The sequence below is a fragment of the Halanaerobium saccharolyticum genome (genome assembly GCF_004362045.1).
Classification (GTDB): domain Bacteria; phylum Bacillota; class Halanaerobiia; order Halanaerobiales; family Halanaerobiaceae; genus Halanaerobium; species Halanaerobium saccharolyticum_C.
In genome coordinates, this window is record NZ_SNWX01000008.1 from 1 (window position 1) to 57,671 (window position 57,671).

At 34.1% G+C, this 57,671-nt stretch carries 63 protein-coding genes (1 of these 63 running past the window's edge); 56 read left to right on the forward strand and 7 right to left on the reverse strand.

Going from position 1 to position 57,671, the window contains the following annotated elements:
• Nucleotides 1-175: 175 nt before the first annotated feature.
• From DFR79_RS06620 to DFR79_RS06640, 5 genes are all read left to right on the forward strand, one after another.
• Nucleotides 176-1,114 (forward strand): 1-phosphofructokinase family hexose kinase, encoded by a 939-nt coding sequence (locus DFR79_RS06620; protein ID WP_133514717.1) that lies wholly within the window; start codon nucleotides 176-178, stop codon nucleotides 1,112-1,114.
• A 15-nt stretch (nucleotides 1,115-1,129) separates the two neighbouring features.
• A complete protein-coding gene (locus DFR79_RS06625) occupies nucleotides 1,130-1,858 on the forward strand; it encodes a pirin family protein (protein WP_133514718.1) in 729 nt (242 codons plus the stop codon).
• A 232-nt stretch (nucleotides 1,859-2,090) separates the two neighbouring features.
• Entirely contained in the window at nucleotides 2,091-3,137 is a 1,047-nt protein-coding gene (hflK, locus tag DFR79_RS06630; protein WP_133514719.1) for an FtsH protease activity modulator HflK, read from the forward strand.
• Entirely contained in the window at nucleotides 3,134-3,991 is an 858-nt protein-coding gene (gene hflC, locus DFR79_RS06635) for a protease modulator HflC (RefSeq protein WP_133514720.1), read from the forward strand. Before hflK ends, hflC begins: the two co-directional genes overlap by 4 nt.
• Before the next feature lie 90 nt (nucleotides 3,992-4,081).
• The gene (locus DFR79_RS06640; RefSeq protein WP_347814029.1) at nucleotides 4,082-5,131 is read left to right on the forward strand and encodes a branched-chain amino acid aminotransferase; all 1,050 of its coding nucleotides are present in this window, start codon (nucleotides 4,082-4,084) and stop codon (nucleotides 5,129-5,131) included.
• A gap of 112 nt (nucleotides 5,132-5,243) precedes the next feature.
• Here DFR79_RS06640 and DFR79_RS06645 read toward each other — a convergent pair whose 3' ends face one another.
• Nucleotides 5,244-6,470, reverse strand: a complete 1,227-nt coding sequence (locus DFR79_RS06645; protein ID WP_133514722.1) for an endo-1,4-beta-xylanase — start codon at nucleotides 6,468-6,470, stop codon at nucleotides 5,244-5,246.
• Between the two features lie 161 nt (nucleotides 6,471-6,631).
• Between DFR79_RS06645 and DFR79_RS06650 the strand changes: the two genes are divergently transcribed.
• The 11 genes from DFR79_RS06650 (at nucleotide 6,632) to DFR79_RS06700 (ending at nucleotide 16,547) form a co-directional block, all read left to right on the forward strand.
• On the forward strand, nucleotides 6,632-7,189 hold the full coding sequence (locus tag DFR79_RS06650) for a hypothetical protein (RefSeq protein WP_133514723.1): 558 nt from the start codon (nucleotides 6,632-6,634) through the stop codon (nucleotides 7,187-7,189).
• Between the two features lie 167 nt (nucleotides 7,190-7,356).
• Nucleotides 7,357-8,601, forward strand: coding sequence for an MFS transporter (locus tag DFR79_RS06655; protein ID WP_133514724.1), 1,245 nt, complete (start codon nucleotides 7,357-7,359; stop codon nucleotides 8,599-8,601).
• Entirely contained in the window at nucleotides 8,592-9,323 is a 732-nt protein-coding gene (locus DFR79_RS06660; RefSeq protein WP_133514725.1) for an ABC transporter substrate-binding protein, read from the forward strand. Before DFR79_RS06655 ends, DFR79_RS06660 begins: the two co-directional genes overlap by 10 nt.
• 382 nt (nucleotides 9,324-9,705) lie before the next feature.
• Nucleotides 9,706-10,197: a phosphatidylglycerophosphatase A family protein gene (locus tag DFR79_RS06665; protein ID WP_166637995.1), complete on the forward strand. Its 492-nt coding sequence runs from the start codon at nucleotides 9,706-9,708 to the stop codon at nucleotides 10,195-10,197.
• A gap of 43 nt (nucleotides 10,198-10,240) precedes the next feature.
• Entirely contained in the window at nucleotides 10,241-11,059 is an 819-nt protein-coding gene (locus DFR79_RS06670; protein WP_133514726.1) for an alpha/beta hydrolase, read from the forward strand.
• A 27-nt stretch (nucleotides 11,060-11,086) separates the two neighbouring features.
• A complete protein-coding gene (locus DFR79_RS06675) occupies nucleotides 11,087-12,046 on the forward strand; it encodes an OmpA family protein (RefSeq protein ID WP_133514727.1) in 960 nt (319 codons plus the stop codon).
• A gap of 18 nt (nucleotides 12,047-12,064) precedes the next feature.
• Nucleotides 12,065-12,454 (forward strand): DUF6438 domain-containing protein, encoded by a 390-nt coding sequence (locus tag DFR79_RS06680; protein ID WP_133514728.1) that lies wholly within the window; start codon nucleotides 12,065-12,067, stop codon nucleotides 12,452-12,454.
• 203 nt (nucleotides 12,455-12,657) lie between these two features.
• Nucleotides 12,658-13,872: a peptidase T gene (gene pepT, locus DFR79_RS06685; RefSeq protein ID WP_133514729.1), complete on the forward strand. Its 1,215-nt coding sequence runs from the start codon at nucleotides 12,658-12,660 to the stop codon at nucleotides 13,870-13,872.
• Nucleotides 13,873-13,914: 42 nt separating this feature from the next.
• A complete protein-coding gene (locus DFR79_RS06690) occupies nucleotides 13,915-14,412 on the forward strand; it encodes a GNAT family N-acetyltransferase (RefSeq protein WP_133514730.1) in 498 nt (165 codons plus the stop codon).
• Nucleotides 14,413-14,732: 320 nt separating this feature from the next.
• On the forward strand, nucleotides 14,733-15,689 hold the full coding sequence (locus DFR79_RS06695) for a PD40 domain-containing protein (RefSeq protein ID WP_133514731.1): 957 nt from the start codon (nucleotides 14,733-14,735) through the stop codon (nucleotides 15,687-15,689).
• A gap of 195 nt (nucleotides 15,690-15,884) precedes the next feature.
• On the forward strand, nucleotides 15,885-16,547 hold the full coding sequence (locus tag DFR79_RS06700; RefSeq protein ID WP_243727728.1) for a GTP pyrophosphokinase: 663 nt from the start codon (nucleotides 15,885-15,887) through the stop codon (nucleotides 16,545-16,547).
• Nucleotides 16,548-16,576: 29 nt separating this feature from the next.
• Here the strand turns inward: DFR79_RS06700 and DFR79_RS06705 are convergent, their stop codons facing one another.
• Both DFR79_RS06705 and DFR79_RS06710 read right to left on the reverse strand, forming a co-directional pair.
• The gene (locus DFR79_RS06705; RefSeq protein WP_166637996.1) at nucleotides 16,577-17,311 is read right to left on the reverse strand and encodes a GNAT family N-acetyltransferase; all 735 of its coding nucleotides are present in this window, start codon (nucleotides 17,309-17,311) and stop codon (nucleotides 16,577-16,579) included.
• A 188-nt stretch (nucleotides 17,312-17,499) separates the two neighbouring features.
• Nucleotides 17,500-19,293: an alpha-amylase family glycosyl hydrolase gene (locus DFR79_RS06710; protein WP_133514733.1), complete on the reverse strand. Its 1,794-nt coding sequence runs from the start codon at nucleotides 19,291-19,293 to the stop codon at nucleotides 17,500-17,502.
• Nucleotides 19,294-19,463: 170 nt separating this feature from the next.
• On the opposite strand from DFR79_RS06710, the gene DFR79_RS06715 reads away from it, so the two are divergent.
• The 24 genes from DFR79_RS06715 to DFR79_RS06830 all read left to right on the forward strand — a co-directional run bounded on the left by DFR79_RS06715 (nucleotide 19,464) and on the right by DFR79_RS06830 (nucleotide 38,056).
• Complete coding sequence (locus DFR79_RS06715; protein ID WP_133514734.1) at nucleotides 19,464-20,171, forward strand: CBS domain-containing protein; 708 nt, start codon at nucleotides 19,464-19,466, stop codon at nucleotides 20,169-20,171.
• A 261-nt stretch (nucleotides 20,172-20,432) separates the two neighbouring features.
• Nucleotides 20,433-23,180: a glycoside hydrolase family 3 protein gene (locus DFR79_RS06720; RefSeq protein ID WP_133514735.1), complete on the forward strand. Its 2,748-nt coding sequence runs from the start codon at nucleotides 20,433-20,435 to the stop codon at nucleotides 23,178-23,180.
• A 305-nt stretch (nucleotides 23,181-23,485) separates the two neighbouring features.
• Entirely contained in the window at nucleotides 23,486-24,250 is a 765-nt protein-coding gene (locus DFR79_RS06725; protein ID WP_133514736.1) for a DUF3307 domain-containing protein, read from the forward strand.
• Nucleotides 24,251-24,262: 12 nt separating this feature from the next.
• Nucleotides 24,263-25,525, forward strand: coding sequence for a SatD family protein (locus tag DFR79_RS06730; RefSeq protein ID WP_133514737.1), 1,263 nt, complete (start codon nucleotides 24,263-24,265; stop codon nucleotides 25,523-25,525).
• A 136-nt stretch (nucleotides 25,526-25,661) separates the two neighbouring features.
• The gene (locus DFR79_RS06735) at nucleotides 25,662-26,354 is read left to right on the forward strand and encodes a plasmid pRiA4b ORF-3 family protein (protein WP_133514738.1); all 693 of its coding nucleotides are present in this window, start codon (nucleotides 25,662-25,664) and stop codon (nucleotides 26,352-26,354) included.
• Nucleotides 26,355-26,386: 32 nt separating this feature from the next.
• Nucleotides 26,387-27,040, forward strand: a complete 654-nt coding sequence (locus DFR79_RS06740) for an IS1096 element passenger TnpR family protein (RefSeq protein ID WP_133514739.1) — start codon at nucleotides 26,387-26,389, stop codon at nucleotides 27,038-27,040.
• Between the two features lie 38 nt (nucleotides 27,041-27,078).
• Nucleotides 27,079-27,417, forward strand: a complete 339-nt coding sequence (locus tag DFR79_RS06745; protein ID WP_133514740.1) for a hypothetical protein — start codon at nucleotides 27,079-27,081, stop codon at nucleotides 27,415-27,417.
• Nucleotides 27,418-27,430: 13 nt separating this feature from the next.
• Nucleotides 27,431-27,898 carry a UPF0158 family protein gene (locus DFR79_RS06750; protein ID WP_133514741.1) on the forward strand — a complete coding sequence of 156 codons (468 nt, stop codon included), beginning with the start codon at nucleotides 27,431-27,433 and terminating at the stop codon, nucleotides 27,896-27,898.
• 27 nt (nucleotides 27,899-27,925) lie between these two features.
• Nucleotides 27,926-28,270, forward strand: a complete 345-nt coding sequence (locus DFR79_RS06755) for a DUF3024 domain-containing protein (protein WP_133514742.1) — start codon at nucleotides 27,926-27,928, stop codon at nucleotides 28,268-28,270.
• 153 nt (nucleotides 28,271-28,423) lie between these two features.
• Nucleotides 28,424-28,660 (forward strand): hypothetical protein, encoded by a 237-nt coding sequence (locus DFR79_RS06760; protein ID WP_133514743.1) that lies wholly within the window; start codon nucleotides 28,424-28,426, stop codon nucleotides 28,658-28,660.
• 227 nt (nucleotides 28,661-28,887) lie between these two features.
• A complete protein-coding gene (locus DFR79_RS06765; RefSeq protein ID WP_133514744.1) occupies nucleotides 28,888-29,772 on the forward strand; it encodes a fructose bisphosphate aldolase in 885 nt (294 codons plus the stop codon).
• A gap of 162 nt (nucleotides 29,773-29,934) precedes the next feature.
• A complete protein-coding gene (locus tag DFR79_RS06770; RefSeq protein WP_133514745.1) occupies nucleotides 29,935-31,440 on the forward strand; it encodes a hydantoinase/oxoprolinase family protein in 1,506 nt (501 codons plus the stop codon).
• A gap of 60 nt (nucleotides 31,441-31,500) precedes the next feature.
• Nucleotides 31,501-32,052, forward strand: a complete 552-nt coding sequence (locus DFR79_RS06775) for an NUDIX hydrolase (RefSeq protein WP_133514746.1) — start codon at nucleotides 31,501-31,503, stop codon at nucleotides 32,050-32,052.
• A 2-nt stretch (nucleotides 32,053-32,054) separates the two neighbouring features.
• Nucleotides 32,055-32,357 (forward strand): MTH1187 family thiamine-binding protein, encoded by a 303-nt coding sequence (locus DFR79_RS06780; RefSeq protein ID WP_133514747.1) that lies wholly within the window; start codon nucleotides 32,055-32,057, stop codon nucleotides 32,355-32,357.
• 21 nt (nucleotides 32,358-32,378) lie between these two features.
• The gene (gene tsaA / locus DFR79_RS06785; RefSeq protein ID WP_133514748.1) at nucleotides 32,379-33,470 is read left to right on the forward strand and encodes a tRNA (N6-threonylcarbamoyladenosine(37)-N6)-methyltransferase TrmO; all 1,092 of its coding nucleotides are present in this window, start codon (nucleotides 32,379-32,381) and stop codon (nucleotides 33,468-33,470) included.
• A gap of 10 nt (nucleotides 33,471-33,480) precedes the next feature.
• Nucleotides 33,481-34,014, forward strand: a complete 534-nt coding sequence (locus DFR79_RS06790) for a hypothetical protein (protein WP_133514749.1) — start codon at nucleotides 33,481-33,483, stop codon at nucleotides 34,012-34,014.
• Complete coding sequence (locus DFR79_RS06795) at nucleotides 34,002-34,733, forward strand: M48 family metallopeptidase (protein WP_133514750.1); 732 nt, start codon at nucleotides 34,002-34,004, stop codon at nucleotides 34,731-34,733. Before DFR79_RS06790 ends, DFR79_RS06795 begins: the two co-directional genes overlap by 13 nt.
• 16 nt (nucleotides 34,734-34,749) lie before the next feature.
• Nucleotides 34,750-35,157 carry a DUF523 domain-containing protein gene (locus tag DFR79_RS06800; RefSeq protein ID WP_133514751.1) on the forward strand — a complete coding sequence of 136 codons (408 nt, stop codon included), beginning with the start codon at nucleotides 34,750-34,752 and terminating at the stop codon, nucleotides 35,155-35,157.
• Between the two features lie 30 nt (nucleotides 35,158-35,187).
• Nucleotides 35,188-36,018, forward strand: coding sequence for an SDR family NAD(P)-dependent oxidoreductase (locus tag DFR79_RS06805; RefSeq protein WP_133514752.1), 831 nt, complete (start codon nucleotides 35,188-35,190; stop codon nucleotides 36,016-36,018).
• Nucleotides 36,019-36,050: 32 nt separating this feature from the next.
• The gene (locus tag DFR79_RS06810) at nucleotides 36,051-36,443 is read left to right on the forward strand and encodes a hypothetical protein (RefSeq protein WP_133514753.1); all 393 of its coding nucleotides are present in this window, start codon (nucleotides 36,051-36,053) and stop codon (nucleotides 36,441-36,443) included.
• Between the two features lie 29 nt (nucleotides 36,444-36,472).
• Nucleotides 36,473-37,024, forward strand: a complete 552-nt coding sequence (locus DFR79_RS06815; protein ID WP_133514754.1) for an RNA 2'-phosphotransferase — start codon at nucleotides 36,473-36,475, stop codon at nucleotides 37,022-37,024.
• A 43-nt stretch (nucleotides 37,025-37,067) separates the two neighbouring features.
• Nucleotides 37,068-37,277, forward strand: coding sequence for a hypothetical protein (locus tag DFR79_RS06820; protein WP_133514755.1), 210 nt, complete (start codon nucleotides 37,068-37,070; stop codon nucleotides 37,275-37,277).
• Nucleotides 37,278-37,324: 47 nt separating this feature from the next.
• Entirely contained in the window at nucleotides 37,325-37,825 is a 501-nt protein-coding gene (locus tag DFR79_RS06825) for a carboxymuconolactone decarboxylase family protein (protein ID WP_133514756.1), read from the forward strand.
• 30 nt (nucleotides 37,826-37,855) lie between these two features.
• A complete protein-coding gene (locus DFR79_RS06830) occupies nucleotides 37,856-38,056 on the forward strand; it encodes a HepT-like ribonuclease domain-containing protein (RefSeq protein WP_133514757.1) in 201 nt (66 codons plus the stop codon).
• Nucleotides 38,057-38,221: 165 nt separating this feature from the next.
• On the opposite strand, the gene DFR79_RS06835 is transcribed toward DFR79_RS06830, so the two are convergent.
• Complete coding sequence (locus tag DFR79_RS06835; RefSeq protein ID WP_133514758.1) at nucleotides 38,222-39,571, reverse strand: Na+/H+ antiporter NhaC family protein; 1,350 nt, start codon at nucleotides 39,569-39,571, stop codon at nucleotides 38,222-38,224.
• A gap of 267 nt (nucleotides 39,572-39,838) precedes the next feature.
• Here DFR79_RS06835 and DFR79_RS06840 point away from each other — a divergent pair, with 267 nt between their 5' ends.
• The 3 genes from DFR79_RS06840 to DFR79_RS06850 all read left to right on the forward strand — a co-directional run bounded on the left by DFR79_RS06840 (nucleotide 39,839) and on the right by DFR79_RS06850 (nucleotide 42,894).
• Nucleotides 39,839-40,999, forward strand: coding sequence for an ATP-grasp domain-containing protein (locus DFR79_RS06840; RefSeq protein ID WP_133514759.1), 1,161 nt, complete (start codon nucleotides 39,839-39,841; stop codon nucleotides 40,997-40,999).
• A 30-nt stretch (nucleotides 41,000-41,029) separates the two neighbouring features.
• Nucleotides 41,030-41,779, forward strand: a complete 750-nt coding sequence (locus DFR79_RS06845) for an esterase family protein (protein ID WP_133514760.1) — start codon at nucleotides 41,030-41,032, stop codon at nucleotides 41,777-41,779.
• A gap of 71 nt (nucleotides 41,780-41,850) precedes the next feature.
• Nucleotides 41,851-42,894: an alpha/beta hydrolase gene (locus tag DFR79_RS06850; protein WP_133514761.1), complete on the forward strand. Its 1,044-nt coding sequence runs from the start codon at nucleotides 41,851-41,853 to the stop codon at nucleotides 42,892-42,894.
• A gap of 95 nt (nucleotides 42,895-42,989) precedes the next feature.
• Here the strand turns inward: DFR79_RS06850 and DFR79_RS06855 are convergent, their stop codons facing one another.
• On the reverse strand, nucleotides 42,990-43,811 hold the full coding sequence (locus tag DFR79_RS06855; RefSeq protein WP_133514762.1) for a nitroreductase family protein: 822 nt from the start codon (nucleotides 43,809-43,811) through the stop codon (nucleotides 42,990-42,992).
• A gap of 176 nt (nucleotides 43,812-43,987) precedes the next feature.
• On the opposite strand from DFR79_RS06855, the gene DFR79_RS06860 reads away from it, so the two are divergent.
• Nucleotides 43,988-44,299, forward strand: coding sequence for a TetR-like C-terminal domain-containing protein (locus tag DFR79_RS06860; protein ID WP_133514763.1), 312 nt, complete (start codon nucleotides 43,988-43,990; stop codon nucleotides 44,297-44,299).
• Between the two features lie 112 nt (nucleotides 44,300-44,411).
• On the opposite strand, the gene DFR79_RS06865 is transcribed toward DFR79_RS06860, so the two are convergent.
• Nucleotides 44,412-45,662 (reverse strand): 4Fe-4S dicluster domain-containing protein, encoded by a 1,251-nt coding sequence (locus DFR79_RS06865; RefSeq protein WP_133514764.1) that lies wholly within the window; start codon nucleotides 45,660-45,662, stop codon nucleotides 44,412-44,414.
• Between the two features lie 122 nt (nucleotides 45,663-45,784).
• On the opposite strand from DFR79_RS06865, the gene DFR79_RS16320 reads away from it, so the two are divergent.
• From DFR79_RS16320 to DFR79_RS06885, 4 genes are all read left to right on the forward strand, one after another.
• A complete protein-coding gene (locus DFR79_RS16320) occupies nucleotides 45,785-46,852 on the forward strand; it encodes an electron transfer flavoprotein subunit beta/FixA family protein (RefSeq protein ID WP_243727729.1) in 1,068 nt (355 codons plus the stop codon).
• Nucleotides 46,853-47,097: 245 nt separating this feature from the next.
• On the forward strand, nucleotides 47,098-47,460 hold the full coding sequence (locus DFR79_RS06875; protein WP_133514765.1) for a DUF2007 domain-containing protein: 363 nt from the start codon (nucleotides 47,098-47,100) through the stop codon (nucleotides 47,458-47,460).
• A gap of 106 nt (nucleotides 47,461-47,566) precedes the next feature.
• Nucleotides 47,567-48,325: an epoxyqueuosine reductase gene (locus DFR79_RS06880; protein WP_133514766.1), complete on the forward strand. Its 759-nt coding sequence runs from the start codon at nucleotides 47,567-47,569 to the stop codon at nucleotides 48,323-48,325.
• A gap of 33 nt (nucleotides 48,326-48,358) precedes the next feature.
• A complete protein-coding gene (locus DFR79_RS06885; protein WP_133514767.1) occupies nucleotides 48,359-49,150 on the forward strand; it encodes an SDR family oxidoreductase in 792 nt (263 codons plus the stop codon).
• On the opposite strand, the gene DFR79_RS06890 is transcribed toward DFR79_RS06885, so the two are convergent.
• A complete protein-coding gene (locus tag DFR79_RS06890) occupies nucleotides 49,145-49,519 on the reverse strand; it encodes a CoA-binding protein (RefSeq protein ID WP_133514768.1) in 375 nt (124 codons plus the stop codon). The genes DFR79_RS06885 and DFR79_RS06890 overlap by 6 nt on opposite strands.
• An 89-nt stretch (nucleotides 49,520-49,608) precedes the next feature.
• On the opposite strand from DFR79_RS06890, the gene DFR79_RS06895 reads away from it, so the two are divergent.
• The 8 genes from DFR79_RS06895 to DFR79_RS06935 all read left to right on the forward strand — a co-directional run.
• Nucleotides 49,609-49,929 (forward strand): hypothetical protein, encoded by a 321-nt coding sequence (locus tag DFR79_RS06895; RefSeq protein WP_133514769.1) that lies wholly within the window; start codon nucleotides 49,609-49,611, stop codon nucleotides 49,927-49,929.
• Between the two features lie 162 nt (nucleotides 49,930-50,091).
• Nucleotides 50,092-50,742 (forward strand): potassium channel family protein, encoded by a 651-nt coding sequence (locus DFR79_RS06900; RefSeq protein ID WP_279512872.1) that lies wholly within the window; start codon nucleotides 50,092-50,094, stop codon nucleotides 50,740-50,742.
• A 15-nt stretch (nucleotides 50,743-50,757) separates the two neighbouring features.
• The gene (locus DFR79_RS06905; RefSeq protein WP_243727730.1) at nucleotides 50,758-51,294 is read left to right on the forward strand and encodes a hypothetical protein; all 537 of its coding nucleotides are present in this window, start codon (nucleotides 50,758-50,760) and stop codon (nucleotides 51,292-51,294) included.
• 91 nt (nucleotides 51,295-51,385) lie between these two features.
• Nucleotides 51,386-52,531, forward strand: a complete 1,146-nt coding sequence (locus tag DFR79_RS06910) for a hypothetical protein (protein ID WP_133514771.1) — start codon at nucleotides 51,386-51,388, stop codon at nucleotides 52,529-52,531.
• A 26-nt stretch (nucleotides 52,532-52,557) separates the two neighbouring features.
• A complete protein-coding gene (locus DFR79_RS06915; RefSeq protein WP_133514815.1) occupies nucleotides 52,558-53,232 on the forward strand; it encodes a CDGSH iron-sulfur domain-containing protein in 675 nt (224 codons plus the stop codon).
• A gap of 34 nt (nucleotides 53,233-53,266) precedes the next feature.
• The gene (locus DFR79_RS06920; protein ID WP_133514772.1) at nucleotides 53,267-54,376 is read left to right on the forward strand and encodes a metallophosphoesterase family protein; all 1,110 of its coding nucleotides are present in this window, start codon (nucleotides 53,267-53,269) and stop codon (nucleotides 54,374-54,376) included.
• Nucleotides 54,373-56,802, forward strand: a complete 2,430-nt coding sequence (locus DFR79_RS06925) for an AAA family ATPase (protein WP_133514773.1) — start codon at nucleotides 54,373-54,375, stop codon at nucleotides 56,800-56,802. The genes DFR79_RS06920 and DFR79_RS06925 overlap by 4 nt, the downstream gene beginning before the upstream one ends.
• Before the next feature lie 761 nt (nucleotides 56,803-57,563).
• A protein-coding gene (locus DFR79_RS06935) for an aspartate/glutamate racemase family protein (RefSeq protein ID WP_133514774.1) crosses the window boundary here: on the forward strand, nucleotides 57,564-57,671 show its 5' portion. The gene runs 591 nt beyond the window's last position; only the first 108 of its 699 coding nucleotides appear in the window; the start codon lies at nucleotides 57,564-57,566; its stop codon lies off the right edge, out of view.

The window sequence follows — 57,671 nt, forward strand, 5'->3', positions numbered from 1 at the left end:
TCAAGTTATATTGATGTTAATTTTAAATTTTGAATTACCATTAATGTTAATATGTGCCATTTGGGTTACCCACACTAAATAGCGAAGAGCCAAATAATTAAAGGAAGAATTTAATATTTAAAGAATAATATTTATAGACATTGTTCTTAAATTGCTATTAGAGAAAGGAGAAAATATGAAAAATATAGTTACCTTTACTTTAAATCCGACTATTGATAAAAATTCGAGTGTTGATCATGTTAAGGCAGAAGATAAACTTTACTGTGATAAACCAATTTTTGAACCAGGTGGTGGCGGAATTAATGTTTCCAGAGCTATCAAAAAACTCGGAGGAAGCTCCTTATTACTCTATACTTCTGGTGGTTTTACCGGTAAAAAACTGGATAAACTGCTGGCAGAAGAAGATCTTAATAAAAAAGCGATAGAAATTAAAGCAGAAACCAGAGAAAATCTAATTATTACTGAAAAGACATCAAGTCTGCAGTATAGGTTTGGGATGCCAGGTCCTGAGATCAATGATCAGGAATATAAAAAAATATTTAAGGTGTTGAATGGATTAGAACCTTTTCCTGATTATCTGGTTATTAGCGGCAGTATTCCTGAGGGTGTAAGTGATGATATTTATGCAGAAATGGCAGAGCTAGCTAAAAAGAAAAAGGCGAAAGTAATAGTCGATGTATCGGGACCTCCTTTAAAATCAGTGATCAAAGAAGGGGTCTTTTTAATTAAACCAAATCTGGGTGAATTTCAGGATTTTGTTGGGAGAGAACTAAAAAATGAAGAGGAAATAAAAGAGGAAGCTCTAAAACTGGTTGAGAATAAGTCATGCCAGGCGATTGTAATTTCAATTGGAGCCGGTGGAGCTCTGCTGGTTACAGATCAGAAAGCAGAATTTATGCGACCTCCGACTGTTCCCATTAAAAGTAAGGTAGGAGCAGGAGATAGTATGGTAGCAGGATTAGTATTGAGTCTGGCCAGAGGAGATAGTCTAAAAAACTCTTTTCACTATGGGCTGGCAGCTGGTTCTGCAGCAGTAATGACCCCAGGAACTGAATTATGTACTAAAGAAGATACTAATAGACTATTTAAAAAAATGGTCAAAAATAGGTTGTAAGAAGGAGGAAAATTAATGAATGCAAAAAAAGTTTCAGCGGTAAAAAAAGCTGAAGGTTCAGGAGCGGAAGTAAAAAGACTTTTTCCAAATAGAAATCACAATGGTTTTCATGATCCCTTTGTCCTGCTTGATGAATTTTTTGTGGAGCCTCCAAATGAATTTGCCCCCCATGAACACCGCGGTTTTGAAGCAATAACCTATATGCTGGAAGGCCATTTTACCCATGAGGATAATCTGGACAATAAAGCAACTGTTGGTCCGGGTGGAATCCAGGCCTTTAATGCAGGTAAAGGAATTACTCATTCCGAAAAACCTGGAAAAGAAGGGTTAAGCAGAGGTATTCAGCTCTGGGTAAACCTGCCGCAGAACAAGAAAAAATCAGAACCAAGTTATCAGTTTATCGAAGCTGATAAAATTAATGAAAAAGAAAATGATAATTTAATTATTAGAGAAATTGCAGATGATAATTCTGAATTGATTTTAAATACCAAAATCACATATTTAGATATTAAAGCGAAAAATGATACGAGTTTTCATCATAATCTAGACTCTGGTGAGGTTTCAGTAATCTACTTAATTAAAGGTAAGATAGAGGGAGAATACGGTTTAGAGGCGGGAGAAGGATTGCTTGTAGAGGCTGGAGAAAATATTTCTCTGACTCTAAAAAAAGACAGCCGTCTAATTTTCTTAAGAGCTAAAGCCCATAATCAGGAGATTAAACTGAGGGGTTCTTTTGTAGAATAGTGAATAAGAAATATCAGAACTTAAAAAAGATAAAATATTGAGCTGATGATTAATAATTGCTTTTTAAATATAGAACAGCCTCTAAAAGGGGGCTGTTTTTTTATGCATATTTAACCTTAAGTCTTCAATATGGAAAATTAAGTTTTAATTATTGCCCAGGATGTTATATACTTAATTAGCATTTGTTAAAAAGTCCAAAAATAGTGTTAGAAGTAAGGAGGCAGATTTAGAAATGAATGAAGATCTAAATAACAATGATAATTTTAACAAAAACTCAGATAAAAACGATTTAAAAGAGCAGCTAAATGATATTAAAGCATTTATGCAGAAATATCTGGGGGGAATCAATATCTGGATAATTGTAATTGCAGTTATCACTCTCTGGGCTGCTCAGGGATTACACACAATTGATGAACCAGAAGTCGGTCTGGTTAAAAGGTTTGGTAAACATGTGAGGACAGTAGGACCAGGGCTCCATTATCATATTCCTGCTCCAGTGGAAACGGTAATTCCAGTTGATGTAAAATCGGTCCGGAAAATAGAAGTGGGATATGAAACAATATCACCTCCCCCAAATCCCAAATACAGATCCAATAAAGAAGAGGCACTGATGCTGACAGCTGATAATAATATTGTACATATCGAATTTGCAGTACAGTATAAAATACAAAATGCTGAAAACTATGCCTTTAATGTCATCAATGCGAGGACTTTATTAAAGGAAATGGCTGAGGCAGTAATGAGAGAAGAGGTAGCTAAAACTAATTTTGAAGATATAATAACAACTTCTAGAGGGGAGATAGCACAGAGTGTTCACACTGGTCTGCAAAAGCTTGTAAACAGCTATGATACAGGAATGATGGTGGAAAATGTAAAATTGCAGGATGCTAATCCCCCTCAACCGGTGACTGCAGCTTTTGATGATGTAAATAGTGCTAAAGAAAATAAGGAAAATTATATTAATCAGGCTACAGCCTATGCCAATGAAGTTATACCTCAGGCAGAGGGAAAAGCTTCTCATGTAGTAAATAAAGCAGAAGCATATAAACAGGAAAAAGTTGCTCGTGCCGAAGGTGATGTGGCTAAGTTTAAAAATGTTTTAACTGAGTATAAAATGGGTAGTAAAGATGTTACCAGAACAAGGCTTTATATTGAAGCAATGGAAGAGATTTTACCAAATACAGAAAAAATTATACTTCCTAAAAATGAAGAAGGCAATTCTGTTTTAAAATTACTTGATTTAAATAAATTGCGAAATGCCGGAGGTGAGAGTAAATGAAAAAATTACTAACATTTTTAATGATAATTTTAGTTATCGTGCTGGCTTATAACTTATTTACTTTTACTGTTGATGAAACGAAAACGGCAGTTGTTAAACAATTTGGTGAGGTAGTAAAGATTTCTAAAGAGCCAGGGCTGCATTTTAAGATGCCCTTTGTGCAAAATATTATCTATCTTGAAGATAGAATTTTATCTTATGATATTGAACCACGAAAACTGATTACCTCTGATAAAAAACATCTGCTGGTTAATAACTATGCACTCTGGAAGATTGATGACCCACTGGAATTTGTCCAGTCTATGAGTGGACAGCGTACACTTGCTCAAACCAGGATTGATGATATTGTTTATTCCAATCTCCGCAACAAACTGGCTTCAGAGACTTTTAATAATATAGTTTCCGAAAAAAGAATTGGTTATCTCAACTCAATAACTGAAAAGAGCAGGAAACAGTTAAAAGATTATGGAATTCATTTAATAGATGTCAAAATTAAAAGAGCTGATTTACCTGAAGCTAACGAAGAAGCTGTTTACGAAAGAATGTCTTCAGAAAGAAAACAGAGAGCTAAACAAATAAGAGCTCAGGGTCAAAGAGAAGCTGAAATTATTAAAGCTGAGGCTGATAAAGAAGCTGAAATAATCGGTGCTCTGGCAGAAAAGAAAGCTCAGGAACTCAGGGGGCAGGGTGATGCTAAAGCACTGCAGGTTTATAGTGATGTCTACAGTCAGGATACGGAATTTTATAAATTCTGGCGCAGTCTGCAGTCCTATAAGAACTCTCTCAAAGAAAAAACGACTATCATTCTTTCCGAAGATATGGAATATCTAAAATATCTTAATCCTGCAAATTAAATAAGAATAAGTAATTTTCTATTTTATCGGCCCTTCTCTTTTTGAGGAGGGCTTTTAAATTATATTTAAAAATGTTATGATTAGGATAATATATTTAGTAGGGAGGAGCTAAAAATGAGCAAGAAAAACTTGGACTGGGAAAACCTTGGTTTTGAATATTATGAGACAGAGAAGAGGTACATAGCAAATTATACAAATGGTGAGTGGGGTAAGGGAAAACTAATTTCGGATCCCAATGTAGTGATCAATGAGAGTGCAGCTGTCTTACAGTACTGTCAGCAGGTATTTGAAGGCTTAAAGGCTTATACCACTAAAGATGGCAGTGTAGTAACCTTTAGACCGGATTTAAATGCAGAGCGGATGTTGGATTCAGCAGCGGGATTACAGATGCCGCCCTTTCCTAAAGAAAGATTTTTGGAAGCAGTTGATCAGGTAGTTGAAGCAAATCTGGACTGGGTGCCACCCTATGGAACAGGAGCTTCCCTTTATCTGCGGCCATTTATTTTTGGATCTAAAGATGTGATTGCTATTAAACCGGCAGAAGAGTTTCAGTTTAGACTTTATGCAACTCCAGTTGGACCTTATTTTAAAGGCGGGGTAAATCCTCTTACTCTTAGAGTCAGTAAATATGATCGAGCAGCTCCTCGCGGTACAGGCCATCTTAAAACCGGGCTAAATTATGCAATGAGTTTAAATACTACTGTAGAAGCTCACCAGGAGGGATATGATGAAAATCTATTTTTAGATGCTGCAACCAGAACCTATGTTGAAGAAAGTGGAGGAGCCAATATTATTTTCATTACCGAAGATAATGAGCTGGTGACACCAAAATCAAGCTCAATTTTACCTTCAATAACTAAAAGATCTATTCTCTATCTGGCTGAAAATCATCTTGGTTTAAAAGTTACCGAAAGACCGGTAAAACTGGAGGAAGTAAAAAACTTTGCAGAGGCAGGTCTCTGTGGTACAGCAGCCGTAATTTCTCCTGTGGGTAAGATAGTTAAGGGAGAGGAAGAGATTGTTTTTCCCAGTGGAATGGATGATATGGGCCCAACAATTAAAAAATTATATGAGACTCTGACTCAGATGCAGCTGGGAGTTATTGATGCTCCAGAAGGCTGGATCAGAAAAATAAAATAATGAATTAAAAATATTTTTTATAAGTTAAAACCCTTCTCAAAATTACAGTGAGAAGGGTTTGCTTTATCATCTTTAGTTAAAACAGTTGATTAATTCAATTATCCAGGATAAATTAACTTAAGTTTAAAATAATTTTTGCTTGATCTTTTTCTAAGTTAAAACTAGCTTCTTTATTTTTTGTTTTTAAAGTATATTCTCCCAGAGTACCTTCAAATTCAATTTCGCCGGCAGCATCAGTTTTTAGATTTTTGTTTTCGGTCCACCATTTATCTTTAATTAATTTTTTGAGCTCATTAAAGGCCGGTTTTGCCGAATAATCTTCTCTCAGCAAACCGGAAGGTGCATTTAACCACTGACCATCAATTAAATCCCACCAGGTAATACCTTTTACCAGCGGATGAGAATATAATGTCTTATAAAACTCCACCACATTTTCTGCCTGTCTTTTTTCTCCAGCTGGAGTAGAAGGCCAGTTTTCAACCTGATAATCATTTAAATCAACATAATGAGCAGGCATCAGTTCACCTGAAACCATTGTAACCTCACTGAACTGGATTGGAATCCCAAAACGGCTGAACCTTTCTAACACAGACTGAGTTTTTTCAAGCCCCCAGTATCCCTGATGCATGTGGGACTGGATACCAATATTATCAATTTCAACTCCTGCTTCCAGACAGCCTTCAATCAAAATTTCATAAGCAGCTGTAGTGTTAAAATCATTGAGGATAAAAGTAGCTTTTGGAGCTTCCTTCTGAGCGGCAGCGAATAATTCTTTGATTACATTAATCCGCCCTTTAGCCTGAGCAACTCGAGTTAAACCATTATCATATTTATCAAAATTGGGCATGATTACAACTTCATTGATCACATCCCACATATCAACCAGATCTTTAAAGTCATTGATATCTCTTTTTAGACGCTTAAGCTGTGCTTCCCAGATTTCCTGATTGCTTAAGTCTAAAAGCCAGTCAGGTGCAAGGGTATGCCAGCTTAACGGATGACCTTTAACAGTTAAGTTATTATCCTGACAAAATTGGGCTGCATTTTTTAGCTCTCGGGTTCTCGGTTTTCCTCTTTCGGGTTCAAACTGGCCCCAGTAAAAAGGAAGAGTGGTGAAATTAAATATATCCAAAAACTTTTCTATGTATTTTTCAGTATTCGCTTCTGCTTCAGAATCAAGCTGATTATTAGCATAGGGTACAAATTCAAAACCATTACAGCCAAAAAGAAATTGATGGTCTGTCTGTGAAATTTCTACTGCTTCATTTTTAAGAGATTTTTCCTGTCCGTCTAAAATTTTAACTTTTAATTTTTGTTGTCGGTGATCCAGATTATTCATTAAATTTCCCCCTCGAGAATATAATTTAAGTCTTAAATTAACTCTTAATTTATTATAACATAAATTGAGATGAGGAAACAGATGAATGTTAGATAATTACTATTAATCAATAAGGAGCTTATATTATACTTAAACAAATATCATGAGGAGGTATAAATATTATGAAGAGAAATATTTCTATTCTATTAGCTTCACTGCTGATTTTGACTGCTTTAATGCCGGCATCACTGGTAGGTGCTCAGGAAAATTCTAACTTTGATCAAATTATCCAGAAGATTTCGGATAACCAGAATCTTAACCCGCAGGAAAAAGATGAGTTATTTGATAAAATAATTAAACTTCACTATGAGGAGGGAGTTAATCTTAATGAAATTACTCAGATATTAGACTCCAGTGTTACTTATGATCAGCTGGATAATGAATTTGAAAATTTAAATGATCTCTATGATGATAATGATGACAAAGATAATGATGACAAAGATAATGATAACGACAGAGATGATGACAACGATAGAGATGATGACAAAGATGAGATGCATGATGACAATAGAGATGATGATGACGATGAAATGCATGATCAAGATAACAAAGATGATGATAATATAGATGATCAAGATAACAAAGATGATGATAATATAGATGATCAGGATGACAAAGACGATAATAATGATGATGATAATGATGACGACAACGAAGATAATGAGCGTGATGATGATTAATTAACTTTAATTTAATTCAGTAAAAATACCTCAGCCTTTTTTTAAAAATGCTGGGGCATTTCTTTTTAAAAATTATTTGTTAAATGTTTAGTAATTAACTGAATTAAGATAAAACTCCTGATATTATTTTGAACGAATGATTAAAAATAGAATGAGGAGTTTTGCTGATGAATAAATCGTTAAAAAAATCATATCTAATCTTTATCTGGCATGGTTTCTTTTTAACCCTGACGATGTCGATGATAGATTTTAATACAGTTTTTCCTTCCCTGGTTTCAACTCTAATTGACTCTAAAATAATTTTTGGCCTTTTATATTCAATTATGCTTGGTGCACCTCGAATTTTTAATATTATTTTCAGCCATTATATGAATGCCTATGATTACCGCAAGAAATTTCTGCTGATTGGAATTTACCTGAGGGCTTTTTCATTTTTGGGAATGGCTGCTTTTACCTATTATTTCGGCAGCAGTTCACCTAATATAGTTATTATTTCTTTCTTTTTCTGGGTGCTTGTTTTTTCAATCAGCGGTGGTTTTGCCAGCATATCCTATGGAGATATTATTGCCAAAACCGTTGGTAGAGAGGAGAGAGGTAAACTCTATGCCAGCAAACAATTTGCCGCCAGCCTGGCAGCTTTTATGGGAGGAATGGTAGTCCAGAACATATTTTCAGGTGATAAATTTGGCTTTCCTCTAAACTATTCTATAACCTTATTTATTGGTTTTGTCGGCTTATTAATTGCAGCTTTTGCTTTTTGGATGATCAAGGAGCCTCCATCTGTCAATAAAGATGAGGATCTACTGTCACTTAAGGAATACATTAAAAAGGTGCCCGCTATTTTAAAAAAGGATAAGGATTTTGCCTCTTTTATTATCATCGAAAATATGGCGAGCTTCAGCCTGATGCTGCTGCCTTTTTATATAGTTTATGCTCAGGACAGCTTTGGTATTGGAACTGATTACATCGGCAGATATCTTTTATTCCAGATTGCAGGGACTATAGTTTCCAATCTGCTCTGGGGCTACATCTCTGACAAATTAAATTCGCAGGCGGTAGTCCGAATCTGTATTTTGGGAGGAGCTGTAATCCCTATTATTGCTCTGCTGCTCAGCAATTTTGGACCTGAAACTTATTCAATGATTTTCTTTTTAATTGGATTTTTAATCAGCGGCCGCAAGGTTGGGTTTGAGCCATATCTCTTAGAAATTGCACCAGATGACAGAAGAACAGTCTATTTGGGAATCAGGGGAACTTTAAACTTTTTAGTTGTCCTGCTGCCTTTAATGGGAGGAATATTTATTGACTTTTTTGGCTATTTATTCACATTTATCCTTGTTTCTGTAGTAATGTCTGCAGCTTATTACCTCCTCAGGCGGAAGAGCATCAGGCAGGAGATAAGGTGCCGGTAGTAATTCAGTCTGCAACTCCAGTTGTCTATCCAATCATCATGAAGCTTTTGAAATCAAAAGATCTGATGGATAAAATTGAAATTAAGGAATTAAAAATGTGGGATAAGGCTGAAAAACACATGAGCTGGCTGATGAACGGGAAGGCAGATATTACTTTTTCAGCAGTTGTAGCAGCAGCCAAATTGTACCTCAACGGCATCGATTTGAAAATGAAGTCGGTCAATGTCTGGGACAACTTTTATCTTCTAACCAGAGGCTATCAGACTGAGACTTTTGGGGATTTAAAGGGACACACCATCCATGTACCGCTGGCTAAGGGAACTCCTCCTTTTGGAGTTACTAAATATTTAATGAAGAAAAAGGGATATAATCCTGATGATTTTGATTTTGCCTTTGGACAGCCTTTCGGCCGGCCGGAGGAATTGAAGGCTGACTTTGTGCGGGGGAAAATTGATACTGTGCTCCTGAGAGAGCCGGAGGCAAGTTTTGCCCTCAACGAAGCCGAAGATGCTGTAGTTTCTATAGCCTATAAGGATCTCTGGCAGGAAATTCATCCAGATGCTGGGAAACTGCCAAATGCCGGGCTGGTATTTAAAGGAGAATTTGCTGATCAGCACCCAGCGATAGTAGAGCTCTTTATGAGAGAAATTGAAAAGGCAATTAAAGAAATTAATGATGATCCTAAAAAATCAGTTGAGGAAAGCTTTGACATAATGGGGTAGACTCCGGAAGCTGTAGAAAAGTTTTTAGAGCGGGTTGACTTTGATTTTAAATCAGGACTTAAAGACTCGGAGCAGATTATTTACTATCTTAAAGTACTGGCTGAAGAAGGTTCATTTAAAGCAAAGGGTGAGCTTTCAGATTTAAAAGAGATGTTTAGATAAAATTATCTAGCTGAAGTTTAACAATATATAATAATTTTTGTCCCCTGTGGCCTCTTGTGCTCTGCAGGGGAGTTTTATTAAAGGAAAAATCAATTTAGTGTATAATACTAATAATAGTGATGTTAAAAATAATGAAAAGGCTTTTCAGCACAAAGAGACTTTTGTGGTCAATTTTGTTTACTAAAAATTATTTATATTTTAACTAATGAGGGGTGCTGTAATGAAAGATTCAATGGAAAAATTATATAAAAAATCAATTGAAGTTTTAGATGAAAGAGGAGTAACTATTGAGGATATTGCAGAGCTGGTAAAGAAACTGCAGGAGCCTTATAGCCCGGACATTAGTCTGGAAGAATGCATAGAAAATGTGGATCATGTTTTAAAAAAGAGAGAGGTGGCACATGCTATTTTAACCGGAGTGGCCATTGATCAGCTGGCAGAACAGAAAAAGCTGCCGGAGCCGATACAGAGTATTATCGATACTGATGAAGGACTTTACGGAATTGATGAGATTCTGCCGCTTTCAATTGTCAACCTCTACGGGACAATCGGCCTGACAAGTTACGGCTATCTTGATAAGGCAAAATCAGGAATAATAAAAGAGCTGGATACCAAAAAGGACGGGAAAGTTAATACTTTTTTAGATGATTTAGTAGCAGGTATTGCTTCCGCAGCAGCCAGCCGCTATGCTCACGGAGAGGGAACCGAATAATAATTTGAGGCTTTTTTAATAAAATAAAATGGGAGGTTTTATAATGCACAACACTGAATTTATTGAGACCTTTGATGATCAGAAACTATTTTTACGTCGGGATCTGGTTGATGATCCTCAGGCTGTAGTAATCATTGTTCACGGTTTAAATGAGCATCAGGGGAGATATGATTATTTTGCCGGCAGGTTGAATGGAGAGGGCTTTTCAGTTTACCGCTTTGATAATCGCGGCCACGGCAGATCCGATGGAGCCCAGTCCTATATTGAAGACTTTAATACCTATTTAGATGATGCGGACACGGTTTATGAGCTGGTCAAAAAGGAAAATCCTGAACTGCCAATCTTTATGCTCGGCCACAGCATGGGCGGATTTATTGCAGCCGGCTATGGGGTTAAATATCCCGATAAGCTGAATGGTCAGATCTTAAGTGCTGCAGCGACCAATGAACTTGAGGCCTTCAAAGAATTAGAAGAGCTGAGCCTGGAGGATAATCCAGAGATGAAGCTCCCCAATGAGCTGGGTAAATTTGTTTCCAGATCAGATTATGTAGTTGATGACTACGAAAAGGACCCCTATGTTTCTGAATTTACTACTTTAAAACTAATGAAGGTTGTCTTTATAGATCAAGGAATACCCTGGTTGGTTGATAATCTTAAACAGTACGAGTATCCGGTTTTAATTCTACACGGTGAGGGAGATAAGATAGTTGATCCGAGCTGTTCCAAAAAATTCTATGATTTAATTGCTGCTGAGGATAAGAGCCTAAAGACTTATCCTGAACTCTACCACGAGATACTTAATTCAGAAGAAAAGGAAACAGTGATCAATGATATTTTAAACTGGCTGGAGGAGAGAGTTTAAACCATTATTATACGAGGAGATGAGCTAATGAAAACTAAAAAGTGGGTGCTGATGGTATTGATTCTTGTTGTAATCTTAGGGACAGTATCTATGGGTTTAATGGCTGAGGACGAACTTGCTATTCTTCCAATATATGAAGGTAGTGAACTCATTTATGATGACCAATTTGGATTTGAAGAACTTCCAGTTATTTTGGGCGAAGATACTGTTGATAGAGTTGAAGGCTATATTCGGAGATTATGGTTAAAAGCACCTGAGGGGAGATCTCCTTATGAGATTATTAGAAATTATGAGGCAGCTGTTGAAAATATAAATGGTAAGATTCTTTTTAAGTCAAGAGATCCTCAGACAATAAAAATAGGAGATATTTATTTTTCTGAATATTTCAGTACCGTCAGACAGGATAGAGGGCTGGCAACTCATGTCTTTACTCACAGCTATTTTCCTGAAAAATTGAGCGAATATCTGGTTTCCAGGGCGACAGTTAATCAGGTGGATAATTATATTATTGTTGCAGCCGGTAAGGGCCACATGGCAGCCAGCCAGGAAGAGGATACTTATTTTGAAATAGTTATTGTAGAGTTAGAAGCTATGGAAATGGATATGGTTACAATGGAGTATTTAGAAAGTGGAATTGAAGCAGAGGGACGAGTTGCTGTTTATGATATCTTATTTGATACAGGAGAAGCGAGAATAAAGGCAGAATCTGAAGAAGCACTGGCTGTAATTGCTGACTTCTTATTAGAAAACAGCGGCAAGAAATATCTGGTAGTTGGTCATACAGATTATATAGGCAGTTATGAGATGAATCTAAATTTATCTGAGGCCAGAGCCGAGGCTGTTGTCGAAAAGCTGGTAAATCAATATAATATAAGTGGAGATCAGTTAATTTCTGCAGGGGTTGGACCAGCTGCACCAGTAATGAGCAACCGGACTGAAAATGGAAGAGCAAAGAATCGGCGGGTAGAAATTGTTGAGCTTGACTAAATTAAAAAGGAGCTTAAAATGTTTAGAAGAATATTTTTAGCCAGAACCCCCTGTTTTGGACACTGTCCGGTTTATAAGCTGGAGATTTATCCAAACGGTCAAGTCAATTATTTAGGAAAATATTTTGTAAAAATGGAGGGCTTTAAGAGCTGGCAGATTGAAGCTCAGGCAGTAAAAAAGTTAAATGATTTAATCGAAAAATATGATTATTTTAAAATAAAAGAACAGATGGCTACTATTATTACTACTGATTCTCCGGGCTGTATAACTGAGATTATAATGGAAGACGGCAGAAAGAGGAAAATAAAGAATGACTACGGCTGTAATCAGTGGCCGCCAAAACTTAAGGCCTTTGAAAATCAGATTGATCAGATAGTTAATTCTGCTGAATATGTTGAAGAAGAATAGAAGCTGATACCTGAATAAAGCTCTTCTCTTAGTGAGGAGGGCTTTATATTTTTACTGAGATCATGTATAGCCAGATAAAGGCAGCATTAGTGGAGCGGTTATTGATTTAAAAAAATATAAGAGATAGAGCTGAATGCGGGAAATCACTGCTTTTTAACGAAGATTTTATTAAGCAATAAAAATCAAATAAGGAGATGAAAAAGATGGATAAAATAATTGAAAGATTTAAAAGATATATAGCAGTAGATACAAGATCTGATTCTGATTCAGAAACTGTTCCGAGCACTAAAGGTCAGCTGGAGCTGGGCAGAATTTTGGTGGAGGAATTGAATGAATTAGGATTAGAAAATGTAGTCCAGGATGACAAGGGATATATTTATGCAGAGCTGCCTGCAAATACAGCTGAAGGAGTTCCAGTTATTGGCTTTATAGCCCACTTAGATACCAGTCCGGATTTGGATGGTCAGGTTACTAATCCCCAGCTAGTAGATTATCAGGGTGGAGAGATTAAATTAAATGATCAGTACAGCCTGACTGAAGCCGAGTTTCCAGCCTTAAAAGAATTAAAAGGTAAAACTCTAATCACCACAGATGGAACTACCCTTCTGGGTGCTGATGATAAAGCAGGGATAGCTGAAATTCTAACTGCACTCGATTATTTAATCTCAAATCCAGAGATCAAGCACGGCACAATTAAGGTCGGCTTTACACCTGATGAAGAAATTGGCAGAGGAGCAGATCACTTTGATGTCGAGGCTTTTGGAGCTGATTTTGCCTATACACTGGATGGAGGTCCACTGGGAGAACTGGAATATGAAAACTTTAATGCTGCTTCTGTTGACTTAAAAATTCAAGGTAAAAATGTTCATCCAGGTACAGCTAAGAACGTTATGGTCAATTCTATTAAAATAGCGATGGAATTAGATGCGATGCTGCCGACTGCAGAAGCACCTGAACATACAGAAGGTTATGAGGGCTTTTATCACTTAACTGATATCGAGGGAAGTGTTGATTATACTACTTTAAGTTATATTATTAGAGATTTTTCCCAAGAGGGGTTTGAAAATAAGAAGGCCTTGATACATCAGGTTGTGGATTTTTTAAACAATAAATATGGGAATGTAATTGAAGTAAAGATAGAAGACAGCTATTACAATATGAAAGAAAAGGTAGAGCCTCATTTTGAGATAATTGAGCTTGCTAAAAAATCAATGGAGGACTTGGAAATAACACCGAATATTAAACCTATCAGAGGTGGAACAGATGGAGCCAGACTCTCCTACATGGGACTGCCAACTCCCAACTTATTTGCTGGAGGCTATAACTTTCACGGCAGGTTTGAATTTATTACGGTGGAAAATATGAAGAGGGCTGCCGAATTAATAGTTAAAATTGCAGAAAATGCAGCTCAGAAATAAAAATTTTTTCAAAATAGCTTGGATAAATTTATGGAGGTTATTATGCAGTTTAAAAAAGTTGAAAAAAATGATTTGAGTTCTATAAAAAGACTTTCAAAATTAGCAGCGGGAATTGTTAAAAAACATTTTGACCCGATTATTGGTCCTGAGCAGAATGATTATATGATAGAAAAGTTTCAGTCGGCGGAGTCAATAATTGAGCAGTTAGCAGAGGGATATCAGTATTATTTTGTCCAGGATAATCAGGGTGAAGATTTAGGTTTTCTGGCATTTTATCCGAAGGAAGAGGAAATGTATTTGAGTAAATTTTACCTTAAAGCAGAAGCCCGGGGCAAAGGTTTATCCAGAAAAATGCTTGATTTTGTAATAAAAGCCGCTAAAAAGGAGAATCTTGATTATATAAGCTTAAATGTAAATAAAAATAATGATGCTATAAAGGCCTACCAAAAACTTGGTTTTGAAAAAATAGGTGAGCAGAAAAAAGATATCGGCAGCGGCTTTTATATGGATGACTATGTTTTTCAATATAAGATTGATTGAGAGAAAGTAAATCAACTAGCAAATTTAATTATTTTTAAATTAGATGATTTTTTACAAATAAAAAAGAACAACTTCTGATGGACTGGATGTTTAATTCACAGTCCATTTTTTATATTAATAGTTTACAAATTAAGTAAAAAAATTAGTTAATTTTAAGAAAATGAAGGAATTAGTCAAAATATATAGAATTATATGGCATATTGTAATACAAGGAGATGATTTAAGGAGATTAAATTAGGCTAAAGGAAATATAAAATAGTAATTTTGTTTTCAGAAGAGAAAAACTTTTTACTAAATCAGCTTTAAGAAGGGAGTTTATAATGAAAAAGTTAACAGTTTTTATGATTTTATTTATTCTGGCTTCTTTATTTTTATTATCAACAACATCTTTTGCACAAAAATTTACCATTGATAAAAAAATTGAATTAGACCAATTACCACAGTTAAAAACATATGAAGAGGTTATTTTATTTCAATCATCTCGTAATGGTAATGTAGATATATATGCCTATCTTTTAAATAAAGAATCAAAGCCTGTTATGACCCATGTTGCCAGTAAATTTATTCAGTTAACTGATGATCAATATGTAGATTCCAGTCCCTGTTTATCCCCTGACGGCAGCCAGATTGCTTATGTTTCTGAACGTAATGGTAGCTACCAGGTTATAGTGATGAATGCAGATGGTTCAAATCCAATAATTTTAACAGAAGGGAATTATCCGGTCTGGTCCCCGGATGGTGAAAAACTGGCCTTTGCTGATACTGATTCAGGGAGTTTAAGGAGAGTTAATAAAGACGGCTCAAATTTATATGTATATTTGTCTTTTTCTGGAAACAGTTATATAAAAGATCTCTCCTGGTCACTAAATGGACAAAAAATAGCTTTTGAAGGTTTTAATGCGAGCAATAGTGGGCAAATCTGGACCATAAATGCAGAAAATGACGCATCATCAACAAAATTAACTGAAGAAGCAACTTTTGACCCAGCCTGGTCACCTGACAGCAGTAAAATAGCCTTTGTGAAAAATGTGAGTGGAAATAAAGAGATATTTATCATGGATGCAGACGGTACTAATCAGCTCAGATTAACAAATAATCCGAGTGATGATTTAGATCCCTGCTGGACAGAAGATAATAGAATAGTATTTTCTTCTGATCGTACGGGAAGTGGTGATCTTTATATCATGGATAGTAACGGTTCAAATCAGACAAGACTAACTCAAAATTCTGGTTTTGATCGCAGTCCTGATTGGGGGAAAATAAGTTTTAAAAATTGATATTGGTTAGCAGCTCTTCTCTTATTGAGGAGGGCTTTTATTTTTTAGGAGATTAAAATATTATAATAAAGTAATAAAAGGATAATCTCTAACAGCTTCAAGTTGTTAATAAAATTTAATCTGTTTTTAAGTTTTGACTGTTATAATTTAACTAAGGTAAAATAAGATTTTTAATTAAATTTAGGAGTGGATTAAGTGGAATCTAATATCAATAAAGAACAGCTGATGAATATAGCAGATCAGTACGGCTTTAAAGAATGGCGGGAGCTGATTTTTATGCATGAATCAGCAATCGAAGAAGTTAATACTAAGCTGAAGATCTTAAATAATGAATTTAAAATAATTCATGATCACAACCCAATTGAACATATTAAAACCAGGGTTAAAAAACCTGACAGTATTATAGAAAAGCTGGAGCGCAAGGGTTATGAGGTTAATCTTGAAAATGCTAAAACTAAAATTAATGATATAGCCGGAATCAGGATTATCTGTTCTTTTACAGATGATATCTATAAGATTTTGGAAATGATTAAAGCTCAGGATGATATCGAAATTTTAAAGGTTAAAGATTATATTAAAAATCCGAAAGAAAATGGCTACCGGAGCCTGCATCTATTAATTCAGCTGCCGATATTTTTAAGCAGTCAGGCCCGGATGACTAAGGTTGAAATTCAGATTAGAACAATTGCCATGGATTTTTGGGCCAGCCTTGAACATAAGATTTATTATAAGTATAAAAATGATGCTCCAGATGAGATTCCGGAGAAACTAAAGCAATCTGCCGAAATGATCAAAAAGCTCGATCAGCAGATGCTGGATATAAAAAAAGAGCTAGACCAGTATTCAAAAGAGCAATAATAAAAAATTATTACTCTAAAATTAAGCTCTTATGTAATTGATAGTTCTGGAAATTTAATATCTCCTAAATCACAGTTGATATTTCTAACAAAAAAAGGATCTCCTTTATATTCCTGCATCTTGTAGTCTAAATCAGAAAAATGGGGAGTAAAAGCAAATTCAATTTTTTTGACATTTTTAAATGGTAAAAATTTAATTAACTGATTAAAACTCGGCTCTTTAAGAGAAAAGATGCCAATAATTTTTAAAGTAGCTCCATTTTGCCTGGCAATAACCATTGTTTTTAACTCGGGAATCTCATAGAGGCAATCTTTAAGATAGCCTAAATGAATATGAAAAATATTTACACTGGCTGTATTTAAACAATCAAATTTTTTCGAAAAATTTATATGATTATATACATAATTCCAGACAGCCTGCTCATCATACTTTAGTTTTTGAGGTTTAAGATCATTATTTAAGTCACATTCACAGACTGGTAATTTATCATAAGCACGTCTAAAGCCAAACTTGGGATAAAAATCTAATACATTATCATCTGCTGATAAAAATATAGGGATTCTCTGATATTTATCTATGATATACTCCATTAAGATTCTTGAATAACCATTACCTCGATATTCTTTTTTGGTTGCGACAGCCCCGATTGATAAAGCCTGGTACTGCTGTTGATTAAAAATTATTTGCTGCTTAAAAACACAGATATTTGATACAATTTCATTATTTTTTAAAATTGCATAATTTTCATAGTTATCATCCCACAAATTTAAGTCATACCAGAACTGAAAATCAAAAAAAAATATTTTTTAAGAGTTTATTCAAAAGAGCCTGATATTTTTTATCATCACTATTATTAAATACAATATTATTATTTATTTTTTTCATTGTAAAATTTCTCCTAACTTAAATAATAATTATTTTAAGAAACTCCTAATTTAGAGGCAGCTTTAGCCTACTGAGATTTATAAATAGCTCTTCCTTTTGCAGGAATATCTATTTCCAGATAATTTTTACCTTCCTCAGCTTCTTGTATCTCAAGTTCTGCTCCAATTTTCTTTTCATCAGAGGAGTAGACACAGATAAATTTTTCGCCGGGAAGATGAATTTCACTGTCAATTAAAACTTTTGCTTTTTGGGCTATTTCTAATTCACAGTTTACTGCTAATAAAAATTCATCCTGACTGAAGATCCTTGACCAGGCAATAATTTCTCTGCATCTTGTCTGATCTGCCTGGGGAAGGTGAAAATTGTTAGTTTTTAAGTCTGATATTTCCCTTAAATACTGTCTGCCCAATCTGAGATTGATATACTCATTTCTAAGTTCAGCCAGTTTTTTCATTTCCTGATATACAGGATGCTCTCTGTTAAAAAAGCTTTTGTTTCTGGTTCTAAATGCACCAAATTCTCCTCCAAACATTGATTCTCTAACATATTTGTCATGGTCGCCACTGCCGTCAAATCCCTGTTCAGTTCCATAATAGATGCAGGGAATTCCAGCGGTGAAAAAGTTTAAGAAGATAGCATTTTTAAGCAGAGAAGCTGTTTTTTTATCTGCTGTAAAACGCTCTTTATGCTTAGGCTTATATACCATATCATGGTCATCAAACATTGTAATAACTCTTTTATGATACCACTGGTTTTCACCTTCACTTAAAACCTGAGAATTTGTAAAAATTGAGAAATAGTTTTCGGCTGAAGAATATCCCTTGGCTACATTTTCAAGGGTTTCCGGGATTTTGTTGATGCCGAGAGCTGCATCAAGACCTGTGTTTTCACAGATGGACTTTGCAAATTCCATGCCACCTGTAATTTCTCCTAATATATAAAAATCTTTTTTTCCGAGAGTTTGAGTAAATTCTTTAATTTCTGTGACAAAAAAACGTACAGCACCAGGATCCAGGTGTTTTACTGTGTCCAGTCTAAAACCATCTAAGTCTGCATATGCTATCCAGTATTTATAGCATTCTGTTAAAGTCTTTAAGGCTTCTGAGGGCTTATAATCATCTACCCTGCCAGAACCGGTATTAATGTTTTTTAAAGAAAAAAAGTCTCCCTCCCTAAATTCGGGGTCACTGTCCCAGTCTCTAATATAACCTTTTTTGCTGAAGGTAGCTAAATTAAAAATTTCTTCAGGCCAGACTCCTCCTTCAGGCCAGACAGTGCTGTAGTCAGGATTATTTGGATCAATAGCTGCTTTTCCATTTTTATCTCTGAATGCTTTAACAGGATATTCTTCCCCGTTATAGAAGGGATCTTCTGCATCATAAGCAAAGACATCAGCTGTGTGGTTGATTATCACATCAAGGATAATATAGATTCCTTTTTTATGTGCCTCATCAACCAGATTCTTGAGCTCATCTTTGGTGCCAAAATGGGGATCAATCTGTAAAAAGTTCTGGGTTCCATAGCCGTGATAATTGTTTGAGTAAACAGGCTGTTTAAGGACCGGGCTGATCCAGAGCACACTTATTCCCAATTCTTTGAGATAGTCCAGCTTATCTGTTATCCCTTTTAAGGTGCCTCCAATCCATTTTTCTCCGCTGTCAAGCCACTTCTGCCTGGCTGCCTCAGTTTTTAAGGCATTTTCATAATCATTTTTTTGATCATAGAGGGGATATTCTTTTTCAGATGCAAATCTATCTACAAGCAGAAAATAAAAGATCTGTTCATCCCAGGCTTCCGGAGACTTCTGATATTTTCTTTTTTCAGTAATTTCTTTTAAATTAAAATCCTCTATACTTTTCATAAGCTGCCTCCTTATGTTTTAGGCATTATCTATTATTTATATTCTGCAAAATTATTACTTTTCCTTTAATAAACTGCTGGAATAGAGCTAAAAAAGGAATAGATTTCTTTTTGAAGAATAAGATATTAGTAGAGATTTTATTAAAATAACAGAAAAGAGAGGTGCTAAAAATGGAAGATAAAAAGGATAAATTTATTGAAATGTTTAATGAACTATATGAACATCTAAAAGAGGTCAATAACTGGGACACATCTTTTTACAGTCTGCTCCATCAAGGCCGCAATAATGATTATATAATTAGAAAGTACAGAGATGAACTTGATACCGTAAGGGAGGTTAGAAACTCAATTGCCCACAACAATGAATATTATTTTTTACCCAGCAGCTCGTTATACACTTTATTAGAAGAGATTTTAGAAAAAGTGATAGATTCGCCTAAAATCAGTGATTTTATTGATGATAATTTGATGGTAATTAAGGAAGATACCTCAATCATTAAAACAATTCAGGATATGAAAAAACATGATTATGATCAAATTCCGGTAGTAGATCAAAAGGGGAAGTACATTGAATTGCTGACCACAAATACAATTATTAGATGGATGGGAGATTTAAAGTCAGCTCAGAGCGCTAAGCTGATTATTGAGGATGTTCAGATCAAAGAAGTTCTAAATTATGCAGAAGAAGATGAAGTCTGCGAATTTATTTCGAAAAACAGCAAACTGGATACTTTAATTGATAAGCATGAGTCAATAATTAAAGCTGGAAATAAAATTGATGCTTTTTTGATAACTGAAAACGGGAGCAAAGAAGAAGTGCTGCAGGGAATTATTACCGACTGGGAGATACCGGAAATTTATAATAAGTTGAGTATTTAAGGGGAACAGACAGTTGTCAAATGATGGCATTAGTGATGGCATTGATGATGCTATAAAGGATGGCATTGAGTTGGCATCGGCAATTCTCTAGAACCAGAACTAGCTCTAGAACTAGCTCTAGAACTAACTCCAGTTCCAAAACTAGATCAATAAAACGTTTTACTTACTAAATCGTTTTATGTTACAATAACATAGTACTTTATAAATTTTAGCATAAAACTATATGCAATAATTATGATATTAAAAGTAAGGAGAGTTCAAATGAAAAAAGTTAAACTTGATATGAAAAAATATGCAGCACTTTCTAGACAGGCAGCAGCAGAAGGCTGTGTACTGTTGAGAAATGAAGATCAGGCACTTCCAATTAAAACGGGAGAGAAAGTGTCTGTTTTTGGTAGAATTCAATTTGACTATTATAAAAGCGGTACCGGTTCTGGTGGACTGGTTAATACTGAATATGTAGTTGGCATTTTAGATGCTTTAAAGGCGAATGATGAGCTTGCTCTTAACCAGGAACTGATGGCTACATATGAAGAATGGCTGGAGGATAACCCCTTTGATCACGGTGAGGGCTGGGCGCAGGAACCCTGGTCTCAGAAAGAGATGCCGGTCAGTGATGAACTGGCGAAAAAGTCAGCTGCAGAATCTGATCTCGCAGTCATTATTTTAGGTCGGACAGCAGGAGAAGATAGAGATAACTCTGCCACTAAAGGAAGTTACTATCTGACAGATACTGAAGAAGAGATGCTGGCAGAGGTAACCAAAGCCTTTGATCGAGTCGCAGTAGTCTTAAATGTAGGTAACATAATTGATATGAAATGGGTGGGTAAATATCAGCCCGAGGCAGTTCTTTATGCCTGGCATGGAGGAATGGAAGGTGGAAATGGTACTGTAGATGTACTGACTGGAAAGGTAAATCCTTCCGGAAAGCTCAGTGATACCATTGCTTATGATCTTGAAGATTATCCTTCCATGGATGATTTCGGTAATAAGGATACTTTATTATATAAAGAAGATATTTATGTAGGTTACAGATATTTTGAAACAGCAGCCAAAGACAGGGTTATCTACCCCTTTGGTTATGGACTGTCCTACACAGAATTTAATCAAGATATTATTTCTTTCGCTGAAAAGGAAGATCTGTTTTCTATAGAAGTTGAAGTAAGAAACACTGGTGATAGATCAGGAAAAGAAGTAGTTCAGATCTATGCCAGTAAACCTTTAGGCAAGCTGGGGAAAGCAGCTAGAACTTTAGAAGCCTTTGCTAAAACCAATTTACTGGAGCCGGGTGAAAGTCAGAAATTAAGCTTGAGCTTTCCTAAAAAGCAGCTGGCCTCCTATGATGACAGCGGCATAACCGGCCATAAATCTTCCTATGTTTTAGAAGCAGGTGAGTATAAAATTTATGCTGGCGGTGATGTGCGCAATACTGAACTGGCCGGCAGCTTTGAAATTAAAACACTTCAGGTTATAGAAGAACTTGAGGAAGCATGTGCACCGGTAGAATCTTTTGAACGTTTAAAGGTTGAGCCAGATGGAAAAATTTCAAAAGAAGAGGTACCACAGAGAACTGTAGATTTGAATGCCCGGATAGCTGCTGATCGCCCTCAGGCAATTTCCTATACAGGTGATCAGGGAATAAAGCTCAAAGATGTTTATCAGAATCAGGCTTCCCTGGAAGATTTTATAGCTCAGCTGAGTGACGAGGATCTGGCCTGTCTGATGCGGGGTGAAGGAATGAATTCTCCGAGAGTAACTCCCGGTACTGCTGCCGCTTTTGGTGGAGTAAGTGAGAACCTTGTTGACTTTGGAATTCCTGCTGCCTCTGCTGCTGATGGACCTTCCGGAATTAGAATGGACTGTGGTACAACTGCTTTCAGTCTGCCAAACGGAACATCTTTAGCCTGTACTTTTAATTTAGATTTAGTAGGTGAACTATTTGATCTGATGGGGCAGGAGCTTCTGGCAAATCAAATTGAAACCCTCTTAGGACCTGGAATGAATATTCATCGGACACCTTTGAACGGTCGTAACTTTGAATACTTTTCCGAAGACCCACTTCTGACCGGTAAAATGGCAGCAGTTCAGCTTAAAGCCATGAATAAGTATCAGGTCACAGGAACAGTAAAACATTATGTTGCTAATAATCAGGAAGCTCATCGACACGATGTAAATGCTGTTGTATCCGAAAGAGCCTTAAGAGAAATTTATCTAAAAGGCTTTGAAATTGCAGTTAAAGAGGGTGAAGCAGCATCCATTATGTCTACCTATGGTGGCTTAAATGGAATCTGGACAGCCGGAAACTATGATCTCCTGACTACGATTTTAAGAGACGAATGGGGCTTTGAGGGGATTGTAATGACTGACTGGTGGGCCAGAATCAATGAAGAAGGCGAAAAAGCCAGAAAAGGAAATACTATTCCTATGGTTCGAGCCCAGAATGATTTATACATGGTTAATGAGAATCCTGTAGAAAATAGTGCTGATGATAATACTTTAGCAGGCCTGAAAGAAGGAAAAATCACCAGAGGAGAGCTACAGCGTAATGTAGCTAATATCCTGAACTTTATAATGGATTCAGCTGTGATGGAAAGATATCTTAGTGGTCCAGGTGAAGAATCAGCTGCAGCAGAGAGTAATGATGAGCCAGGAAATGTGATGGAATATTATGATCTGGCTGAGGTAGAGGCTATTGATCTTTCAGATGTAGATACTGCAAAAGGGGAATCAGTGGTCTTTGGTATAATTAGAGATGAAAAAGGAATTTATAAGCTGAATCTTGAAATGAAAGCCAGTGGAGGAGAACATGCTCAGATTCCTGTTTCCTTATTTCTAAATAACAAATTAGACTCGACAATTACTTTAAATGGTACTGGAGAATGGAAGACAGTAGAAAAAGAGATAAATCTCTGGAGTAAAAACAATTACCTTAAACTCTATTTTGCTCAAAGTGGAATGGAACTTGGAAAAATGAAGATTAAATTTGAAAAAAAAGTTGAGTCAGATTAACTCAGGCTTATTCAGGTAAAAAGTTTGATATTTATTCTGGTAAAAAAAGTTTTTTGGCGTATAATTTCAGATAGATTAGAGCTAAAAATTATTTTATTAAATTCATTTATGTGATATAATTAATGTGAAATTAATATTAAAAATAAAGCGCAAGTAAAGGACTGATGAATATACTGATCATGTTAAAGTGGGAAACAAAAGGGCTTTTGAGAGAGAAGTAATTAAAAAAGTTTGACTAATAAATATTAGTTTAAATGCCGACTTTATAAAAATATTAGATAAAATACTGGCACAGGAGGTTGCTTATGCTTTATTCTTTATTAATACTGGCTCATATTCTGGCAGATTTCACTTTTCAAAGTAATAATACAAGTAGAGATAAAAGAAAGTCAAATTTTGCTTTATTAAAACATGGAATAATAGTATTTGTGATCTCCTATATTTTAACAATTTATTATTTTAGTTTATCTCATTTTCTTATGATATTATTACTATCTCTGCTGCATGTAGTTATTGATTATACTAAGAACAGGCTAATTGACAAACTTGGGACCTTTAATTTGGAAATCTTTATTCTTGATCAGCTGCTTCACTTTTTAGTTATTTTTATAATAATTCCTCTTTTTAATCCTGCTCCTAACCTGGCACTGCTAGCTTTTTTCAAAAATATAACTAATATCTATTCATCTTTAGGATCTTTAACAGAAGCAAAAATGAGTTTTTTGCTAATTACTCTATCAGTAATAATTTTTAATTTTAAAGCTGCAACTATTCTGGTCAGAAAAACACTGAGCAAATACAAAAGTAATATAAGTCGCGAGGGTGATAAAGGAGAGGCAATTGGAAATTTAGAAAGAGTACTAATTATTATCTTTATGTTTTTTGAATATTATTCACTAATTGGTTTAATGTTTACCGCCAAATCACTGATCAGATTTAAAGAAATAGAAGTGAAAGCAGAAAAAAATTCTTCTTTTGTAGAATACTATTTAATAGGCTCCTTTATCAGTATTTTGATTGCAATTTCTACTGGTAGTTTGATTAAAATATTTTCATTTTTATGGAATTAGGAGGTAGGCCCGATGAGTAAGGATTCAATTGTTGTAATTGGAGATATTATTGATTCTAAAAAAATAGATAATCGAAAAAAGGTACAAAATGAACTAATTGAATTGTTAGCTAAGTTAAATCATGACTACCAGGATTATATAGAGGCACCTTTTAAAATTACTCTGGGAGATGAATTTTATGGTGTACTCAATAATTTTTCCCCAGTAATTAATATTCTTCAGATATTGGAAGTTGAATTTAGAGAAATTGATTTTAGATTTGGTATTGGCCAGGGAGAATTTAATAATTATAATCAGGGAACTGCCTATGAAAATGCTCTTAAAGCAGTGAAAATTGCAAAAGATAAAAAATTTAAGATCCACTTAATTTGTGTTAATAATGATAAGTATTTTCAAATAATAAATTTGATTTTACATTTATATTTCAGCATTTTTAATAAATTTACCTTCAATCAAAAATATATAATTTACAATCTAAGTAGAGGTAAAAAGCAGAAAGAAATTGCAGCTGATTTAGATAGCTCTCAGTCAAGTGTCAGTCAATCACTAACAAATATTAACTGGAAACTCTTAGTTAAGTCTGTTTATTTTTTTAAAGAATTAACAGGTAATCGTAGAAAAATAGAAATCAATTTAAGAAGAGAGTATTTAGCATTAATAGGAGCTTATCCTCGCAAACTAAATGAGGGAAATAGGTTTAAAAATACATTAACAGAAATTAATGAGGATTATAGTGATCTAATTAGATCTAAATTCGTTTCAACTACCCTGTCTGATGAAGCTGAAGACCACTTTGAGTTTCAGGCGTTATTAAAAAAAGAAATTAAGAATTATCAAAAATTACTGTATTTACTGGTAGATCTATTTTATGAAATAGATGAATTATATGTGGGGCTTGGTTCAGGTAATATATCTACAGAGATTAAAGATCAGGCTTTAGGGATGGATGGCCCAGCTTTTTATAAAGCAAGAGAGGCCCTAAAAAAATCTTTTGTAGAAGGAATATCTTTAAATTTAATTGCAGATGAAAATTTAGCAGATACCAGTTTTTCAATAATTTTATCTCTGCTCATTGAATTCATCAAAAAATGGACAGCTCAGCAAAAAAAAGTTGTAGATTATAGAATAACAGGTTTAAGTCAAAATGAAACCAAAGAAAAAATGGGGTTGTCAGCCCGTTCAACCATAGGAGGACACCTACTTAGAGCCGGGTGGAAGGAATATGATTATCTTGTAAAAAAGCTGGCTGATTTATTAGCTAAAAATCCGCATTAACAAAATATTAGATAAAATACCGACAATGACTGTATTGGCTTAAAAATCTTAAAGAAAGGGCTGAGAGGTATGCTGATTCAGGCAACAGCTAAATTAAGATAGGAGTTACATTGGTAGGTTAAACTATTCCTGCAAAATGACAGAAAGATATACAGTTAGATTTAATTTTAATCAGAAAGAAATTTATCAGTCTGAAATATCAAAAAAAATTAGCGATATACCGACCAAAGAAGATAATGAATTCTTTTATCCTAATGAGCGTTTAAAAGAAAAATTAACCGAATATTATGGCGAAGATGATATTATTCAAAAACTCTATAACTGGCAGGATTACCATCTGCATGAATTTTTTGTCTATAGTAAAGAAAAAGATAATTCAAAGTGCTGGAACCAGTCTGAATATCACCGGGAAGGTTATAAGGCTATTTTAAACCTTGCAGCAGATCAGAAAAATTTTGAATACAATAAATACGAGTTAAATTATGAGCAGGAGGATTTTAAGATGGCTCTTGAAAATGAAGTTAAACTTAAAGATGTTCTTCCTGCCAGAATTAAATATATTTATGATTATGGTGATTTCTGGCATCACTACATCAAAACTGAAGAAATTATAGATGATTATAAGTCAAATAAGCCGACACTTCTGGAAGATGAAGGAACAGCTCCTCCGGAAGATGTAGGAGGAGTAGGTGGTTTTAGTGAATTCATGCAAATTATTTCAAATCCAGATGATGAAGATTACGAGCCTATGCTGGAGTGGGCTGAAAGCCAGCGGTTTAAAGAATATGATCCGGAAGAGATAAAGTCTGACCTTGAACGTTATTATTAATATTTACAAAATAATTTGGAGGGTTAAGTTTTATGAAAGGTAAATGTAAAATTTGTGCAAATGAATATACTCAATCAGGAATGTCCAGACATTTAAAATCATGTCTAAATAAAAATTATGAAAAGATAATTGAAAAAGAACAGTCTCAGAAAAGTTTATATTATCATATTTATATTAAAGGCACCTATAGATCAGATTACTGGCTGCAGCTGCAGGTCAAGGCAGATGCTAAATTAAGTGATCTCGATAGCTTTTTACGTGATATCTGGCTGGAATGCTGTAATCATCTGAGTGAATTTGAAATTAATGAGCAGCGATTTACATCCAGTGGATTTAATATGAGTAATAAAATTAAAGATGTTCTAAGAGAAAAAAGTAAATTTTCATACACCTATGATTTTGGTTCTTACACTAAATTGGATTTGAATATAGTGAATGTATTTAAAGCAGGGGAAAGGGAAGGGAAAATAAATGTATTGGCAAGAAATAAGCAGCCTGAGATTAAATGCAGTCACTGTGATAACCCAGCTGAATTTATTTGCCCTCAATGTAAATATACTGCTGGTGGTTGGTACTGCAGTGACTGCCTTGACAAACATGAAAAGAATGATTGTATGATGAACGAATTTGAATTTTTACCGGTTGTTAATTCTCCTCGAGTTGGAGTTTGTGCATATTCTGGTTAAATATTATTTCTCAAGTCTTTTGCAAAGGAGTAAAAAAGATGTATGATTTCAGCAAAAAAACTAAAAAAGAAATTAGGCGGCTGGCAGGTCTTGCACATGAGAGAGAACTAGAAAAAGCTTTAGCTGATCTGAATTTAAAATTTAAGCAGTGGGAAAAGAAAGAACTGGATCCTTTTGAATTAGATGATGAGATACACAAATTTCATAATAAGATATCTAGAGAAATCTTCAAAAAATATAACAGCTCTGATATGAAGGATCATTATGTTGCTATCGCTATTGCCAATGGTATTATTGATAAAGATGAGGTTGCTCCAGAAGCCTATCATGAACTTGAATTTTTAATCGAGAGAATAAAAGACAGTGATTACTTTTAAGGGGAATTAAAAAATGACACTTAAAGTTGATTTAAAAGATGTTTTAGAAGCATTAGAACTTAGAACTATAGAGAGCAATTATTTTTATTATAAAAAAACTGGTGAAGTTTTCATGATTATGGATGATGAATTAAGAGCTGGAGAGGAAGAGCCTGACCTTGATAAATTTCCAGAATGGCAGCGGGAGAATATTAAAGCTGCAGTTAATATTATCTCAACTGATGACTATCTAAGACTTCCCGATGACTATGAAATTGATGACTATAGCATTATGGAAGATTTTTGCTATTCCATCGAAGATGAAGAACTAAGAGAGGAACTTCTTTATGCTATTCGAGGAAATGGTGCCTTTAGAATGTTTAAAGATAAGATTTATCAATATGATCTAGAAGATCAGTGGTATGATTTTAAAGATAAGAGATATAGGAAAATAGCAATTGAGTGGTGTGAAGAAAATAATATTGAGTATCGAGAAAATTAGACCTAAAAATAGTTAGGAGGGACATCAATGGCTTTAAACGAATTGTTAAAAAAACGAGTTGAAAAAACTCTGGACAAATTTTGTGATGAACGTATACCAGAGAGAGTAAAAGATCAGATTAAGCTGGATTATAATATAAGAGGCAAATATGTTACTTTAATTGAAAAGCGTCCACATTATAAAGATCCAGACGAGTGGGTTGAAATGAAGATTGCTCAGTTTAGATATAATAAAGATAATAATAAGTGGTCTTTATACTGGTGGAGGCACACCGGAAAATGGTATGAATATGATAATATTGAGCCGACCAGTGATTTTCAGAAACTTGTGGAGGAAGTAGATGAGGATCCAACTCATATTTTTTGGGGCTAGACTTCTTCTATTTATCTAATTTACACAGCTAAAAAATTAACCCTATTTAAGGTGAAAAACTGAAAAATGGTATAAGTTATAATCAACTTAAATATAAAAACAGAAGGGGATCGAAAAACGAGAAAATCAATATTCAACCAGAGGACTGATAGTATGCTGACAATAAAATGTGCCAAATGTAAAACAAAACTCTTCAAATACAAAAAAATTGGACAGGGAAGAGTTCTCTGCTGCTGGAAATCTAAAATAACAAGGCTTTACGACGGAGAGGTAAAAGGGAAAAACTTTGTCTGCGAAAATTGCGGTAATATAATAGCAGAAATCAAGGATGACCATCTTGATATGAATAGTGATGCTTTCACTTATACCGGCACAAAAATTAAAAGATAATTATAGTATTTGTTTTTAAATTCAATAGTTTAAAAACTCGGCTGTGATTTGCATCATCTTTAGTATCTAAATCTTTTATATATGGTTTAACATCTAAAAGATTTAAATTTAGATGCTGAAGCTGAAAGTTCAGAAATAGAACAAGAGACAGAAAATTTGTAATAAGACTAAATAAATTATATAATTTATTTAGAAACAGGTTAATAAATGAAATGGGGTAGATATTTATGAATAAAAAGCAAATTGAACTTATGAAAAATGGCAAAGGTTTTATTGCAGCTATGGATCAGAGTGGTGGAAGTACACCAGGAGCATTGGAAGATTACGGTATAACAGAGTCAGAATATGAGACAGAAGCAGAAATGTTTGAGCTTGTCCATGCAATGAGAACCAGAGTTATTACCAGTCCTTCTTTTAGTTCTGAACACATTTTGGGTGCAATTTTGTTTAAGCATACGATGAATAATAAAATGGAAGGTAAATATACTGCTGATTATCTCTGGGAGGAAAAAGGAATTCTGCCAATACTCAAAGTGGATCAGGGCACAGAAAATAAAGAAAATGGAGTCCAGCTAATGAAGCCCATGACTAAACTGGATGACCTGCTTGCAGAGGCAGAAAAGTATAATATCTTTGGAACCAAAATGAGATCAATTATTCACAGTGCCAATCCAGATGGTATTAAAGATATTGTGGCTCAGCAGTTTGAATATGCTAAAAAAATCTATGATGAAGGATTTACACCTATTTTAGAACCAGAAGTAAATATAAACAGTAAAGATAAATTAGAATCCGAAATAATATTAAAAGAAGAAATTCTAAAACTGCTTCAGGGCTTAGACGATGAGCAGTATATATTTAAACTCTCACTTCCAAGTCAGGCAGATTTCTATCAGGAAATTATTGAACATCCCAATGTAGTAAGGGTGGTCGCTTTATCTGGAGGTTACAGTCAGGAAGTTGCTGTAAATAAGCTTTCGGAAAACCATAATATGATTGCAAGTTTTTCGCGGGCACTGCTTCAGAATCTAGAGATTGATCAATCAGAGGAAGAATTTGATAAAGAACTGAAAAATGCTGTAGTTAAGATTTATAATGCTTCCCTGACATAAGATATTTATAGAACTAACATTAATTTTTAAAATGGATGAAAGTGAAAAGCATTTATTTAAATATAAATCCCGGCACTTATAATGCCGGGATTAATTATATAATTATATTGCAGGAAAAAAAATTACAGGATTGATAAGTAGTAAAATAAAGGATCAGTGGGATTGGTATTAATTCCAGGTCCAGGCCTTAATCCCAAACATTTAAAATATGGGGAAGAAAATTTAATTTTAGAAGGATCGATAGACCACAGAGGTAAGGAAGTAAAGTCAGTTTCTGCTCAAAAAATTAAAGATGGTCTGGCCCGGTTTAAAGAGGAGAAGATAACTTTAGGCCATCAAATATCAGGTAATTTAAATTATCACCGACGAATATTAACAGCCTATTACAATACTGCAGTCAGCAGTGTTCATCAAAATTTTATAAATTCTATCGAAACTTCTCTTAAGGAGAGGGATATAGAGGCTGAACTTTATCTGCTTAAATCTGATGGAGGAACTGCTGCTTTAGAAAACTCACGAAAAATTCCAATTGAAACAGTTAACTCCGGTCCTGCAGCCAGTATTATGGGCAGCCTGCTTTTAAATCAAAGTTCTGAAACAGGAATTGCCCTGGATATTGAAGGAATAGTAGAATATAATCCTGAAATTGTGACAGACAGAGAGATTAAAAGGGCTCATATCTGTGTACCAGATGTTGACAGTGTGGCCTCTGAACCTCATAAAATTTCTGCAGGAGGAGCTGTCAAAGCGGCAGACCTAGTTTTAGAAGGAATTGTTGATAAAGGTTTTGCGCTTGTTCGACCACCGGGCCACCACGCCCACAGGGTTGTTCATGACCCCAATGTGCTTCATATTTCTCTGCATCAGGATGGCGGAACTCTCTTTCCCGGCTCAGGTTTTGTCAATGAATTTGGAGGACCGACAGCCTATGCCAGAACTTTAAATATACCACTACCTCCAGGAACATTTGATCAGGGTCTGCTCTATGTGATTAATGATTTTGTATTACCAGTTTTAAATGATTTTCAGCCTGATTTAGTTATTAATGCAGCAGGACAGGACAATCATTACTTTGATCCCCTGACCAATATGAATATTTCAGCCAGGGGTTATGCAGAAATGAATGAGCTATTGGATCCAGATCTATCTATACTGCAGGGAGGTTATTCAATAGAAAGTGCACTTCCCTATATCAATGTTGGTTTAATACTGGCTGTGGCCGGACTTGATTACAGTTTTGTAGAGGAACCTGATTATGATCCAGACCTTTTAAAAGAAGATCCGAGTCTGACCTCTGAGATAAAGGAGACTGTGGCTCAGTTAAAGAAGATCTGGGAAAGTAGAGAAAGCAGAGATCTAAAAGAAGTCTATGGTGATTTTTCTAAATTTTACAGCAGAGAAAAAAACATCTTTTATGACACAGCAGGGATCAATGAAAGCCAGACCGAAAAAGTTAGAGTTTGTCCTGACTGTCAGGGCTATCCAATTATTGAATCAAAGGCAGCTAAAAGTCGGTTTAGCAGCAGTCAGGTTATGGCTGTTTCTATTCCTAAACTGGTCTGTGATCACTGTCATCAGGAAGCCAGAGAAAAATATGAAGGATTAAAAAAGGAGCACGATCACGTTTATCTGCAGGATTTAAAAGAAGATGAGTATCTCAGTAGCTAGACTGAGCTTGTGTTATAATCACTTTAAAGCAGAAAGAATAAAATTGGAGGACTAGATTTAATGAATTATTATCAGAAAATATTAGATAAGTTAAAAGAATATCAAGCCCAAAGTATATCTGAAAAGAAATCGAAAAAGAAAATTATACACTTTATTCTCAACAATCAGAAAAACATTGGTAGAGAAAATTCTGCAGGCCATCTAACTGCTTCAGCCTGGATAGTAAATAATGAACGGAATAAAGTTTTGTTACACCAGCATCTTTCTTTAAATAAGTGGATTCAGCTCGGAGGCCATCTTGAAGCAGACGAAACTGTTAAGGAAGCTGCCTTAAGAGAGGCCAGAGAGGAATCAGGTTTAGAATCTCTTTCATTTTTGTATAATAATATTTTTGATATTGATCATCATCTAATACCCGCAAATAATAATCAGGCTGAGCATTTTCATTATGATATTAGATATCTATTAGAGGCAGATAGTAAAGAAGAATTAGAAAAAAGCAGGGAGTCTGTCAATCTAAAGTGGCTTCAGTTAAATGAGGTCGAAAAATATGTTAGTGAGGAATCTGTTCTGAGAATGCTAAGGAAAACTAAAGAATATAAGGAGGGTTAATAATGGTTATTGCAGAATTAACAGTTGTCCCCCTGGGTACAGAAAGTACAAGTTTAAGCAGTTATGTTGCTGGATGTCATGAGGTTTTAAAAAATCAGAATAAGGTTAAATATAAACTGACTCCAATGGGAACCATCCTGGAGGGAGAACTTGATGATATTTTTGAAATTACAAAGAAAATGCACGAAGTTCCTTTTGAGAGTGGTGCTTTTAGAGTTACAACTAATCTAAAAATAGATGATCGACGTGATAAAGAAGCAGCAATGGATAAAAAAATTAATTCAGTTAAAGAGAAACTTAAATAAATGTAGATTAAGGAGATGAAAATGGAAATAAATAAAATAGGAGAAGTCAGAAGCAAATATAAAGAACCTGTTGGCCCTGATGAGATGAGAAAAAGTAAAAGTATTATTGAAATTGAAGCAGAATATATAGATGGACTTGATCAGATAGAAGATTACGAATATCTGCAGATTGTTTTTTATTTTCACAAATCAGAAGGATATGATCTAATCAGTAAAAGGAGAAAAGGGCCGGAGAGAGGACTATTTACATCCAGAAGTCCCCGCAGACCCAGTCCGATTGGAATTACTACAGTCGAATTACTGAAAAGAGAGGGCTCTAAGCTTCATGTTTATGGGCTTGATGCAATAGATGGAACTCCTGTTATTGATATCAAACCATATGCCTCATTTATGGATCAACCTACACTTTCATTACAAAAAGAAACACCTCGCTATCGAATTAATAAATTGCTTAAATATCAAAATAGGCAAGACCTACTGCTTAAAGCAGGTGAACTGCATGGACATTACTGTCCTTATCTTGCTCTGGGTGTGCTCGCTTCAGCAGATGTACTCAAACGCTTTGATGCAGAAAATGATGGAATGGAAGATCTGCTTGCAGTAGTGGAAACTAACAGCTGTTTTAGTGATGGAATTCAATATACTGCCGGTACCACCTTTGGTAATAATGCTCTTATTTATCGCGATTTTGGGAAAACTGCGGTGACATTTATTAACCGAAAGGAAGAGGACAAAAATCTTAGATATTATCTCAAAGATTCTGATTTTATCAGCAGAGAATATCCAGATGCAGCTAAATTATTTAAAAAAGTTATTGCAGAAAGAAAAGGTAGCAAAAAAGAACAGGAAAAAATGAAGGAACTCTGGCAGAAGATAGCTTTTGAGATAATCGAAGAAGATGTTGATAGATACTTTAAGATTGAAGAAGATGTTGATATTGAAGTACCAGATTATGCCTCTATTTTTGCTGACCAGCACTGCAGCAAGTGTGGAGAAAAATTAATGGCTGCCAAAGCTGTTAAAAAAAATAATGAAGTGTTCTGTAGAGACTGTGCTGAAAGCTGTTATTATCAGCTTGATGGCAGTGGTATAGTTAAAGTAGAAAAGGAGTAATTATTAATCCATGAATAAAAATAGTCTTTTAGCAATCGGCTGGGATGTAGGAGGCTGGATGGGAAATAACCACGGCTTTTCTATTATCCACTGGAATAAAAAAGAAAATGATTTTAAGTGGCTTGGAAAATCAGTTGAGTTAAAGATACCTGCTGCTTCAATTTTTTCTTTAGATTATATCATTGAAAAAGTAACAGAGGGAGATAATTTAGATCTTTGTGACTATGAGATAGTTATCGGAGTTGATGCTCCACTTAGATTTCCAAAAAAGTTTAAAGAATTTATAAACGGCAGTGCTGAAGAATTTAGAAGGCCGGAAAAGGAAATATATAATCCCCTGGCTTATAGAGAAACTGATGTCCATATTTATGAAACCCTGGGCAAAAAGCCGCTTTCAGCAGTTTTTGACCGGCTGGGTACTAATTGTACTGCAGCTATGGTCCATTTAAAAAAGTGGATTGAGGAATACGATTTTTCCCTGCAGCCGATTAAGGATAAAGGAAATAATCGAGATATCATTAGGGTGTTGAAATGGAGAAAATAAAATTTAAAAATCAGGAAATTGAATTTGAAATTATTCGCAGCAGCAGAAAAACAATCGGGATAATAGTTAATGCAGATCAGGAATTGATTGTTAGGTCTCCTAAAAGAACTTCAATCAGAAATATAAAAAATTTACTTAAAGAAAAAGAAAACTGGATTTTAGAAAAACTTGCTAAAATGTCAGAGATTAAAGCTTCTCCTAAAGATAAAGAATTTATCAGTGGAGAAACCCTTTATTTTCTGGGCAAAGAATATAAGTTAATACCCATTGCTGAAGCTAATATTAAGAGTCTGGAGATTGAATTAGTAGAGGAGACGTTGATAATTAGATTTCCGGTTGAACTTGAAGATAATAAGGAAAAAAGGAAAACAGAAATTAGAGGGAAGTTGATCAGCTGGTACCGCAGTCAGGCTAAAACAAAAATAAATGAACTGATTAATATTCATAAAAAGTACTTAGATGTTGAACCTAATAAGATAGTCATCAAAAAACAGAAAAAACGCTGGGGCAGCTGTAGCGGCAAGAAAAATCTTAATTTCAACTGGAAAATTATAATGGCACCTCAAAAAGTGATCGAGTACTTAGTGGTACATGAACTGGTGCATTTAATTCATCCCAATCATTCAAAAGACTTCTGGCAGACTGTAGCTGAAACTATTCCTGATTATGAAGAGAAAAAAGAATGGTTAAGAATTAATGGAAGATTGCTTACTATTTAATAGGGAAGGTGATCAAATGTATATAGTAAGTTCCTGTCTGGCAGGAATTAACTGTCGTTATGATGGCAAAAACAATCTAAATAATAAAGTAGCAGAGTTAGTTAAAGCAGGTAAAGCTATTCCAGTCTGTCCTGAAGTTTTAGGAGGACTTGATACTCCCAGAGATCCCTCGGAAATTATTGTTGATCAGCAGGGACACAAAAGAGTTGTGACTGAAAGTGGTAAAGGTGTGACAGCTGAATTTCAACTGGGAGCAGAAAAAACTTTAAAAATTGCCAGAATCTTGGAAGCTGAAAAGGCTATTTTACAGCAGAGGAGTCCTTCCTGTGGCTGTGGAAAGATCTATGATGGAACTTTTAGCGGTAATTTAATTAAAGGTAATGGTCTAACGGCAGAGTTATTGATTGAAAATGGAGATGTTTGAGTTAATATTAATATAGTGAGGTGATTTTAGATGAAAACTATTTTAGTTACTGGTGCAACTGATGGAATTGGTAGAGAAACAGCAAAAGAGTTAGCTGAAAAGGGCCACAGGATTATCATCCACGGCCGCAGTGAAAACAAAGCCTGGAAGGTTAAAGAAGAGCTAAATAAAATTAATTCTGAGGTTGAGCACAAAATAGCTATTGCTGATCTGGAGTCCCAGCAGCAGGTTTTAGATTTAAGTACTCAACTGAAAGAAGAAGAGGATAAAATTGATGTTTTGATTAATAATGCAGGGATATATCAAAATCAGCTTGAATTTAGTGAAGATAAGATCGAAAAAACTATAGCAGTTAATTATCATTCCCATTTTGTCTTAACCCTACTTTTATTACCTTTATTAGAAAAGTCAGATGATCCACGGATAATTAATTTTTCCTCTATGGTTCATGCTCATAATTTAGATACAGATAAAATCTGGGACCCTATTAATTTCAACGGCAGTCAGGCTTATTCTGATTCTAAACTGGCAATGATTTTATTTACCTTTAAGTTAGATAGAATAGTAAATGGAATCACAGTTAACTGCCTTCATCCAGGAGTTATCAATACTAAGCTGCTGCGTCAGGGCTGGGGAGCAGGTGGTTCTTCTGTAGAAAAAGGAGCAGTAACTCCGGTATATTTGGCACTTTCTGATGAGGTAAAAGGAGAAAGTGGTGGCTATTTTGTCAATAAGAATAAAAAGAAACCAACAGAAGCAGCTTTTAAGCAGGAACTGCAGGACCAATTATGGAATAAAAGTATTGAGATGATAAAATATCAGGAAATTTTAAATAAGATTCCTGATCAATTTTTGAATTAAATAAATAATTATATAAAAAAAGAGGTGAAGTCATGTTTTATCTACTATTATTAGTTACTTTCCTGGTTGCTCTTTTGGTCTGCTATATAGTCAGCAGATTATTTAATGACTCAATTTATAAGATTTTAAATTTAATTGTACCTGAGGCGATAAATGAAGCCTGGCTTAAATATATTAAGTTTGCCATCTATGTAGTTGGTATTTCCGGTGGAGTCAGGATTGGGGATTTAGAAAGATATATTACTTCAAGATATAATAATCGGGAAGTACTTCAATTAACTACAGAGCGCTGGACATTAGAAATCTACCGTACTTTAATTGGGTCACTGCAGAGTATTGCCACAGTCTTACTGATCTTTTTTGTTTTCACTTTAATCGCTTATGTTATTTTAAAAATCTTTTCTTCAAAAAATGAGAGTAAATAATAATATTAATTAAATTCGGGTGAAATCAAATGAATAAAATTAAACTTTCAAAAACAGTTTCCTATATCTTACGCCATCATCCTGAATCTTTTGATTTAAAACTTGCTGCAGATGCTACAGTTAAAACAGATGATCTTTTAGCTGCTCTGCAGAAGAAATTTAAGGATATCTCTAAAGCTGATCTGGTGGAACTGGTAGAAAATGATGCTAAAGGTCGTTTCAGCTTTTTAGATGAGCAGGAAAGAATAAGAGCCAATTACGGGCACAGTATTGAAGGAGTCAATCCAGATTATGAGGCTGTAAAGCCACCTGAGTATCTCTATCACGGAACAACACCTGAAGTTAAAAACAAAATTTTAGCTTCAGGGATCAAGCCAATGGGCAGAAATTATGTCCACTTAAGTGTTGGTGTCAAAGAGGCAAAAAAAGTGGCCCGAAGGAGAACAAATCAGCCGGTGATTTTTAATATAGAAGCTCTGAGAGCTTTTCACGAAGGACAGAATTTTTATAAAACTGCAGAAGATATTTATCTGACAGATCAGCTTTCTGCAGACTATTTATCATTATTAAATAACAAATAGAACTTATAATACAATTAATTATCCAGCAAAGGAAGTGTAGTCTTTGATTTATTTACTTTTAGCAGTCTTATGCAGTTCTTCAATAGCTTTAATTTTTAAATTTAGTGAATCAAATGATTTATACAGATATATAATTACCTCAGCCAATTATTTTGCTGCTGCCGGTTATCTCTTTTTTGGAGAAAAATTAAAATCTAAAGAATGGGCTTCAATTCTAATGACAGTTATTGCATTAATTTTAATTAATATCTGATGGTAAACAGTTTTAAAAATATATAATATATAAGTTGAGGTTAAAATATGGAGAATTTTAAAAAGAGAACTTTTAGTAGTTTTAAAGAATTTATAAATGAACTAAAATTTATATTTAAAAATAGAGATAGAATTACAAAATTAGAAGAGGGAGAGATAATTGAGGTTGAGTTCAGGCAGAGATTGATGATGGCGGTGACTGAGGTTAACGGCTGCCGCTACTGCTCCTATTATCATTCAAGACTCGCTTTAAAGGCAGGTATCAGTAATCAGGAACTGAATTCTCTGCTCATGGGAGATCTAAATGACTGTCCTGAATCAGAAGTATTAGCTTTAGTCTATGCCCAGCACTGGACAGAAAAGAAAGGACAACCTGACCAAAAGATGAAGGATAAAGTTAAGGCTGAATATGGAGAACAGAAATTTGAAATAATAAATCTGGCGGTTAGAATGATTAATTTCGGTAATCTATCGGGTAACAGCTTTGATTATTTTCTTTATAAATTAAGCTTTGGTTTGCTCGGTCAGAGTAAATCTGACAATAATTAAATGATTAAAGGTTAGGAGTTATGATAATAAATGGAAGAAATTTTTGAAAGAAGAAGTATTAGAAAATATACATCTCAAAAAGTTGATAATCTAACAATTGATGCGGTATTGAGAAATATAGAAATTATTGGTGAAGCAGCTAATAAGTTATCTGAAAAAGTATATCAGATTAAAACCGGATATTGCAATTGCGAGTGGACCTCCAATTTATCTTTCGCATTTAGATCATAAAATGGCAACAGAGGCAGCAGAAAACATAGTTTTTTTAAGCAGTAAGGTTGAGACTTTAATAATTGATAACCATCATTCAGGCCAGATAAAATCTTTCAAATTTTGAAAGATTTTATCAGTATTTTAGCGCTAAATAAAGATAAAAAATATTATCAGAGCAAAGAATTATTTTCTCTCCTCGAAATAGCTTGTTAAAAGATTAGATAAAGGCATCAGCAGTGGAAAAAAGGCAAAGGTAAAATATTCTATTGTACTGACTCCTAAGACGGCTGTCATCATTAAGGCATTAACATTCCAGGGGATTAAGGGTGAAAAAATAAGGCCGGAATCTCCAAGTGCTCTTGCCATTACTTTTCTTTCTATATTCATCTGATCATAGTTTTTACCCAGCATTTTTGCCGGTAAAAATACCCCCAGAAATTGATTGCAGCCTAAGCCAGCAGCAAGAATACCGGAAATAATAGTAACAGAAATCAGATGCATTTTTTTCTTGATCAGGTGCAGAAATGGTTTTAAGAGGCTGTTTAAAACACCCATTTTTTCTAAAAGTCCACCTAAAAGCACAGCAAAAATTATTAAAGAAATAAGCTCCAGCATACTCGTTAAACCACCACGAGCCAGAATATTATCTATAAAATCTATTCCTGTTCTATTACTGAAACCTCTAAACATAATATTTAAAAGTTCTGACCAGCCTCTTTCTGTAAAATAGATCCCTATTAATAATGAAAAAAGAATATTTAAAGCAATATTGATGATAGTGGGTACTTTTAAGACTGCCAGTACAATTATTAATATTGGTGGTAAAAGCAGCCAGAAAGAGATCTGAAAGTGTTCGTTCAGCATTTGACTTAATAATTCTAAATCACCTATATTTGTAGTACTGGAAAAATTACTTAAACCAAGAAAGAGAAAGCCTAAAGCAGTAAGTAAATATGGTATAATAGCTGTTTTAAACATATGGTAAATCATATCCATCAGGTTTGCTTCAGAACTGTGAGCTGTGATAATTGCAATAGAAGAGACCGGTGACATTCTGTCTCCCACATAGGAGCCGGAAATGATTGCTCCTGCAGCTAAAGGCAGACTAAGACCCATTGTTTGAGCGATACTGATTAAAGCAAGTCCAATTGTACTTGCAGTTCCGACAGCAGTTCCAACTGCCATTGAAACCAGAGATGTTGAAATAAATGAAAGAATAAAAAAGTATTGAGGACTAATTGTCTGCAGTCCATAAAAGATCACTGTTGGTACTGTACCTACAGCTATCCAGAGACCGATCATCATACCAAGTAAAAATAAGATTAGAATAACATTACCTATATTTCTAAAACTCGAAAAGAGCATTTCTTCAATTTCCTGCCACTTATATCCCCATATTAGAGCTAAAGATATAATTATCATTATTTCAAAAAATAGAGCAATCTGTATTGGTGCTTCCCAGAATAATACAGAGAGCAGGATTAAGAAGACCATTGTAATCACAGGTATTATTGCCTGTTTAAAACTCAACATTTTAATTCCCCCAAAATTATCTATTTATATCTTACTATATCAATATTACTATATAATTAATTCTGAACATATGTCAAACTTTTATTTGCTTATTTTCTTGAAATTAATTTACCAAATTATTTCACACTATGCTTTAAACACCTTATATAATATTCAAAAAGTTTACAAATTAATATTCTAATGATAAACTTATGTATATATTATTAAGAATAATTATGAATTTGAAAATGAGAAGTAGAGTAGAAGAGTAAAGAAAGGAATGATTTTATGAATTTTATATTTTTATCACCTTATTTTCCAAACAATTTCTATAATTTTTGTGTGGAACTTAATAAGGCTGGTGTCAATGTACTTGGTGTTGGTGATTTAGCATATGAGGAATTGAGAACTGAACTTAAGGATTCACTAACAGAATATTACAGAGTTGATGATATGGAGGACTATTCTCAGCTGCTTAAAGCCTGTGGATATTTCACCCATAAATATGGAAAAATTGATCGCATTGAATCTCATAACGAACACTGGTTGGAAACTGATGCACGCTTAAGAACTGATTTTAATGTTGAAGGTTTAAAAATCGATGAAATTGAACCTATGAAATATAAATCAAAGATGAAAGAGGTCTTTAATCAGGCTGGTTTAAACACAGCCCGCGGTAAGGTTATTGATAATCTGGAAGAAGCAGAAGAATTTATTGCAGAAGTTGATTATCCTGTTGTTGTTAAACCAGATAATGGAGTTGGAGCAGTTGATACCTATAAAATCAACAACCATGAGCAGTTAGTAGATTTTATTGAAAGTAAATTAGACCTTGATTATATAATGGAAGAATATATTGAGGGTAAAATCTACACCTTTGATGGTCTGACAGATGGAGAGGGAAATATTGTTTTCTCATCCTCAATGACTTACAAAGGTGGAATAATGGAAACTGTTAATGAAGGACTTGATATGTATTACTATATACCAAGAGAGCTGCCAGAAGATATAGTAGAAGTCGGAATGAAAACAGCTGAAGCATTTGAGCTTAAAGAAAGATTTTTTCACTTTGAATATTTTAAGCTTGATGATGGAAGAATTGTTGCTCTGGAAGTCAATGTGAGGCCTCCCGGAGGCTTGACCCTTGATATGTTTAATTATGCTAATGATATAAATATCTATAGAGGTTATGCTAAATTGATTGCTCACGGCAGTTTTGATCAGGATATAAGCAGAAAATACAACTGTTTTTATGTCGGCCGCAAAAACTTTATCAATTATAAGCATTCTCTAAAAGATATTATATATAATTATGGTGAATATATAGTTTTACATGAAGCTATTTCTCCTATCTTAGCTCCAGCAATTGGAGATTATGGTATAATTTTAAGAACTGAGAAGCTTGAGCAGGGTAAAGAAGCTGTTCAATATGCGGTAGAAAAAGTATAATGATAGTTAAAGAAGAAAGTAGGTAATATTATGAAAGTAGAATACAGAAATTTTTATAGTTCAAATTTAAATAGAGAAATGCCTTTTAAAATTTATGGACATGCAGGTAAACCAATGCTTGTCTTTCCTTCATCTGGAGGCAGTTTTCATGAATATGAAGACTTTGGTATGATTGATGCCATCTGGCCCTTTATAGAAAATGTTGAGATAACAGTCTATGCAGCCAGCAGTGTTGATTCTAATTCCTGGCTTGATTTTAATCTGCATTCACATGATAAAGCAGTAATCCATAACAACTATGATCGGTATATTGTTGATGAGCTGCTGCCTTTTATCAAATATCACTCTGACTGGCAGGGTGGATTAATTAGCAGTGGTTGCAGTATGGGTGCCTATCATGCAGTTAATTTTTACTTTAAGCATCCAGATGTTTTTGATACAGCTGTGGCATTAAGTGGTATTTATGATGCCAGATTTTTTACTGGAGGCTATATGGATACAGAAATCTATTTGAATTCTCCGGTTGATTACGTAAAAGAACTGGAAGATGAATGGTATTTAAACCACTATCGGAACAACAAGCTGATTATCTGTGCCGGTCAGGGCAGGTGGGAAGAAGATACTTTAAGAGATACCAGACTATTGGACACAGTTCTGGCAGAAAAAAATATTCCTGCCTGGTTTGACTACTGGGGTTATGATGTTGATCATGACTGGACAGGCTGGAGAGAGCAGATGCCTTACTTTTTGGGGAAACTTAAAGAGAGTGGTATTATTTAACTTAATCTAAATTAATAGGGTTATTAAATGCTGAAAAAATAGTTGATAATTGCTGACAGAGGAGTTTATGAATGCTAAAAGAAAAGATAGATATTAAAATCATAAAAGACTTTTATTCTGAGGTATTAAAAAACAAAAGAAAGATTAGAATTTATTTACCTCCTTCTTATTCGACTGAAAAGAATAAGTATTATCCAGTTTTATATGTCCACGATGGCCAGAATGTTTTTGAAGGCAAAAAATCTTATTCAGGCGAATCCTGGAATCTCCATCAGGTGACAGAACAGTTAATCAGAGAAAATTTGATAGAAGAAATCATAATTGTGGCTGTGGATAATATGGAAGAAGAGAGATTAAGTGAATATGCTCATCAGGATGGATTTTTTAAGGGTGAAAAAATTAAAGGGCGCGGTTTTGATTACGAAAAGTTTTTAATCAGAGAATTGATGCCTTTTATAGCAGAAGAATATAGAATTAAAGAAGGGTCAGAAAACACAGGTTTAATGGGGTCTTCAATGGGAGGTCTGGTTACTTTTAATATAGGTTTAAGAAGATCAGATTTGTTCTCAAAACTGGCAGTAATGTCACCTTCTCTCTGGTGGGGAAAGAGTTCTCCCCTGGAAAAAATTAATTCCTATGATTATCAAAGCTTAAACTCCCAAATCTGGCTGGATACCGGTGAGGCTGAGGGTAAGTTTATGTCTTTTACAGAAGATGTAATTTATGAACTAAAGTATTTAAAAAATAATTTAAAACTGGATTTAATCTATTATCAGGTTCCTGAGGCTATTCACAGCGAAACAGCCTGGGCGGCTCGAGTCCACTGCCCCTTACTTTATTTTTATGGTGACACTGGAGAAGTTAAAGAAATTGAATTAATTGGCAGTGAAAAAATAACTCTTAAGGGTGTAAAAGAAAGAATTAATCCTGTACTTACTTTTGACAGTGCTTTTAAAATGACAGCTTTAGAAGGAGAATTTAGATCACTTAAACCAGAAATTTTGAAAATTAATGAAAACGGTGTTTTAACTCCCAGAAAAACGGGATCAGCAGAAATCGAATTTATTGTTTTTGGTTATAAGGCTTCTAAAAATATTAAAATAGTAAATAAATAAAACCGGATAGATGATATGTCCCCCTTTCTAATAGGCAGATTAAATTATAAAAATCTGTTCTATCAGAAAGGGGTTTTTAATGCTAGAAAAATTTATTAATTCCAGCTAATATCTGCTTCTTTTCTGGGAACTGTTCTAGAATATTTGACATCAGGATAGCCTATAACCAGCGCAGTTACTATTTCCTTAGTTTCTTTAATATTTAGAAATTCTCTAACTTCTTCTTTGTCTTTTGCTCCTCTTAAAGTGAAACCACTAAATAATACTCCTAAATCTAACGCATTAGCCATTAATTCCATATTTGAAGAAGCTAAAGAACCATTGACAGTAGAATTTGCTGAAACCACAATTACAAGTGGAGCCTCAAAAAATAAGCGATCATTATGTACAGATTCGTTTTGATATTCTTGATACATTTGTGTCCATATTTCAGCATATTTCTTAAACTGCATTGTTTCCGGTCCTAAATTACTAAGTATTGATTTACCTTTTTCATTTAGATTTTTTAATATCAGTTCTCTAAATTCACTAATTTTATCTTTAACTACTGTAAAAGAAACATCCTGTTGATTGCTTCCAGTTGGAGTAAAACGGCCTGCTTCTATAATTTTCATAATTTTATTATTTTCTACTTTCTTTTTTTTGAATTGCCGAATAGTTCTTCTAAATTTAATGAAATTCAGAAGATTATCTGCGGGAATCGAAAATTTTTCTTCATTATATTCTTTTACTTCATCCATATTATATTCAGTAGTTGATACTGCATTTATAGGGCAAATGGCAATACAATGACCGCAGTTGATACAAATCTTATTTTTTATTTTAGCTTTTCCCTCGACCATTAGGATATCATTTACTAAGCAATCATCAAGACACTTACCACAACCAATACATTTTTCTTTATCTACTTTCATCATTTAAAAAATCACTCCTATTATATATTATTATTTTAGAAAAATATTACACATTTGTGTAATCAAGTGTTTTTTAGTATACTAATATTGATAGATTTTGTCAACTTAGAAATAAAGAAGAAGTTTTGGAATCTTATATCAATCAAATAATAGAAAATCATATTCAAAGATATCTACAGATGAATGATTATTCGGAGATTACCATTGCAGAAGTATATTTTAAGTTGTGGGCTAAACACTTAGATTTTGTACTTTTACTAAAGAAGAATGATTTATTGATTTTATTAAAAGGATTTGAAAAATATATAGAGGAACTTGATAAAGCTTTTTCGGCATTTAGCTGCTTAGGTCTTAGTAAACATTCTGCTGAATATGCTCCTAAGTTTTATGCTGGTGCTCTGTGGAGTACTTTAGATAAATGGATTGAAAAAGGGATGGAAGAATCTCCAACAGAACTTGGAGAATTATTTGGTGAATTAATTGGTTGGTAGATTGAAATCACTAAACAATAAGGCAATAAAAGGCATGTCTGTTATTTTTCATAGCAATACATGCCTTTTATTTTTAAGTTTAAATTTAAGTCTTGATCTGAACAGTTAATAATTAAGCTAATTTTTTAATTATCTTTTCTAAATATCTTGATTTCATTTGTTTGCTGGCCATTGCCTGTTTAATAGGTGGCAACTTTAAGATGGCAGAAACAACAGCCGCCATAGCCCGGTGGCTGCCGAAGGCCTGATTCTCAAAAATAAGATTGGCCAGTTTACCTCTTTCAATTGCCATCATAACTGTCCGATGAATTGAATTAACAGGTGTTATAATTTCCTGCTCTCGCCGCTGAAGGCTGAGAGAACTATTAGGACAGGATCTAACACAGACACCACAGCCCAGGCAAACATCCTCATCGATCACTACTTTCTCATCCTCTCTGGAAATTGCATCGATCGGACAGGCTTCAATACATTTGCCGCAGTCAATACAGCTTTTATAATTAATCTGAGGCAGATAATGAGTGGTCTGAACCGGATGTAAGTTTCCAAACTTTTTTGCAGCCAGCAGAGCTTCACAGCAGCAGCCGCAGCAGTTGCAGATAAAGGTAGGACTCTCCCTTACGTTTTCTCCACACTGTACTAGTCCGTGCTCATAGGCCTGATGGAGAAGATCTAAACATTCGGAACTGTCAACCCGGTGTGCATGATCATGTCTGATTAAAGAATCAGCAGTATTATTAAAAGTCATACAGATATCAAGTGGAGCATCACAGGCTTTGTCCAGATGGTGCATTTTATGTCTGCAGTAACAGGTACTGATTCCTATATCATCAGCACTTTCTATGATATGACTTGCTTTTTCAAAATCCAGAATATGAACCATATTATCTTTCGATAGTACTTCTTCATTAACATAGATCCTTCCAAGTTTGGTCTCACTGGCTAAAAACAGATCCTTAATAAAATCTTCTTCAACATTTAAATATTGATGATATAATTCTGCCAGCAGTTCCTGATTAATATCCTGCCTGGTTCTCATCATTGAAAATTCGAAAAAACCTGCCATTGGAGGTGGCAGTACATATTTTTTGACTCCCTGATCCTTAGAATCAAGAAGGATTGCTCTTCCGGCAAGTTCATCCAGAATATTTTCTGTTTTTACTTTGTCCATCTTTAAAATCTTAGCTGCTTTATCAACCGTAAAAGGTTTGATTGGCAGTTGGGCAACTATTTTAGCTTCTTTTTCACTGAAAAGTATTGATAAGATTTTGTATAAAGTTTCAGATGGTGGTGCTCCCTGTGGAAATTGATTCAATCTTTCTTCAAGACTTTTATATGCTGATTTCGCTGTTTTGTGTGACAAATTATCACCTCTTCCTTTTTATATAATTAGACAATGGTGAAATATTTCCTTTAAATTTATAAGTGATTTTTGAATATGAAAAGATTTTCTCAAACTTATATGAAATTATTTTTGTATTAACAATGGGTATCGCAACAGCAGTTGCCTTTGCCACTGGGGGAAGTACTATCAAATCAGCAATTGGAACACCTTATCTGGCAAATACTATTGCTATAGCAGTTGTTATATTTCTGCTGACAATTTTTGGGGCTAAACTGGTACGCGAATTTGCCACTTATATAGGAATTGCAATTATTATTGGAGTAATATCTACAGTAGTAAATTTTGTTTTTGGAGGAGTAAAGAGAATTATTTCCTGGTGGACAAATGATAATACTGGCCGCAGTCATTCAATAATTGCTTCAATTATTTTTGTACTGATTACCTGGTCTATTGCCCGTTTTGGTTTAATTCCTTTAGTTGCCAGAGGATATGGTTTTTTAGGTTATTTAGGAATACCGATGCTGATCTTACCAGTTTTTTATAAGCTGATTAAAAGAAAATTAGGTGGCTCAGTCACAGCTATAAGCATGGGTCCCCAAAGAGCAGAATCTGCTTTGAAAGAGGCGGCAAGGGGAGCAGATAATGTTTTCTTATTAACTGATAATAATTTTGCAGGTGCTGATACAATTGCAACTTCAGGTGTTCTGGCTGCAGCCGCAGGAAAATTGGTTGATTTTGATTTAATTATTGCCGGTGAGATGAGTGTTGATGGTGATACTGCTCAAGTTGGTCCTCAAACTGCAGAGTTTTTAGATATCAATCATGCGGCTTATGTAAGTGATATAACTTCAGTCTCCGAAAATGCGATTACTGTTACTACTTCTCTCTGGGAAGCTAATTATAAGAAAGTTTTTAATTATCCGCTGCTGCTTACAGTAACTAAGGATCTTAATGATCCTCGACTGCCCTCATTTAAAGATAAGATGAGAGCCAGAAAAATTGAAGTGAAAAAATTTGATCTTGAAGCAATAAAAGATCAGCTTCAGCTCAAAGAGGTTGGATTTAAGGGTTCTCCAACCTGGGTTGAAAATATTGTTGTACCTCAAAAAATTGAAAGAAAAGTTAAAGTATATAATAAAGATGAGACAGAAAAGGCTATTGCTGATTTAAAAGAAATACTAAAAGCTAAAAATTTGATGGAGGCTTAATCATGGCAGAAAAAAATAAATTATTAATAATTGCATAATATACTAAATGCAGGAAAAAGCATTTAAATAAAGAATTTAAGTGACTGAGCCGGGAATTTTTCCCCGGCTATTTTTTTATCTTATTACTTATGTGATATAATTATATATGATTTTAGGAACTTAACTATAAAGTATGAATATCGAATCAGTAATTCCTTTATCTGTCCAGGAACAAAAATCAGAAAGTAAAGTGAGGAGCCTGTCCTATGGCTGATTTCAGATTAAAACATCTAATTACTACCGGAGTTAGAGAAGCAGAAATGATAGAATCTCTGCTTAAAGATAATAATATTGAAGTAATTGTTCGTCATGATGAATTTGGTGATTACAGCATGCTCTATATGGGTTTTTCTGCTTTTAATATAGAATTATATGTAGCAGAAGAAGATTATGCGCAGGCTCAAGACCTTGTGTCTTCTCTAAATATAAAAGCTGAGCAGAAAGAAGATGAGTCAAATAGAACCGAAAACGATCAAAATGAGAAGTCTTTTTCCCATTATCTGGCCCTGACTGCTAAGATAATTATCATCATTTATCTTTTATTTAACCTGGCTGCTTTAATTTTTTAGATTTAGAGGTTATAATTTAATTGAAATGTGTTTAAGATAGAGACTGTTAATTAAGTACCGGTATTTTCAACTCTAGAAATCAATTAAAAGAAGTGGGAGGGATAGTTTGAAGAAAAAAATTGAAAACTTGATTCATAATTACATTGCTGAATATCAAAAAAAAGATGAAATCAAAAGTGAGTGGAAAGATCCAGTAATTAAATATGCAGCTGCAGATGATCCAATGTTTAAAGAATTAAAAGACGCAGTTTCAGAAAGTCACCTTATGCCTGAGGATATATTACCTGGAGCTCAAACAGTTATAGCTTATTTTATTCCTTTTACCAATAAAATATCTAATTCCAATATTGAAGATAAATACAGCTCTCCTCAGTGGGCAAAAGCATATGTTGAAACAAATCAGCTAATAGCAGAATTAAATCAGCAGTTAAAAAATAAATTGTCAGAAAAAGGGTATCAAGCAAGTCTGATTGCTGCAACAAATAATTTTGATAAAGAAAGGCTGCTCAGTGACTGGTCACACCGACATGCTGCTTATATAGCTGGCCTGGGAACTTTTGGTATCAATAATATGCTGATCACGGAAAAGGGATGTGCCGGTCGGATTGGAACTTTAATTACTAACTTAAAAGTAGAAGCATCAGAGCGAACTGAGAAAGAAAGATGCTTTAATAAAGCCGGTTTTAACTGCAGTAAATGTGTGGACCGCTGTGTTAATGGTGCTCTGCAGGAAAATTCATTTGATCGTCATCTGTGTTATGATCTGCTTTTAGAAAATGATAAACTGCATCTGGAATCAGAATTAACGGATGTCTGTGGTAAATGTTCTGTTGATTTACCATGTTCTTTTACTTCTCCAGTTTAAGATTATTAAAATTCAATCGGAAGGGATGAAATTATGAATTTAAATATCAAAGGTAATTCGGCAATAGTAACTGCTTCCAGCAGTGGGCTGGGTAAAGCGGCTGCAGCTGCTCTCGTTAAAGAGGATGTTAATGTGGTTATTAACGGCAGAGATCAGCAGAAATTGGACACAGCTTTAAAGGAACTAAACGAATTAGAAGGAGGAAGAGTTATTTCCTCTCAGGGTGATATAACTAAAAAAGAAGATATTGAAAACCTGGTTAAAACCGCAGTTGATAATTTTGGTAGACTTGATCATTTAGTAACTTCCGCCGGTGGACCTCCTGCAAAATCATTTGTGGAAACCACAGAAAGTGACTGGTATGACTCTTATGATTTGCTGGTGATGAGTGTAGTCAGAATAGTTAAAGAATCTCTTTCTTATTTAAAAGCAGATGGAGGAGGGACGATTGTTAATATAACTTCAATTAGTGTTAAGGAAGCAATTGATAATCTGGTCCTTTCTAATTCTGTTAGAATGACTGTTATTGGTTTAATGAAAACACTAGCGAAGGAGTTAGCTCCAGAAATTAGAGCTAACGCCGTTCTACCTGGCGCTCATGAGACAGCTAGAATTGAGGATTTAATCAACTCACAGGTAGAAAATGGAGATTTTGAAAGCTATCAGCAGGGTTTAGCAGCTAAAAGTAAAAGTGTACCCTTAGAAAGAATAGGTACACCTGAAAAACTTGGTGATTTAATTGCTTTTTTATCATCACCAAAGTCTAATTATATCAATGGAAGTTCTATTGTTGTTGATGGAGGAGCAGCCAGTTCTAATTTATAAACTGGCATAAATACAGTCTTCAACTAATTCAATGTCATTTTTGGCTGCAAAGTCTCTAATTTCCTGACTTCTGGTTCCAGGCTGCAGCCAGACGTATTTGATTCCCAGTTTATTAATTTCTTCCATAACTTTAATTCCGATTTTTGGATTTACTACTAGATCGACAACATCAATCTGTTTATCTATAGAACTGAGATTATCATAACATTTTAGACCGGCGACTTCTTCAAATTTAGGATTAATAGGGAAGACATTATAGTCATTTTCTTTTAGTTTTTTAGGAATTTTATAGCCAAATCTGTTTTCTTTAGTTGTAGCACCAATAACTGCCCAATTTTTTAATTTCATAGTTTTTTCTTTTAAACTCATAATATCATCTCCTTAGAAAATAATTTTAACTATTTATTCAAGTTTATCAAAATAACATTCAAAAAGTCAATAAAAGAAAGGAGCCTGTTATGACAAAAAAACTAAAAGTTTCAATAATTACTGGTGCTTTGCTTGGAATTATCTGTATTATCGGTGGAGGAATAAGAATGGGTTATAGTGGCAGTGGACTATATTTATTTGCTCTCTGGTATAACCGGTTAATAATGGGTATTTTGATTGGATTAACTAAAATGAAACCGGGAGTTAATGGCTTAATTAGAGGTGGTTTTTTTGGTTTTATTGTCTCGCTTGCTTTTTATCTGTCCACAGGAATGACTGATTTAATTTCATTTTTAGCAGGGATTATCTATGGGGTTATAATTGTAGCAGCAGCCAGAAAATTTGAATAAGCAAATAAAAAACGCAGCAGAAACAAACTTAAAATGCGTTTTTTGCTTTAAGTATTATTTATATACTGAAATGTGTTTTTTCCTGAGCGGCAATTTATGGTATAATATATTTAAAGTTTGGGGTTTTGATAGGGGTGATTTTAAATTAAAAGTTTTATAATTATTGGATTGGGTAATTTTGGTGCTACAATAGCACGTAATTTAGCTCAGCATGATTTTGAAGTAATGGGTATAGATATTTCACAAAAAAAAGTTGATAATCTTAAAGGAGATATCACTAAGGTTGTTGCTGGAGATGCTTCTGACAAAAATGTTTTAAAGTCACTAGAGGTTGGACATTTTGATGTTGGCATTGTCACAATGAGAGATGAAGTTTTGGCTAATATACTATGTACTATCCAATTGAAGGAATTGGGAGTTAGTGAGGTTATTGCAAGGGCCAGCAGTGATGTACACGGTAAAATACTGGAAGAATTAGGTGCTGATAAAATAGTTTTTCCAGAAAGAGGTATTGGCCAGATGATCAGCCAGTTTTTTGTTTCGGGAAGTACTGATATATTAGAGTATGTTAATTTTACAGCAGAAAGCAGTTTAATGACTTCTGATCATAGTTTAATTGAGATTCCTGTTCCAGATTTTATGGTAGGTAAAAACTTGAAAGAATTAAAACTTAGAACCAGGTATGGGGTAACTGTGATTGCAGTTAGAAATGATGAAATACAGTATGATCCTGATGCAAATACAAAATTTAACGATGGTGATACGCTTTTAGTGTTTGGAAAAAATGAAAATTTAAACAAATTAACTGAATAAATAATATTTTTTAGGGTGATAATAATTAAAGTAATAGATTTTAAAAAGTATTTAAAAGAATACGATCAGACTACAGGACTTTATCCAGAAGAATTAATGAAAATTGGCGAAAAATATCATGATAAAGGGTATTTAACTAAAAAAGAATTATATCAATTAGCACATTTAAATTCTACCCGCAGTTCTTATCATGTAAAAAAAAATCCGGCCAGCAGAGTGGAAAAAGTAACTGAGGCAGCCTACCAGTTGAACGATGATTTTTGTCGACTCGCCTTATATACAAGTTTAATGGGGATAGGAACCCCAACTGCTTCTGCTATTTTAACTGCTCTGGATTCTGAAAAACACTGTGTGATTGATACCAGAGTCTGGGCCACCCTTTATAATCTTGACTATTTTGAAAAAGAAAAGGAAAGTTTTAAACCTGAAGACTACCTTAAAATAATGGGGATAGTTAGAGAAATGGCAGCTGAATCAGTGTTTTCGCCCGCAGAAATTGGCTATGCGTTATTTGCTTATGATGCAGCTAATCGGGAAAGAAACTTACACTAATATTTTATAATACTATCAGTTATCAAATCAAAAATGTTTGATTCAAAACAATTAAATTTGACGTAACGAAAATAAGTATTAGGGGGATTTTATGAATAAAGCAATGCTCTGCACCATAAAAAGAGATCAAGAAGAGAAAAAGATACTGATCATTAAAAATAAAATAAATACTGAAAAACATGATTTAAAAGTTGATTATCAGCGGGAAGATACTGATCCTGATGTGCAGCATCTTATTAGTTCTCAGGTAGGTCAAAAATTAAAAATTGATTTTTTAGAAGGCGCAGAAAGCTGGAAGTTAGTGAGCAAAAAGATGTTTATTTCTAATTTTGATTATGCCTATGATTTATCAAGTTTAAAGGAATTTATTGATTCCTTAATTTTATTTAAAGCTAATGATAGAGAGATTGATCAGGAAATAATAATTATGTTAAAAAATGATATTTTTTCTACAGCAGCTTTCTGGGAAAATGATAATATAGATCAGGACTTAACTTCAGAACTGATATTGAAATACTGGGAGTTAGAACCTATTGAGTCTTATCCTGAAAATGATTATTATAAAACTCTACTGCAGTTTGCTGATGGAGAAATTGAGAATATTGATCAAAAAACTGCTAATTTCTGGTTTGATATTCCAGCAGATATTAGAACAAAGGTAAATGAGTTGATTAAAAAAGGGGAAATAAAATTTAATAATTATTTAATTTATCTGCAGACAAGAGATAATTATATTTTAAATAATTTACTGCTTGACTTTATTAAGGATGCAGCAGATGAAAGTCAGGAGAGCATTAATAATTTATTTGAAAAATTTCACTATCAACTAATCGATGAGTTAACAAAAAAGGCCTTAGAAAAGAATCAAAAAATTGAACTGGACCCAATTATTCCTCAGCCTGAATCTAAAAGATCAGAATTAGAATTAAATCCTGACCTAGAGATGAAAGATTATTCTCTGCTTGAAATATTTGATCATTATTCAATTGAAATAGACTTTGAAAGTCTTAAATTATTCTCTGAAGATTCAATTGTCTCATTATCGGATTATCTAAAAAGTCTGGCTTCACATCTAAATTATCTAAATGAAATGAGAGAAAAGTTAAAATGTGACAGCTGTGGACAGAGGCTGGATTATGATCTTGATTATTCGCAAAAAATTGCCGCTTATAAGGTGAAAGCTGCTCGCTGTAATAATCTAGAGTGTGAAAAATTTGATCAAGAAATAAATTTTTGAATTTTAGATTTGAGGTGTTTACAATTATTGATAAAGATAAGATGAAAATAAAAATAATTAAAAATGGACCCTACTGTGTCTTTGGTTTTGTACCATTAACTGAAAAGATAATTACTCCAGTGGATAAACATTATGAATATCGAGGGGGTCGTAAACTACCGCAAAAAGACACCTATTCGCTCTGCCGCTGTGGAAAAACTAAAACACCACCTTTCTGTGATGGCTATCATGAGCGGATAGATTTTGATGGTGAAGAAACTGCATCTAAATTGCAATATGATACAAGAGCAGATCTCCTATCAGGCAGAAAAATTGATTTAATGGATGATCATCGCTGTGCTTTTCTTCGTTTTTGTCATACTGAAAAAGGTAAGACCTGGGATTTGATTGAGCGATCTGACAAGCTGGAAGAAAGAAAACTGGCAATTAAATCAGCCGAAGAATGTCTGGCAGGAAGATTAACTGCAGTTTCTAAAGAAGGTTTAAAACTGGAAAAAGATTTTAAGCCAGCAGTAGAAATTCTGCAGGACCCTGAAAAAAATGTTAGTTCTGCTATCATTGTCAAAGGCAAAATAGAAATTGAAGGAGCAGATGGAGAAAAATATGAGCCCAGAAATACTTTAGCTCTCTGCAGATGTGGTGAGTCAGATAATAAACCATTCTGTGACTGCAGTCATGTGCATACTGGTTTTAAAGAATAATTTAAAACATAAGAAATAATTGAGGAGGATCAGAATGAGCCTAAAAATTATGCATACAGGTGATGTACACCTGGGAATGAAATTCAATCAATATCCCCAGATCAGTAATGATCTGGAAGAGGCCCGCTATCAGGCTTTAGAAAATATAATTATAGAAGGAAATCAGAGAAATGTTAATTTGTTGGCTATTGCAGGTGACCTTTTTGATAAAGCCAATATCAAAAGTGTTAATATCAAAAAAACTATAGATATTCTGGATAAATTTGCAGGTGATGCAGTTCTGATTTTACCCGGAAACCATGATTACAGTGATGGTATTACAGCTCTCTGGGATCAATTTAAAAAAGATATTAAAGGGAGAATGCTGATTTTAGACCAGGAAAGGATTTATGATCTTAATGATTTTGGGATTTCAGCTGCTGTTTATCCTGCCCCCTGTGATAGCAAACTCTCCAGCGAAAATAAGCTGGGGTGGATTAAAAGTTTAAATGAACGGCCGGATTCAAATTATCATCTGGCCTTAGCTCACGGGGCTCTGGCAGGCTTTTCTCCTGATTTAAATGATGATTATTTTAAAATGACAAAAGAAGAATTACTTGATTTAAATATGGATCTCTGGCTGCTGGGACATTCTCACCTACCCTATCCTGAAATGAAAAATGTAAAAATGCAAAAAATATTTAATAATGGAACCCCAGAACCAGATGGAATGGACTGCAGTCATCCTGGATATGCCTGGTATATAGAATTAGATGAAAAAAAACAGGTTCAGGCGGAGCAGATTAGAACCGGCAATTATCATTTTTCTGATTTAGAAAAGAAAATAAGTTCTCAGGCTGAACTAAAAAATCTAGTTAATCAGATCCTGGATTCTGAGCCAGAAAATAAAATTCTGCGCTTAAAGCTTAAAGGAAAGCTTTCCCGGGAGGACTTTGCAGTTAAAGATAGATATCTGACTAAATTGAGGGACAACTGTTTTTATGCAAAAATTGATCAGAGTGCTTTAAATATCAAAATAGATCAGGATTTAATTACAGAAGAATTTGTTGAAAATTCATTTCCTCATCAGCTTTTGAGTGAGCTTGGAGATAATAGTCAGGCACAACAGCTGGCCTATAAAATGCTAAAGGAGGTACAGCAGTGAAAATAAAAAGTTTTGCAGCTGAGATTTTTGCAGGTATCAATGATAGAAGCTATCAATTTGATGATGGCTTAAATATACTGCTGGGTGATAATGAGGCTGGAAAAAGTACAGTAATCAATGCTATTTATGCCTCCTTATTTATCGGTCCTCAGATTAAATTAAATACAACTGAGGGAAAAGAATTTAAAGAGAGATTTCTGCCCTATCCAGATGGAGATTATGCTGAGGCAGAAGTTGAATTTGAAGTGGATAGTTCAGAGTATAAATTTTATAAAAAATGGAGCAACAGTAATTATAGGGGGTTTTTAGAATTAGCTGATGGCCGCAGAATAGAAAACCCAGCAAAAATTGCAGAATATAAAAAAGATATTTTCCCGTATGGTAAAAGCACCTATCAGAATATAGTTTTTAGCAGTCAGCAGGATATTAAGTCAACTTTAAAAAGAATTAATGCAGAAGAAAATCCAGAATTGATTGATACAATTAATTCCTTCCTGCGCAGAGCGGTAATGGAATTGGATGGTGTTTCTATTGATCAATTTCGCAGTAAAATAGATAATGAACTGGAAGCACTGACAAAAAAATGGAATCTTGAAACAGATGCTGTAAGTAACAGTGATCGGGATATTAACAATCCTTATAAAGTTGGAACCGGAGAAATTTATGACAGTTATATTGCTAAAGAAAAACTGAGAAGAAAAATTAAGGAAAGTAAAATTAACGAAAGAAGGTTTGAAGAGCTGGGTCTGGAAATCAAAAAATTAAAGAAAGAAGAAACAGATTTAGTTAAAAAAATTAAAGAGCTTTCGGAAATAGAAGCGGAAATCAATCAGCGGGCAGCAGTTGAGATAGAAGCAGAAAACATACTGGATAAGATTAAAAAAATCAGTAAAACAGCTCAAAAATGGCCGCAGTTTAAAGCTGAAATAGCAGAACTGGCAGAAAAAAGAAGTAAAGCAGAAAACAAATTAAGAGAATTAGAAGCAGAAAAGAAAAGGGCCAAAAAGCTGCAGTTAAAAAATGAAATAAAAGATAGGGTTGAGCAGATTAAAGCAGCAGAAAACAGATTGCAGGAACTGCAGAAATTAAAATCTGAGGCCAGGGTGTCTCAGGACCAGGTCGAAAAAATGGAAACATACAAAAATAAAATAGCAGAGACAAAAGCCAGTCTTAAAGCAGCAAGATTAAAAGCTAAATTGAACTTTTCTGCATCAGATCAAATTAGAGTATTAACTGGAGTTGAAGGGGAAGAAAGAATTTCTGAAGGAGAGATTATCGAAGCGGATGGATATTTGAGAATCAAAACTGATCAGATCGATATAGAAATTGAATCTGCAGAAATTGATTTTGACAGCCTCAGGGAAGAATATATTTTAAACCAGAAAAAGTTTGAGAAATTAAAGACAGAAATTCAGGTTGAAAGTCTGGAGCAGGCAAGAGAAAAGTTAAATAAAATTACCGAAATTAAAAGTAAAATTGATGTTACAAAAAACAGGATTAACGAACTTTTAGCTTCAGATAAGTTAGAAGCCCTGGAAAGCGAATTAACTAAACTTGAACAAATAGAAACTGCAAGAGAGATTGAGTCTTTAAATCCTGAAATTGAAGATTTAAAAACTGAAATCTCTGAATTAAATACAGAAATTAAAATTAGAGAAAATAGAATAAATGAATGGCAGGAAGAATATCAGTCGCTGACTGAACTGGAATCTATTTTAGCAGCTAAAAAAGAGAGAAAAGAAGAGTTAAAGGAAAATTTAGATGAACTGGCCTCTTTACCTGCTGAATACAGCTGTGCCAGTGAATTTATTAATGATCTAAAGGCAAAAAGAGCAAAAAGAGAAGAGTTAAATCAGAGTCTGAGAGATAAATTAGAGCAGCATCAGGAATTAGAAAATTTATTACCCACAGCTTCTACCAGAGAGATGGAGTCTGAACTTAAGGACCTGCAAAATAAATTTGAAAGTTTAAAAAGTAAAGCTAAAAACTTACTTGAAATAAAAAAAGTTTTTGAAAGAAAATTAGAGGAGATGGATCAGGACTCATTTAAGCCTTTAATAAATTCTTTCAGCAGGAATCTGCAGCAGTTAACAGCAGGTAAATATGAGGCAGGTAAAATTGATGCCAATTTTTCGGTTAGACTAAAATCAAAACAGAAACAGGAACTGCCTGGCAAATTTGAATTACTCTCCTATGGTACTTATGATGCAGCTGCTCTTGCCTTAAGATTTGCTATTTTTGATAATCTTTTTAGTAATCATGGTGGTTTTATAATTTTAGATGACTGCCTGGTAAATTTTGATCCAGAGCGGAGAAAAAATGCAGTCGAACTAATCAAAGAATATCAAAAGAAATATCAGATTATTTATACTACCTGTGATCCGGAGCGAGCAGCTGAATTTGAGGCAAATATAATACAGATTTAAGCAGCTCTAATCTGTGATCGTATAAAAAAAGAATTTGACAGATATAATTCTGCCAGAGACTTTCCTGTGCCCTTTAAAATTTCTTTAGGCTGGGCAACTGCAGAAGAGAAGAATATAAAGTTAACCGAAATTTATAATCAGGCTGATAAAAATATGTATAAAAATAAGGGTAGAAAGTAAAAATAAAAGTAAAAAGGCAAAAAAAATACAAGGTTCTGACGAATCTTCGTCGATCTCCTGTTTACAGTTTGTCTTTTTACTTTTCTTATTCTTTCCTTTTATTTTAGATTTAGTCCTCCATTACTATCTTTGATTTGCTCAAAGATTATTATTAAAGAAGCTTATTCCTTAATAATTTCTTTTTACTTACCATTAATAGTAACTTCTTTGGAATTGATCTTAAATTAACTCTCATCAATCTGATCAATTGAACTCTCATTTGACTTCTTCTAAATTTAAAATAAACTTAATTGAATAAGAATTTCAAAACACTACTTGTAAACATTTAATCTTAGGACTTCCTCAGAACCTTGTATATATAGTATAGTCCTAAAACTGAGAAATATCAAGGTTGAAAAATGTCGATTAAAGAAAATTAAGTTTTAATATCTTCCATTTTTAAACAAATACTAAATATATCATTAGTTTTCAGAAAATAGTCTCTATTATAAATATAATTTAAGAAACTCATATTATTTACACTGAAACAAATAAATGTTAAACTTAAATAATCTGGAATAACACAATTGGGAGGAATAAAAATGAAAAAAATTGGTTTAATTGGTGGAATGAGCTGGGAATCTACAGTTGATTATTATAAAATATTGAATAGAGAAGTTAAGAAAAGACTGGGTGAGCCTCATTCAGCA

Coding starts and splice junctions, on each gene's coding strand:
- DFR79_RS06775 (WP_133514746.1), top strand. CDS start 31,501: ATGAATTATTATCAGAAAATATTAGATAAGTTAAAAGAATATCAAGCC.
- DFR79_RS06840 (WP_133514759.1), top strand. CDS start 39,839: ATGAATTTTATATTTTTATCACCTTATTTTCCAAACAATTTCTATAAT.
- DFR79_RS06655 (WP_133514724.1), top strand. CDS start 7,357: ATGAATAAATCGTTAAAAAAATCATATCTAATCTTTATCTGGCATGGT.
- DFR79_RS06645 (WP_133514722.1), bottom strand. CDS start 6,470: ATGAATAATCTGGATCACCGACAACAAAAATTAAAAGTTAAAATTTTA.
- DFR79_RS06910 (WP_133514771.1), top strand. CDS start 51,386: ATGAATAAAGCAATGCTCTGCACCATAAAAAGAGATCAAGAAGAGAAA.
- DFR79_RS06825 (WP_133514756.1), top strand. CDS start 37,325: ATGGAGAATTTTAAAAAGAGAACTTTTAGTAGTTTTAAAGAATTTATA.
- DFR79_RS16320 (WP_243727729.1), top strand. CDS start 45,785: ATGGGTATCGCAACAGCAGTTGCCTTTGCCACTGGGGGAAGTACTATC.
- DFR79_RS06695 (WP_133514731.1), top strand. CDS start 14,733: ATGAAAAAGTTAACAGTTTTTATGATTTTATTTATTCTGGCTTCTTTA.
- DFR79_RS06815 (WP_133514754.1), top strand. CDS start 36,473: ATGAATAAAATTAAACTTTCAAAAACAGTTTCCTATATCTTACGCCAT.
- DFR79_RS06845 (WP_133514760.1), top strand. CDS start 41,030: ATGAAAGTAGAATACAGAAATTTTTATAGTTCAAATTTAAATAGAGAA.
- DFR79_RS06780 (WP_133514747.1), top strand. CDS start 32,055: ATGGTTATTGCAGAATTAACAGTTGTCCCCCTGGGTACAGAAAGTACA.
- hflC (WP_133514720.1), top strand. CDS start 3,134: ATGAAAAAATTACTAACATTTTTAATGATAATTTTAGTTATCGTGCTG.
- DFR79_RS06805 (WP_133514752.1), top strand. CDS start 35,188: ATGAAAACTATTTTAGTTACTGGTGCAACTGATGGAATTGGTAGAGAA.
- DFR79_RS06750 (WP_133514741.1), top strand. CDS start 27,431: ATGACACTTAAAGTTGATTTAAAAGATGTTTTAGAAGCATTAGAACTT.
- DFR79_RS06875 (WP_133514765.1), top strand. CDS start 47,098: ATGGCTGATTTCAGATTAAAACATCTAATTACTACCGGAGTTAGAGAA.
- DFR79_RS06735 (WP_133514738.1), top strand. CDS start 25,662: ATGACAGAAAGATATACAGTTAGATTTAATTTTAATCAGAAAGAAATT.
- hflK (WP_133514719.1), top strand. CDS start 2,091: ATGAATGAAGATCTAAATAACAATGATAATTTTAACAAAAACTCAGAT.
- DFR79_RS06725 (WP_133514736.1), top strand. CDS start 23,486: ATGCTTTATTCTTTATTAATACTGGCTCATATTCTGGCAGATTTCACT.
- DFR79_RS06800 (WP_133514751.1), top strand. CDS start 34,750: ATGTATATAGTAAGTTCCTGTCTGGCAGGAATTAACTGTCGTTATGAT.
- DFR79_RS06675 (WP_133514727.1), top strand. CDS start 11,087: ATGAAAACTAAAAAGTGGGTGCTGATGGTATTGATTCTTGTTGTAATC.
- pepT (WP_133514729.1), top strand. CDS start 12,658: ATGGATAAAATAATTGAAAGATTTAAAAGATATATAGCAGTAGATACA.
- DFR79_RS06620 (WP_133514717.1), top strand. CDS start 176: ATGAAAAATATAGTTACCTTTACTTTAAATCCGACTATTGATAAAAAT.
- DFR79_RS06650 (WP_133514723.1), top strand. CDS start 6,632: ATGAAGAGAAATATTTCTATTCTATTAGCTTCACTGCTGATTTTGACT.
- DFR79_RS06760 (WP_133514743.1), top strand. CDS start 28,424: ATGCTGACAATAAAATGTGCCAAATGTAAAACAAAACTCTTCAAATAC.
- DFR79_RS06920 (WP_133514772.1), top strand. CDS start 53,267: ATGAGCCTAAAAATTATGCATACAGGTGATGTACACCTGGGAATGAAA.
- DFR79_RS06720 (WP_133514735.1), top strand. CDS start 20,433: ATGAAAAAAGTTAAACTTGATATGAAAAAATATGCAGCACTTTCTAGA.
- DFR79_RS06790 (WP_133514749.1), top strand. CDS start 33,481: ATGAATAAAAATAGTCTTTTAGCAATCGGCTGGGATGTAGGAGGCTGG.
- DFR79_RS06810 (WP_133514753.1), top strand. CDS start 36,051: ATGTTTTATCTACTATTATTAGTTACTTTCCTGGTTGCTCTTTTGGTC.
- DFR79_RS06765 (WP_133514744.1), top strand. CDS start 28,888: ATGAATAAAAAGCAAATTGAACTTATGAAAAATGGCAAAGGTTTTATT.
- DFR79_RS06730 (WP_133514737.1), top strand. CDS start 24,263: ATGAGTAAGGATTCAATTGTTGTAATTGGAGATATTATTGATTCTAAA.
- DFR79_RS06830 (WP_133514757.1), top strand. CDS start 37,856: ATGGAAGAAATTTTTGAAAGAAGAAGTATTAGAAAATATACATCTCAA.
- DFR79_RS06715 (WP_133514734.1), top strand. CDS start 19,464: ATGGAAGATAAAAAGGATAAATTTATTGAAATGTTTAATGAACTATAT.
- DFR79_RS06755 (WP_133514742.1), top strand. CDS start 27,926: ATGGCTTTAAACGAATTGTTAAAAAAACGAGTTGAAAAAACTCTGGAC.
- DFR79_RS06670 (WP_133514726.1), top strand. CDS start 10,241: ATGCACAACACTGAATTTATTGAGACCTTTGATGATCAGAAACTATTT.
- DFR79_RS06895 (WP_133514769.1), top strand. CDS start 49,609: ATGACAAAAAAACTAAAAGTTTCAATAATTACTGGTGCTTTGCTTGGA.
- DFR79_RS06860 (WP_133514763.1), top strand. CDS start 43,988: ATGAATGATTATTCGGAGATTACCATTGCAGAAGTATATTTTAAGTTG.
- DFR79_RS06855 (WP_133514762.1), bottom strand. CDS start 43,811: ATGATGAAAGTAGATAAAGAAAAATGTATTGGTTGTGGTAAGTGTCTT.
- DFR79_RS06850 (WP_133514761.1), top strand. CDS start 41,851: ATGCTAAAAGAAAAGATAGATATTAAAATCATAAAAGACTTTTATTCT.
- DFR79_RS06690 (WP_133514730.1), top strand. CDS start 13,915: ATGCAGTTTAAAAAAGTTGAAAAAAATGATTTGAGTTCTATAAAAAGA.
- tsaA (WP_133514748.1), top strand. CDS start 32,379: ATGGAAATAAATAAAATAGGAGAAGTCAGAAGCAAATATAAAGAACCT.
- DFR79_RS06625 (WP_133514718.1), top strand. CDS start 1,130: ATGAATGCAAAAAAAGTTTCAGCGGTAAAAAAAGCTGAAGGTTCAGGA.
- DFR79_RS06740 (WP_133514739.1), top strand. CDS start 26,387: ATGAAAGGTAAATGTAAAATTTGTGCAAATGAATATACTCAATCAGGA.
- DFR79_RS06680 (WP_133514728.1), top strand. CDS start 12,065: ATGTTTAGAAGAATATTTTTAGCCAGAACCCCCTGTTTTGGACACTGT.
- DFR79_RS06885 (WP_133514767.1), top strand. CDS start 48,359: ATGAATTTAAATATCAAAGGTAATTCGGCAATAGTAACTGCTTCCAGC.
- DFR79_RS06890 (WP_133514768.1), bottom strand. CDS start 49,519: ATGAGTTTAAAAGAAAAAACTATGAAATTAAAAAATTGGGCAGTTATT.
- DFR79_RS06795 (WP_133514750.1), top strand. CDS start 34,002: ATGGAGAAAATAAAATTTAAAAATCAGGAAATTGAATTTGAAATTATT.
- DFR79_RS06665 (WP_166637995.1), top strand. CDS start 9,706: ATGAAAGATTCAATGGAAAAATTATATAAAAAATCAATTGAAGTTTTA.
- DFR79_RS06835 (WP_133514758.1), bottom strand. CDS start 39,571: ATGTTGAGTTTTAAACAGGCAATAATACCTGTGATTACAATGGTCTTC.
- DFR79_RS06745 (WP_133514740.1), top strand. CDS start 27,079: ATGTATGATTTCAGCAAAAAAACTAAAAAAGAAATTAGGCGGCTGGCA.
- DFR79_RS06710 (WP_133514733.1), bottom strand. CDS start 19,293: ATGAAAAGTATAGAGGATTTTAATTTAAAAGAAATTACTGAAAAAAGA.